The sequence below is a fragment of the Uliginosibacterium gangwonense DSM 18521 genome (assembly GCF_000373965.1).
GTDB lineage: Bacteria > Pseudomonadota > Gammaproteobacteria > Burkholderiales > Rhodocyclaceae > Uliginosibacterium > Uliginosibacterium gangwonense.
Genome location: NZ_KB892837.1, coordinates 1 through 57,671, shown reverse-complemented (window position 1 = coordinate 57,671; position 57,671 = coordinate 1). Strand labels below are relative to the sequence as shown.

Below are 57,671 nucleotides of genomic sequence, written 5' to 3'. Positions count from 1 at the left end.
GTTCGTCGATACAGCGACGAAATGACGGGCGATTGCAGACTTGTCACCCTTGGCGGCTTCCAGCAGCCATTCACGTGCAGAGCGGGCGTTGGTCAGGGTTTCAATCGTGGTGAAGGTCTTGGACGCAACGATGAACAGTGTGCGTTCCGGATCAAGTGACTTGAGCGTTTGCTTAAGATGCAGGCTGTCGACGTTGGAAACGAAGTGCAGACGGGGGCCATCGGCCAGGGGCTTGAGTGCTTCCACGACCATTAGCGGCCCAAGGTCTGAGCCACCGATACCGATGTTGACCACATCGGTAATCGTCTTGCCTGTGAAACCCAGCCATTCGCCGCTACGCACGCGCTTGGCGAATGCGTAGGTGCGGGCGCGGACTTCACGCACAGCGGGAATCACATCCTGACCATCCACCTTGACCGGGGTTTCGCCCAGATTACGCAATGCGGTGTGCAACACAGCACGCTTTTCGGTGTTGTTGATCTTCTCGCCCGCAAACATTGCCTTGATGTGATCCTGAACCTTGCAGTCTTCAGCCAGCTTGAAGAGTTGGGCCAGTACCTCGTCGGTGACGCGGTTCTTGGAGTAATCCAGATAGATGCCACAGGCCTTGGCCGTCAGGCGTTGGGCGCGGGTGGGGTCTTTCTGGAAGATGTCACGCAGATGGGTGGTCTTTAGCGCTTGGGCTTGGGTGCTCAAGGCGCTCCAGGCTGCAGAGGTGGTCGGGTTCATACTGGCTCCCAAAAGTGAATGGATAGAAAATGGATAAATATCTGAGTGGGCGTAATTATGTACTGGCTTTTGTGAAAGCGGCGACCTATTGGGTCGCCGTTTGCGTTAAGCACGGGAAATCTCCATGCTTCAATCAATTAGACCAGTCATGGCAGCGGCTGCACCCGTAAGGGCAGGGTAGGCGGCGGTAATGACATAGGTCGGGATTTTTTCCAGGTAACTGGAAAAACGTCCCTTGGCTTCAAAGCGTCTGCGGAAAGGGGAGGCTTCAAAAAAGTCACCAAAGCGTGGCACGATGCCCCCGCCGATGAAAATCCCACCCAGTGCGCCGAGCGTCAAAGCAAGATTGCCTGCCTCAGAGCCCAGCAGGGCACAAAACATGTTCAGGGTATCGGTACACAGCGCATCCTGCTTGCTGACGCCCAAAGAGGAAATCTCAGGGCTATCAATATTGCGCGCCTGAATCCCTCTGACTTCTGCCAAGGCCCGATACAGGGTTTTAAGTCCTGGGCCAGATAGAACCCGTTCGGCAGAACAGTGTGAGTGCGTTTTCAAAATCGCCGCAATCACGGCAAATTCTTCTTCCGTCTGGGCGGACAAGGTGACGTGGCCACCTTCCCCTTCCAGCGCAGAGTAGCGCCCCTTTTGCGGGATCAGGCCCGATACGCCCAAACCCGTGCCTGGGCCGATCACGCCGATAGCCGCCCCTTCTACGGCAGCACCTCGGCCAACCTGACGTTTTTCGGTGGAGGATAGATAGGGTAAAGAGAGCGCCAGTGCGGTGAAGTCGTTAACGAACGTCAGCCGTTCCAGGCCCAAGCGTTGGCGTACTGCTTCTGTAGAGAAGGCCCAATCGTTATTGGTGAGGCTGATGGCATCTCCAGTCACCGGATTGGCAATACCCATTGCCGCATTTTTCGGGGCGGGTACGGCTTCCAGTTTCAGATAAGCTTCCATCGCCTCTGCGATGCCTGGGTAATCAGCACAGGGCAGGGTTCGGATATGGGTGATGGCTGCCCCAGGTGTCAGCACCATGGCAAAACGGGCGTTGGTGCCCCCAATGTCGCCAACCAGGCGGGGGTAAGTATCAGCGTGTCCAGAAGACATGTTTGGATTCACAAGGAGTATTTAACATCAGGCCAATGGGCAACTCATGGGAAGGTTGGGCAACCGCCTGCCCGAGCACGCCCCATTTGGATTCACCTGTAATATGTAGCAGCATGCTCCGGCAGGCAGCCAAGCGAGGTGCCGTCAGGGTAATGCGTTCAATTACCGGCGCTTTGCCTTCTACCGCAATGCAGGCCCGATTTGTTGCGTCACCAAGCGCTGCTTGTAGTTGCGGACTATCCGGGAAGAAAGAGGCGGTGTGCCCATCCTCCCCCATGCCCAGCACGACAACATCAAGTGTTTGAGGTAATTCCGCCAGATCTTGGGCAACAAGCAAAGCGGTTTCTGCACAGGAAGAGGCTGGTTTGAACAGGGGAATGAAGCGGGCCTTGGCGGCTTCCCCCTGAAGCAGATTTGCCCTCACGGTGCGAGCATTGCTATACGGGCTGTCTTCATCCACCCAACGCTCGTCCACCAACGTAACCAGCACGTTCGACCAGTCCAGCTTCTCTGCGGCCAGACGACGGAAAAAACCAGCGGGAGTTTTACCGCCTGACAGAGCCAGAGAGGCAGAACCCCTAGCCTGGAGGGCTTCCCTCAGACGACTGGCGACGAAGCAGGCAAGCGCTTGATCAAGTTGCGGCGCATCCCAAAATGTGTGTAAGGTCAGATCCATTCAAGACATATCTGCAAAGACTGCATTCAGTGTTGCCACCTATGCGGGTTTAAGTATGTATTTCGAACTAATTGAGTGGAGTATAAGTAAGAAAACTACACTAATGCAAGTAACCCGGCATCCAGACAGACCCTGATAGCGTTGCCACAGAAAGCAGAACGCGATCTTTCCAGATAGAATGTAATCCAACCCCCTTTAAAAAATGAGGTAGAAAATGGCTTTGAATCCAGTTGTTGCCGAAGTAACCCAGCGCATTATCGAACGTAGCAAAGCAAGCCGCTCACGCTATCTCGCACGCCTGGATGCAGCAGTGCCCGGCTCCCCCTATCGTGGGCAGCTCTCCTGTACCAATCTGGCACACGGTTTTGCGGCCAGTGAGCCAGAAGACAAGCTGCGTATCAAGTCTGTCAAGGCTCCCAACATCGGGATTGTGACGGCCTATAACGACATGCTGTCGGCGCATCAGCCCTATGGCGCCTACCCGGAAATCATCAAGGCTGCAGCTCGTGAACAAGGTGCTACGGCGCAGGTGGCTGCCGGCGTGCCTGCCATGTGTGATGGCATCACCCAGGGGCAGAGTGGGATGGAACTGTCCTTGTTCTCCCGCGATGTGATTGCCATGGCAACTGCCGTTGGCCTCTCGCACAACATGTTTGATGCAGGGCTGTGTCTGGGGATCTGCGACAAGATCGTTCCCGGGCTCCTGATGGGCGCTTTGCGCTTTGGGCATCTTCCCTTTGTGTTTGTGCCTGCCGGGCCGATGCCAAGCGGGATCTCCAACGACCAGAAAGCCAAGGTTCGCCAGAAATATGCGGCAGGTGAGGTGGGTAAGGATGCTTTGCTGGAAAGTGAAGCCCAGTCCTACCACGCGGCAGGCACCTGTACCTTCTATGGCACGGCGAACAGCAACCAGATGCTGATGGAGATGATGGGCCTGCATCTGCCGGGCGCCGCCTTCGTGCCCCCAGGGGCGGATCTGCGCAAGGAACTGACCCGTGCAGCCGTGCAACGTGTGTTGAAGCTGGTTGCAGGCGGGGCTGAATTCTCGCCGGTCGGCCGCGTGGTGGATGAACGCGCCGTGGTCAACGGCATCGTCGGCCTGCTGGCAACCGGCGGCTCGACCAACCATACGATGCACTTGGTGGCGATTGCCCGCATGGCAGGGATCATGATTGACTGGAGCGATTTCGAGGCGCTCTCAAAAGTTGTTCCCCTCCTGACGCGTGTGTACCCGAATGGGCCTGCCGATGTGAATGAATTCCACGCCGCTGGTGGCATGGGTTTCCTGATTCGTGAGTTGCTCTCGGTCGGCCTGGTGCATGACGATGTGCTGACGGTGGCTGGCCGTGGTTTGGCTACTTACGCAACGCAACCGGTGCTTGCCGAGTCGGGCACGGTAAGCTGGGTTCCTGCCCGCGCAGAAAGTGGTAATCCCGCCGTGGTGGGCACAGCACAGAAGCCATTCAGCCCGGATGGTGGGCTGCGCCTGCTCACAGGCAATATCGGGCGTGCCGTGATCAAGATCTCTGCCGTCAAACTGGATCACCATATTGTGCGTGCCCCTGCCGTGGTTTTCGATAGCCAGAACGCCTTGATCGCTGCTGAGCGTGCAGGCGAGTTGAACAAGGATTTCGTGGCGGTGGTGCGCTTCCAGGGTCCTCGTGCGATCGGTATGCCGGAACTCCACAAACTCACACCGACGCTGGCAAACCTGCAGGACAAAGGCTTCAAGGTGGCCCTGCTGACCGATGGGCGCATGTCTGGCGCATCTGGCAAGGTGCCTGCCGCTATCCATGTGAGCCCTGAAGCTGTGTCAGGTGGCGTGATCGCCAAGATCCGCACGGGTGACATGATTGAACTGAATGCGGACACAGGTAGCTTGCGTGTTGAGCTGACCGACGCTGAGCTTGCCGCCCGCGAGGTGACTCCATTCAACAATCAGGCGCAGTTTGGTATGGGCCGTGAGTTGTTTGGCGTCTTCCGCAACGCGGTGTGCGACGCAGAGCAGGGGGCAATGGTGTTCGGGTTTGAAGACTGATTGATGCAGCACAGGCTTACAGATTTGTGAGCCGGTTTGCATGAAAAGAGGGCGATGCGCACATACTGCACATCGCCCTTATAGTTTGAACTATCAGCGGGCCGAAGCAGGCACGCCGTCTACAGTACGATCACTCAACTCTGCAAAGTAGAACCACTCATTGCCGGGCAGTGAGTTCGGGTTGGGGAACAGGATGAAGCCGTCTCTGGGGGCGGTAACTGTACTTCCATCATGGCGGGTGCCGATCACATCACCTGACTTCAAGCGATCAAAACTTGCCCACGGATGGGTAAAGGCGTCGTCCGGGTGATTGCGGTCGATGACTTCGCAGATGCGCAATACTTCAAGATCAGTACGGCCTGCGGGCGCAGGCAAGGGGGCGAGCCCCAGGTGCGCGAGGGTATTGCGAATCGCTTGGTATGCCACTTCAGGTGCTTCAGGTGCTTCATGCTGACCACATTCCAGGGTGATGGCATAGCCACCGCGTGAGCGCATGTATTCGGTAGTGCCTACACCATATGCGGGGTCGGTGCTGAGCATGTTGGCGCGTTCCGAGGCGGAAGCGTTGGCAGTACGTTTTTTGACGCCACGTGCATAGGTGTCCAGCCAGCCTTCAACAATGCGCCGTGGCCCGAGGCGTGTGGCCAGCGCTTCTTCTTCTGTGGCTCGGGAGAAAGGCTCCAGATCACCTTGGTTGTTATTCGGCCCCAGCATGGCAAAAGCCTCTCCTCCTGTGTGGAAGGAGTGTAGATCAAGCAGAACGTCATGTCGTTCCAGCAAGGGGCACAGTGCGTTGCCGAGCTTGTCCTCAAAATCCTGCGGAACCCCGGTGGTGCGCAGATTGCGGTTGAGGTTGCGGTCGCCTGCGCGTTGTTGGCGGATGTAGGCCAGGGGGTTGGTGATGGGCACAAAGGTCACCGTACCACGTTCTAAGCGCAGCGCGCCGCTGTCGATTTCTGCGCAAATCCGTTCGATGGCCCGACTGCCGCAGATTTCGTTGCCGTGAACTGCGCCCAATACCAACAGGCGCGGGCCATGGGTAAAACCGTGGTAGGTGATGGTCTTGATGCTGGAAGGTGTGCTCATGAAATCCAAACCTGCTGATTGACTGGCGAAAGCCCGAGTCTACACAACAATTGCTACTTCGTGCCGCTGATGCCCTGGAGAGCTGCTTCCTACTCTGGCAAAATGAACGCGTTATGTATGCAGGAGACTCAAAATGAGCGCCTGGAGTTGTCCCCATGATCTGAATGGCGTCTGCCAGAAGGTGCTGGGCGCCGTGTGCGACCCTGGCATGCGCGGCTGCGAGTTGGAAGGGCGCTTTCGTTTTGCGAATGCCGATAAAAATGAGCCCCGCAAGCCGGTGCGGGCTGAGGTGACAAAAGAAGCGCCTACTCAGCCAAAGACCAACACAGCACCCACACCCAAGCGCCGTTTACCGTTTTGAAGGCTTGCCTGCCAAGCCTTTGTGGGACTTGGCCTGATTTGCCCTGTTGTGCTGTGGGCGGACGCTTGGGGTATGTGTTGCCGTACTCCCCCAGGGAACAAGATGCTTGGGGCCATTGCCGATCAGGTCTCTGCGCCCTATCTGGGTGAGGAACTCCCGGATCAACTCAAAATTCTCCGGGTCGTGGTAACGCAGCAGGGCTTTGTGTAGACGCCGTTGTTTGGCCTGACGTGGTGTGTCGACATCTTCAGAATCCTTGGCAACTCGGCGCAAGGGGTTTTTGCGCGAGTAATACATGGTTGTTGCCATGGCCATCGGGGTTGGCGTGAAGGTCTGAACCTGATCAGGGCGGAAGTTGTTGGCCTTCAGCCAGAGTGCCAGATTGAGCATGTCTTCATCTGCAGTCCCAGGGTGGGCCGCAATGAAGTAGGGTACAAGGTGCTGGACCTTGCCTGCTTCGTTTGAATATTTTTCAAACATCTTGCGGAAACGCTCAAAGCTACTGATCCCCGGCTTCATCATCTTGGACAGCGGGCCTTCCTCCGTATGTTCAGGCGCTATCTTGAGCAGGCCACTCACATGATGGGTGACCAGTTCCTTCACATATTCCGGGGAACGCACTGCCAAGTCATAGCGCAAGCCCGAGCCAATGGTGATCTTCTTGACGCCGGGAATGGCGCGGGCCTTGCGATACAGCGAAATCAACGAACTGTGATCGGTGTTGAGGTTCTCGCAGATATCCGGGTAGACGCATGAGAGTTTGCGACAGGAAGTCTCGATTGCCTTGCTCTTGCACGCCATGCGGTACATGTTGGCCGTGGGGCCGCCCAGGTCCGAGATATGCCCCTTGAAGTCCGGTATCTTGTCGCGGATCTCTTCAATCTCTTTGAGAATGGATGCGTGCGATCTGCTCTGGATGATGCGGCCCTCATGCTCGGTAATGGAGCAGAAGGTGCAGCCGCCGAAGCAGCCGCGCATGATGTTGATCGAGAAACGAATCATCTCCCACGCCGGGATACGCGCCTGCCCATAAGATGGATGCGGCGCACGGGCAAATGGACAGGCGTAGACATAGTCCATCTCCTCCGTGCTCAGTGGAATCGGCGGTGGGTTGAGCCACACATCCCGCTCGCCATGCGCCTGCCGCAAGGCTCGGGCGTTGCCAGGATTAGATTCCAGGTGAAATACCCGCGAATTGTGGGCATAAAGTACCTTGTCCTCAGACACGGCCTCGTAGGCTTGTAGACGTACCACTGTTTTCGCACGTTGTGCCTTGCGGGCAGCAACACGTGCGGCGGCGGGAATGATCTGGACAGGGGTATCCCCTGGCTTATCCCCCTTTTCCGGGGTCATGGCATAGGGATCGGGATGAGGCTCGACTGCGCCCGGGCGATCCAGGCTGAGGGAGTCAACTTCATGCCAATCTTCGGCAGGCAGCCAGTCCCGCTTGACCATGAAAGCCGTGCCGCGCAGGTCACGAATCTGGCTGATGGATTCCCCGGCTGCCATCCGGTGGGAGAGTGCCAGCAAAGCGCGTTCGGCATTGCCAAAGATCAGCATGTCTGCTTTGGAGTCCGGGAGTACCGAACGACGAACCTTGTCACTCCAGTAATCGTACTGGGCGATTCTACGCAGGGAAGCTTCAATGCTGCCAAGGATGACCGGAGTACCCGGAAAAGCCTCGCGGGCGCGTTGCGCGTAGACGGTCACAGCCCGGTCCGGGCGCTTACCGGCCAAGCCGCCTGCGGTATAGGCATCGTCTGAGCGTGGCTTACGATCCGCTGTGTAGTGGTTGATCAGCGAATCCATGTTTCCTGCGGTAACGCCAAAATACAGATTGGGCCGCCCCAGCGCACGGAAAGCTTCGGCGCTGTGCCAATCCGGCTGGCTGATAATGCCTACGCGGAAGCCTTGTGCCTCCAACAAACGTCCGACCAAGGCCATCCCAAAGCTGGGGTGGTCTATGTAGGCGTCCCCAGTGACCAGAATGATGTCGCATGAATCCCACCCCAGTTTGTCCATTTCCTTGCGGGACATGGGGAGGAAGGGGGCAGACGAGAGATCGGCGCGAAAGCGCGGCCAATCCATGATGGGGCGGGGATCTGTTTGCATGACGGCGCGAATTCTACAGGTAGCGCCCCTGGTTTGCTGAAATCCTTACAACGAATCTACAGATTGATTCAGATGTGTCCCCAGTTTGAATCCTTCCACATTACAGAGAAGATCATCTGCCAAGGCGCGGACTCTGTTGCGGTACTGGCCGCTTGACTGACTTCAGCGAAGACACGCTCAGACATCTGGGCGATTTGCTCAACGCTTTGTGCCACGCTGGTATTGGCCTTGGATTGCTCCCTCAATGCGGCCGTGATGTCATTGATAGATTCCAGAACCATCGTCGAACTGGATACCACTTGCCCTTATGGGAGTGAGGAGGATTGCGGGGAATTCCGGTTGGAAAAGTTGAAATCCCTGTCTTGCAGCCAGTGGGCGTGTTTTTTCAACACTGCATCATTAATACCTAATTTTGGCACATGCCATATGTCAAGCACGGCATGTTGGGCGGCATCAAGAAGCACCGACAGGAATTGCTCCCGCTCATGGGGAACATGCGTGGAGAAAGACATTTCCGTCACAATGGCGGTGTCTTTGATGCATTCCATCTCAACGACCCGGATGCGCTGCATGAATAATGCAGCAAGCGCCCAGCCTTGGTGGTATTGAGGCCGGAGCGGGAGCGCCAGTACAACCAGAATGTCATCCCGGCCACCCAAGCCATGTTTGCCTGCCAGACTGGTGGCCTGCGCAAGCTGCCATGTTGTTTTCGCCAGACCGGTGCGGAAGGGGCATGTGCCTCGGTTGTGCCATTGCTCATATTCAAGCTTGAGCAAGGGTTCTGGAGGTAATTGCACATGTGGGCGGGTGCCGCAGCGCAATTGCGTCGTCTGGCGCGCCCATCCGCCTGGGTATTCTGCCCAATCCCGATCATCCTCTGCCACGGCAAATTTTCTCCACCAACAAGTAAGCGGGCTTTTCGCCAGAGATGTGCAGTGCGGGTGAAACCTTGCAGTCCCTTGCGAACCGAGTTTCAAAACTGTTGGGCCATAAGAGGAAATCAAACTTCACCATGTTCGGCCCAATGATCATGGGACTCTGATCTCTAATGCTAAGTCAGTGATCAATTTATGCCTTTCGGCGTATTTTGCTACAGTGCCCATTTTTTTGTATCAGAATTTATCAACAACCGCCGAACGGCACTTTCTTGAGAATGCTATCAAACGATTGGCGTAGTACTTTAATCGCAGTAGATTGCCGTTTGATAACGGAAAAGGGATTGATGCACTGCCGCATCTATGCCATATTCTTCCTTATGAAACTTTTCTCCATTTTTGCATTGCGACGCCGCCCTTGTCTGAAGCCACAAGGGCGTTCGTGCATGTCTGGAGAATGGCGCTAAAGATCAATTGATTAGGCGCCACGCCAAAAGGCCACGAGTAGCTCTCGTGGCCTTTTTTCTTTTGTGTGTCCAGGAAAGGGTCAGCATGAAATTCAATTTGAAGGAAACCCACGCACTGATGGAAATTACGGCGCGTCCGGATCTGGTTTTTGTGGCAGGGCATGGAAGCTGGTTACAGGATGGGGACGGCAAGTCCTATCTGGATTTTGTGCAAGGTTGGGCGGTGAACTGCCTGGGGCATTCGCCTCAGGTGGTGCAAAAGGCACTGGCGGAACAGGCCCAGCAATTGGTGAATCCCAGCCCCGCTTTCTTCAACCTACCTTCGATGAAACTTGCGCAAATGCTGGTGGAACATTCGGTCTTTGACCGCGTGTTTTTCTGCAATACGGGGGCAGAAGCCAACGAGGGGGCGATCAAGCTGGCACGTAAGTGGGGGCGCAAAAACCGCTCAGGTGCGCACGAGATCATCACTTTCGTCAATGGATTCCATGGCCGAACGCTGGCGACCATGGCAGCCTCCGGCAAAGCAGGTTGGGACCAACTCTTTTCGCCAAAGGTGCCGGGGTTTCCCAAGGCAATTTATAACGACTTGGAGTCTGTGGAAGCCTTGATCGGCCCACAAACTGTTGCCGTGATGCTGGAACCCATTCAAGGCGAAGCGGGGGTGATTCCCGCCACGCCAGCGTTTCTGCAAGGCCTACGTCGCCTGACACAAGAGCATGGCATCCTTTTGATTATGGATGAGGTACAAACCGGCATGGGGCGTTGCGGTACGCTCTTCTACCATGAACAGGCTGGCATTGAGCCAGACATCATGAGTCTGGCCAAGGGGATTGGTGCAGGCGTTCCACTGGCCGCTTTGTTGGCCAAGAAAGAGGTCTGCTGCTTTGAACACGGCGACCAAGGGGGAACCTACAACGGTAATCCTTTAATGACGGCTGTCGGAGTGGCAGTGTTGGAGCAATTGCTTACACCGGGATTTCTTGAGTGTGTGCGTGAGCGCGCAATCCAGCTCTCCAATGGCCTTCAGGTGTTGGCTCAACACCATGGCTTGCCCGGGGAGCGCGGGGTAGGGTTGTTGCGTGCGTTGATGCTATCCGATGCTTCAGGCGGCAGCATCGTCAAGAAAGCGCGAGAATTGCACCCGGAGGGGCTGCTATTGAATTCTCCTCGGGAAAATCTGCTGCGGTTTATGCCCGCATTGAATGTGAGCGCAGCGGAAATCGATAAAATGCTGGAGATGTTGGATGGGCTATTGAGCCACCGCTAATATGTGTGTTGGTGCTGTTTCGTAGGGGCGCCGATTTTTTTGCTTTGTACGCGCGCCCCTCAAGTCAGTCAATCATCGGTAGATGGAGAAAGGGAACAGAAGAGCCATGTCGATTCAAAGCGATCTTGAAATGCTTGCCAAGCAGGAGGCCTTGCTCCAGTTTGACAAATTCGATGCATCAACAGCCTGGGATCTGGGGTGTGCCCTCAGAGCCGTAGCGGAGGCCAAGAGTGCAGTGGTTGCAGTTCATATCCAGCTCGGAGAGGTCTCGGTGTTCTCGTTCTCCATGGTGGGGACTACACCGGACAATAATGAATGGCTACGCCGTAAGCGCAATGTGGTGCAACGGTTCTACCGTAGTTCATACGCGGTAGGTCTGGGGTTGCAGCAACGGGAAACGTCCTTGCTGGAGCGCTATGGCCTGAGCGTGACTGATTACGCAGCGCATGGCGGCTGTTTCCCCATCCGGGTAAAAGGGGTAGGGGTGGTGGGTAGCATTGGCCTGTCTGGCTTGGCTCAACGGGATGACCATGAAATGCTGGTTGAGGCGATTGCCCGTTATCTCAAACTGCCTTATGAGGACGTTCGCCTGCCTGCCGAATAAATCCCGGCAACTAAATGGACGCTGCGTGGAAACCACGCCCAGCTTTATTTTGTAGGGCGTGGTTGCTTTGGGTTGTTGGCAGAGATGCTCAGCGCAAACCGGCAACGTAATCCGCTACAGCCTGGATTTCCGTGTCCGTCAGGTGAGAGGCAACTGCGCGCATCATTCCATTCGGGTCATTGGCCCGTTCGCCAAGGCGGAAACTCTTCAGTTGGGTTTCCACATAGCCTGACAGTTGCCCTTGCAGGCGGGGATACTGACCAGGGATGCCCAAGCCACTGGGGCCGTGGCAGCCACCACATGCGGGCAATCCTCTACTGGCATCGCCTGCACGCCACAGCTTTTGGCCCACCGTCACGGTTTTCATGTTCTTGGCCGTGTCGGGTTTGAGCTTTTGCTGTGAGAAGTAAGCAGCAAGTCCTTTGATGTCTTCTTCCGTCAAAGGTGTGGCCATGCCCAGCATGATCGGATTGTTACGCTCGGCTGGCTTGCCATTGGCAGCCTTGAAGTTATGTAACTGCTTGGTGATGTATTCCTGGTGCTGCCCCGCCAGCTTGGGATACATTGGGTTGACGCTGTTGCCGTCAGCCGTGTGGCAGGCTGCGCAGACTTGTTCAGCAGTCTGTTTGGCTTTGGCTGGGTCGATTTTTGCGACCTCAGCGTGAGCAGCGGTGATTGTCAGGGTAAGTAGTGCAAAAGTGCGCGCAATCATTGTCACCTCTATTTGGGGTGTGGCGTTCTCGAATCCTGATATTCTATACCACCCTATCAATTGGCGGGCAGTCGTCGCCACATTCTAATTACATCCATGCCACTGTTTCGTAACGCCCAATTTGAAATCTCGATTGCCAAACCTCAAGATCTGCCTCCACCCAGAGGGGCTGAGATCGCTTTTGCTGGCCGCTCCAATGCGGGAAAGTCGAGTGCGATCAATACGCTTGTGGGGCATACCCGGCTGGCTTTTGTCAGTAAAACCCCAGGGCGCACCCAGCTGATCAATATTTTCCGCATGACCAATGGAGCCGCCCTGGTCGATTTGCCTGGCTATGGTTACGCCCAGGTGCCCGAGGCTATCCGCAAGCAATGGGTTCGTTTGCTGGAGCAATACCTGACGCAACGTAAAAACCTGATTGGTCTGGTGCTGATCATGGATTCGCGTCGGCCGCTGACAAAACTGGATTGCCAGATGCTCGACTGGTTTGCACCTTCGGGTAGGCCCATCCATGTATTGCTGACCAAAAGCGACAAGCTGACCCGTAGTGAAGGCGCCCAAACCCTTGCCCAGACCAAGAAGGCTTTGCCCGCCTGGGGCGATAACATCACCGTGCAGCTGTTCTCTAGCCTGAAAAAGATCGGCGCAGACGAGGCCGAGCAGGTGGTGGGGAGCTGGCTGGATGACGAGAACCGGGTTATTTTCCCGGACTGAAAAAAATAAAACCCCGGCGTGAGGGGGCACGCCGGGGCGAAATAACCTGAATGACCCGGGGGAGTTCAATCAGGTGCCCGCTCAGGGAGGTGAAGCGGGCGGTAACTTGCGTTACCTGTACCTATGATCGTCAACGATCCAAAAAGTTTCACCCTAATCTTGTAAACAAATGTAACCAGATGTTTTGAGGAAAAATATCATGAGTACCGATGAGCGCTTTCCAGCCTCTCGCCCCCGCAGGATGCGTCGTGACGAGTTTTCCCGCCGTTTGATGCGTGAATCCAGCTTGAGCGTGGATGATTTGATCTACCCCGTGTTTGTGCAGGAGGGGCAGGGGCGCACGGACCCTATTCCTTCAATGCCTGGCGTGGCGCGCATGTCGCTTGACTGCTTGTTGGCCTGCGCAGAAGACGCAGTCAGCCTGGGAATCCCCGCCCTCGCATTGTTCCCTGTAATCGAGCCACGGCTCAAAAACCTGCAGGCGGAAGAAGCCTGGAATCCAGATGGATTGATCCCACGTGTAGTCAAGGCACTTAAGCAGGAATTCCCACAACTGGGAGTGATTACCGACGTGGCGCTTGATCCTTACACAAGCCACGGGCAGGACGGCCTGATCGACGAGACTGGCTATGTGCTCAACGAAGAGACGGTTGCTGTGTTGGTCAAGCAGGCTCTTTGCCATGCGCAGGCAGGGGCAGACATGGTGGCTCCCTCAGACATGATGGATGGGCGGATCGGCGCGGTACGCAAAACCCTGGAGACGGCTGGTTTGATCCATACCCGCATCCTGGCTTATTCCGCCAAGTATGCCTCCAGCTTCTATGGGCCTTTCCGCGATGCGGTAGGTTCGGCCGCCAATCTGGGCAAAGGCAACAAGTACACCTACCAGATGGACCCCGGCAATAGCGACGAAGCAATCCGTGAAGTGGCACAGGACCTTGCCGAAGGGGCAGACATGGTAATGGTTAAACCCGGTATGCCGTATCTGGATATTGTACGCAGGGTCAAGCATGAGCTGGCAGTGCCGACCTTCGTGTATCAGGTCAGCGGTGAGTACGCCATGCTCAAGGCTGCCGCAGCCAATGGCTGGCTCAACGAAGAGGCCGTCTTCATGGAGTCGCTCCTGGCCTTCAAGCGGGCAGGAGCAGATGCCATCCTGACCTATTACGCCTTGGACGCAGCGCGCTTGCTCAAGGCAAGCGCCTGAGTTTGCTATGAGCCTGAATCTGCGTGCCATGCGGCACACTGATCTGGCAGGTGTGTGGGCTGTGCAGTGCGCAGCCTACCCTCCAAAGTACCACGAGCCAAAAGAGGCACTGGCAAGCCACTTGGCCCTGGGGCCGCAACATTGCTTTGTAGTGGAGTGCGCCAGCCAGATCGCTGGGTATGTATTCTCCCACCCCTGGCAAGGCACTCCACCAGAGTTGCATATACCGCTAGGCACGCCAGGGCAAGTCGATCATTTGTTCATTCATGATCTTGCTGTTGCGCCGAGCCAGCGTGGCAAGGGCATTGCAGGCTTATTGCTGCAGGCAGTACAGCAATCATCGCAACGGCTACAGTTACCAGAGGTCCGTTTGGTGGCCGTGGGAGAAGCCAAGCACTTCTGGGCAGGGCATGGTTTCGAGCTGGAAAGCCAAGCGGTGCCCCCGGAATGCTATGGCAGCGCTGTACTCATGAGAAAAGCCGATCCTCCGACGCCTGGCAGCACCACTTCATCGCTTGCGTAGTGCTTTATACCGTGATCTCAATCCGATTGCCTTCTGGATCTTGCACCACGCTTTCGTAATATCCATCACCTGTTTCGCGTGGCCCATCCAGCCGGGTGTAGCCATCTGCGATCAATTTCTGGGTCAGCATATCGACCTTGTCTTCTGAGCCCACCGAAATAGCCATGTGGGCATAACCGAAATACTGGGTGTCTTGCCCGCGCGCGGGGTGTTCAGCAATATCGGGTCGCTGCATCAACTCCAGCCGGGCACCATCGCCAAAACACAGGAAGTAGGATCGATACTGTTTTTTTTCGTTGACATAACGGTCGTTGGCTATCGCACCAAAATATTGAACATAAAAGTCTTTTAGCCGTTCAATGTCACGCGCCCAGATGGCAAAGTGCTCAATCTTCATCTCATACGTCCTGTGCTTTAGTGATACGCATTGTGCAAGTATCCGTCCGGTAAAACGATGCCAGCAGGTGCAGGGAATTTGCCTTGAGCCTAGATTGACGAGCATTGGTTGATTAATCCATGTGCAGGTCTTCTATAAAACGCGCACTGGGAATGACTTCCGCCAATTCCACATCGAGTTGTTCAGCGATGATTCGGCGCACCATTTGCAGAACTTCATCTGTGCGCCAGGCCTGTTTCCCCTTGAGTTGAGCTTCATGCTGCGACTTGATTCGGCCAAAATTCATACTCAGCACACCTTCTACAAGGCCTCTGACAGTCAGGCTTGGGCTAGGTTGTTTGGTTACCAATGGTGCTGTTCTACGATACGCCAAGGCAAGGAGAGGGATCGCCATCAGGCCGAAAAATACGCATAACTCAACGACAAGCTTCCCAGGAATATGCAAACCGAGTGCCGCGAAGACAATGCTAACAAACAGGGTGGTAAAGCTGTAATTCAACCACGCAGGGTGTTCCAGAGCAGGCAGTTTCCAGTCTAATTCTTGCCCTAGCCGTAACCATAAAGCCTGTCTATTGTCCGAAGGCAGGACATCTTCCAGGTGGGTTGTCGGGGTTATGCTTCGTCGAGGGATTCCTGCGTGCTTCTGTAATGCGGCCCGGAACCGATAAAAGCTGAAACTACTCAGGCAGTACGGCCTTGTATGCTTGCTTGCGTCTTGTACATGCAACTTGGCGAGAACAAGATCTTCCAGTTGCCCGACTGTCCTGATCTCCCATGCCTCTTCATCTGCGATGCTGATATCAAAGGCCTCTTCTGTTGCCATGACAAGTTCTACGCCATCCAGTCCCATAGTATGTGCAAGTCGATAGATTGAAGGGCAATAAGCTATAACCATGAGTCATGGTCTGTAAAGCGCCATGTTGTTACGATACCTCTTTGTCCTTTGGGAGCATGCGCATGAGCCATCTCTTTTCACCTTACACCTTGCGGGGGATCACCTTCCCCAACCGCATTGCCGTGCCGCCTATGTGCACCTATTCGGCAGAAGACGGCATGGCCAACGATTGGCACCTGGCGCATCTGGGTTCCCGCGCCTCGGGTGGGGCAGGGCTGATCATCACCGAAGCCACTGCAGTGACGCCTATTGGCCGCATCAGCCCTAATGACCTGGGATTATGGTCAGATGAACAGATTACGCCGATTGCGCGAGTGGTGCGCTTCATTCACCAGCAAGGCTCGGTCGCTGGAGTTCAGCTTGCCCATGCTGGACGTAAAGGAGCCACCTGGGTGCCCGGAAACGGGAGCGGCAGTATCCCCATAGATCAAGGGGGCTGGCCGGTGGTAGGGCCGTCTGCCTTGTCATTCGGCCCCGGTTACGATACGCCGAGCGCATTGGACGAAACAGGAATCCAGCAAGTGATTGCGGATTTTTCTGCCTCTGCACAGCGAGCGTTGACAGCGGGCTACCGCTTGATGGAAGTTCATGCCGCTCATGGTTACTTGCTGCACCAATTCCTATCGCCCCTGAGTAATCAACGTACTGATGCCTATGGCGGAAGTTTTGAAAACCGCACCCGCCTCACACGTGAAGTGGTTGCCGCAGTACGCCAGGTCTGGCCACAGGATTTGCCGCTGTTTGTGCGCTTGTCTGCCACAGATTGGGTGGAAGGCGGCTGGAGTCTGGAGGAAACCATTGCCTTGGCAAAAATTCTGCGCGGCGAGGGCGTTGATCTCATCGACACATCATCCGGTGGTTTGCTGCCAAACGCCAACATGGTGTTAGGCCCGGGGTATCAAACAGGCTTTGCCAACCGGGTGCGTAATGAGGCCGGAATAGCGACAGGAGCGGTTGGCCTGATCACCGCAGCGGCCCAAGCCGACCACATCATTCGTACCCAACAGGCAGATCTGGTTCTGGTAGGGCGAGAGATTTTGCGTGATCCCTACTGGCCCCTGCATGCTGCACAAGCACTAGGGCAGGCTGCGGCATGGCCATCTCCCTACCTGCGGGCAGCCCCTAGTGGTTCGGTGCCACGTAATCGATGCGGCCAATGAGCACATCAAAGTCAAAGGGCGCGGAGAGAAGCGCCGCTGGACCCTGGTCTACCCGACAGCAGAAGAGCCGGTCACCCCCCCTTTCTACAGTCGGTTGCCGGGCATCAACATTGCGGATCTGTTGCGTTTTGTTGGTGGCCGGACAAGTTTCCTTGATACATTTACGCATGTACTCGAACGACATGTGAAAACGGAGCCAGACCCACGCGAGTTGCTGGCATGTGTGGTCGCCTTTGGCACAAATATGGGGCTGTGGAAGATGGCCGAGGTGTCCGGCATGAGCTATACGGCACTGTCGCTGACCGCACGGAACTATTTGCGGCCGGAAACCCTGCGCGCGGCCAACGACGCAATTACCAACGCCATTGCTGCACTATCGGCCTTTCACTTATACGACATCCACGACGAGATCCACCCCAGCAGCGATGGTCAGCGATTCGAAACCCAGATTGACACATTTAACGCACGACATTCGCCAAAGTACTTCGGGTTAGAGAAAGGCGTCAGCGCGTGTACCCTGGTCGCCAATAATGTGCCGATCAACGCCAAGATTATTGGTACCCACGAGCACGAGAGCTATTTCGTGTTCGACCTGCTGTACAACAACACGTCGGACATCAAACCCAATCGCCACTCAACGGATATGCATGGTACGAACCAAGTAAACTTCTGGATTCTCCACACGTTCGGCTACGGATTCGCGCCACGCTACAAGGATCTTCACAAGAAGACAGAGAAGCTGATTGGCTTCGAGCACCCAAACCATTACTCGAACGATTTTCTGATCAAGCCTGCACGCAAGGTCAATGAGGAGATCATCGCCATCGAGTGGCCGAACATTCAACGCGTCATGGCATCCTTGGCGCAGAAGGACACGTCACAGGCAACGATTGTTCGCAAGTTGAGCAGCTACCTCCGGCAGAACCAGACGAAAAAGGCGTTGCGGGAACTCGACAATATATGTCGTTCGATCTTCTAATTAACGGCAACCAAATAGCACTATTCTTGGGCTCCAGTAAAGTCTCGCACCTAAGCTTCATGGAATTTAATGTCTTAGGCATAGATCTGCGTCCGCTCCTAAGGCAGATCGGATCTCACAGGGAATCGATGAAATGCTTAACGCGTAACCAAATGATATTAACTCATCTATTTGGGTTGCGGCCTTGTCTCCGATTTCTTTTCAGTCGTAGAGTAAATAGGGTGCTCGGCGTGTGACGAATGCGTCTATGGAGCGATGCCAGTCGTCCACAATTTCACGAACCGATACGTTAGCACGCATGGCATCTAGAGTGGCACGATTGCCAATACTCCCGAGGGTATTTGCAAGCAAGAAATGTTGGGGGTACAAGTGGTGCAAGGTTGTTGCCAGGGCTAGGCTCAGCGCCGGAGTATCCAGTGTATCGCGGTCGCTCACTTGGAGTTGTACGCCATAGCAGCGTTTCCCAGCATAGGGGCTGACGACGGGCTCAAACTCGACAACCGCAAAGCGTACCCCTGGAAGTGCGAGCCGTTCCAGTTCGGCGGCGAATTGAGGGCCATTAATCCAGGGGGCGCCGACAAGTTCAAAGGGGTGATCTGTGCCGCGCCCTACCGAAATTTCGCCGCCCTCAATCATGCCTACCCCCGGATACAAGATGGTAGCAGTCAAACTCGTCAAGTTGGGTGAAGGTGGCAACCAAGGCAGACCCGTTTCGTCGTACCACATGTCGCGTCGATATTTCTGCATGGGGACTACGGTCAAATCGAGCGCCAAGCTGGCCTCGCCTTGAAACAAGCGTGCGAACTCACCTAAAGTGAGGCCATGGCGTACCGGTAGTGGCCAGTATCCAGTGAAAGAACGTAGCTCTAGGTCTAGGAGCGGTCCTTGTACTGTGGTGCCATTCAAGGGGTTGGGCCGATCAAGTACAACAACCTTCAGGCTGTGTTTTGAAGCAGCTTCCATGACAAGGGCAAGCGTGCTGGCATAGGTGTAAAAACGTGCCCCAACATCCTGGAGATCGACAACCACGGCATCAAGGCCCGCCAGCATTTCCTCGGTAGGCTGGCGAGTTTTGCTATAAAGGCTATATACCGGTAGGCCAGTTAAAGCGTCTGTGTCATTGGCTATCCGCCCTTCGTGGTTCGCACCCAAGCCGTGTTCAGGACTCCAGATAGCCTTGAGTTGCAGATTTTGTGCGTGAAACAGAACATCAATGCTGCGCCGACCGGCTGCATCTACGCCACTCCGATTTGTCAATAATGCGATCCGCATGCCATCGAGTGATGCGAAGGTTTGTGCCTCTAGCACATCGATCCCTGCCCAAACAGGTTGTGCTACGGTTTTCGGGATGTATGGCGTAAGGCGGGCGGAAAGTTCCGGTCGGCGTTCGACAATTTGTTCGGGCGCTAGCCGCCCGATTGCCTCGGCCACGGCATCAATGATCTTGGCGCGCAAGGGCGCGGCATCCCCATGATCAAAATGTACGCGGTTGGTCAGGATGACGACATAGGTGCCCGTAACGGGATCTATCCATAACCCTGTTCCTGTGTAACCCAAATGGCTAGCGGCACCATACGGTGGCAACGCAGCCCGGTTGCTCGCAAGGGGGGCATTGATGCGCCAACCCAAGCCGAGCGGGGATGCAGCCAGATGCGTTTGCGGAGAGAACATAGCCATAACCGTAGTGGGTTGCAATATGCCTTCTCCGCCCGCGAGCAGCGCCTGCGCAAATCGTGATAAATCCGTCGCAGTCGCAAACAGCCCCGCATTGCCAGACACCCCACCAAGGCTTGAAGCCAGCGGATCGTGCACTTTGCCACGCCGCCATTCACTGCCGTCGGGGTTGGTTGGCGCAATGCGCATGTGTTTTGCTTCGTTTGGCAAGAAACCTGTATCGGCCATCCCCAGAGGCTCAAAGATGTAACGCGCGGCGAATGTGTTGAGGGGCTGGTTTGAAACACGGTGCACAAGTTCCCCTAAGACGGCAAAGTTCACATCGCTGTAGAGCGGATCGCCGCCGGCCCGGACCACAGGTTTGACCGCAGCAAGCCTGTTTAACACGTCCTGATGCTTACGGATCTGGCCAACGTCAATACCCGCCGGTAAACCCGAGGTATGGGAAAGCAGCTGGCGTACAGTGATCGCGCCCTTGCCGTGCTGCGCGAACTTCGGCCAGTAGTGGGCAACCGGTGTATCGAGCGAAAGAGTTCCACGTTCTACGAGGCGCAAGATAGAGGGCGTGGTGGCTACAACCTTGGTGAGCGAGGCGAGGTCAAACACGGTATCCGTTGTCATGGCATCCTCTATCGGATGCACAGCACGGTAACCGAAGGCTCGCAGATAGATCACTTGCGTGCCTTGGCCTACAAGTACGACAGCACCTGGTACATGACCAGAGGCAATCTCTGTTTCGGCGATGCGCTCAAGTGGCGCAAGTGCCTGCGCATCGAGCTGTGTCTGCGCAAGCCCAGGTAAGGGCAGTACCAAGACAAGTAACGGCAGAATCAGGCGTAGTGACAAAAATGCGTTCATTTCTTTTTCAATCCGTCACTGGTGTAAGTGTTGTGTGGATTCCAGAACATCCACCCGTCAGTCCCAACTTTTTCAGCGCCATCGATCTGTAAGCGTATTTCGGGGCCACCAAAGTTTCGCCTGTCAAACGCATAATCACGAAACGACTGCAGCCAAGGGCGAAAGCGCAGAGGCGACAGGTGTGTGCGGTGAATAGCATGTTCCAGCGTCAGTTGCACGATTTCGCGTGGATGAGCGACTGGATCAACGTAGCCGGGAATGCCCAGATGAAAACCCGTTGGATAGAGCATGGGCGATATATAGTCGAGAGAGGTTTCCAGCGCTTCGAGTTTTTGGCCGATATATGTGTCATTCTCATTCCAGAGCACATACCCGAAGATGTCGCCAGCAATAAAGACGTTGTAAGGTGCCAAACGTTTCCTTGCTGCAGCAAGAAACCCGGAGATGGCGGCGACCCGTTTTTCCTCGGTATTCGGCTCAGCGAAAGTGAGGCCGACTGCATCGGGAAAGCGTAAGTAGTCGAACTGGATCTCGTCGAAGCCGAGTTGTGCGGCTTCTTCGGCAATGTCCAGATTGTAGGCCCAGACTTCTGGCCGCCCGGCGTCAGTCCACCCCAGGCCCTCTCGGTCGCGATAAGGTGTGCCGTGTGCGGTTTTCACCGCCCATTCCGGATGCGCGCTGGCGAGTGGATCATCCTTGAAGACGACAACACGCGCAATCAAATATAGGCCAAGTGCTTTGAGCTGTGCTATCAGTGCGGGCATATCCTTTACAGTTGTAGTTCCGCGTGCGCCAATGGTTTCAGCGAGCTTCACATGGCTTGGATAGGGAATCCACCCACGGTCTCCTTTAACGTCGATGACGAGTGCATTAATTTCCGTACTGCGAGCGATATCCAGAGCCGCACCGCGGATATGACGGTCGCCGATGCCCCAAAACGTCAAATAGAGTGCCTTTGGACGAAAAGCCATCAAACGTAGCGGCGGTGCCTCAGTTGCACTATTTGCAAGCGTCAGCATAGCGCGGCGATAACCAATGGCGCGTGCCGCAATCGTACCGCCATTGCCAACAAAGTTATAAGCCCCCTCTTGATTGGTTGTCACCACTTCCGTACCACGTACCACCACAGCGCCTGCCAGCGGGCGACCATTTGCATCATCGACAACCTGACCACGCAATGCATGAGCTAACGGGGATGTCAATGCTATAAGCATAAAAAACACAAGTAGTGTGCTTTTCATGGCTGTATCACCTTTGCACGATGCTGGTCGTCATGCAGCAGGCGCGTCAGGCCAGCGACACCGTAAGAATCAACGATCAAGTAACGTGGAAGCGCCAACAAGGAATCGGCACTTGTCGCTTCGCGTTCGCCAAGCATAAATGCTGCACGATACCCGGCGGCTGCGGCAGCCGCTTCCAGCTCTGTGTCGTGAATACCGAAGGGCCAAGCTAGAAATGGTGCATCCACACCCAATTTGGCCTTTAAAACACGGCGCGGTTTTTCCATCTGGTCGCGCACAAACTCGCGGTAGCGATCCGGTGCCAAGCGCCGCTTTTCGTCCCGGAAGTTCGGATGCCAGTAAGTGTGGGAATGCACCTCAACCAACCCAGTACCAACGATCTCGGCTAACTGTTGCCATGTCATGGCGTAACTGGCGTTGGAGATCGCAGAAGGGTAGATGAACAGTGCCACCGGTAGATGCTCGCGGCGGATGATGGGAAGAAGATCTGTGTAGACGCTACGGTGACCATCATCAACCGTAATCGCCACTGTTTTTGGTGCAAGCTCAAGTTTGCCATCAAGTCCGGCGACCGCATGGGTAAGTGACACCATGGTGTAACCATCCTGACGAAGGCGCGCTATCTGCGCTTCGAAGACTGTGTTGCGCGTAGTCATGCTATCTGCAACGCTAGCGCCAAAACGATGATAGACCAAGATGGCCGCTGCGCGCTCCGCCGCGAAGGTTGATGTGGCCGTCAAGATAGCCATCCACGCCAGAACAAACAACCGGAATGGGCATATATGAATCTTGCGTTGGTAATAATGGCTGCCCATGGCGTTTCCTGGCGCGATGCATCTCCTTTCTTGGTAGCACATTTGCGTAGATGCTGAAAGGGATATCCACGCAATCTGTCGTTCTATTTCTTGAGCTGATCAATGCTAACGATCACACTGCCGACAATGCAGACGCTCGGCTGGTCTGATTCGATGAAGAGGTGCAAACCGACGCTTTCGAGGTAATAGCGGACACGTCATGAGGGGCAGATGGGCAACGTGACCGAGGCTACTCCACCACGCGGGTAGTAGGCTTGCAGAGCCAGTTTCAGGCTGTAGACTTTGCCAATTTGACGGGCATTCTGAGCCCGACTGTTCGCACATCAACAGATAAGGGGATTTGGGGTACAGTATTGCATACAACCCCAACGGCATAGAGCCCGCACACGTACTTGGGTTGGGGGCGCAACTTGCCGTGCTTGCCCAAGCTGGCTGGTCGCCTCGTCTTCGCAGACCAACGGGGGCTTATCGGGTTGCACTCAAGGCCTTGTACATTCAGCAAACGAGGTCAATGAAGGCAGATAATGGTACAGGCGGGCTGAATAGGAATCCCTGATAAACGGGGCAGCCGTTAGCCTCGAGAAATTGTCGCTGCGCTTCGGTCTCAACACCTTCAGCAATAACAGCAAGACCGAGGCTTCGAGCAAGATTAATGATTGCTTGTACAACGACGGCGCCACTCAGGTTGTCAGGCAGGCCGCAAACGAAGGACTGGTCGATCTTAAGCTGATCAAGTGGTAGGTGTGTCAAGTAGGATAGCGATGAATATCCCGTGCCGAAATCGTCCATTGAAAAACCGACACCGAGCTCCTTGAGCGTTTGCATCTTCGTAATGGTGTCATTGACATTGTCGAGCACGAGGCTTTCAGTCAATTCAAGCTTGAGCTGTGTCGCCGGGGCGCCGCTCCGTTGGAGCGATTCGCGTACTGTATCAATGAAATCCGCTTGCCGAAACTGGCGTGCGCTGACGTTGATCGCCAGCTGCAAGGACGCAAATCGGGGTTCCCGTGACCAAGCGGCGAGTTGTTGACAGGCTTCGTCAATCACCCATTGACCGATGGGTAGGATCAATCGAGTGTCTTCCGCCAGTGCGATAAATCGGCCAGGTGGGATCATGCCCTTATTGGGGTGTTGCCAACGCAGGAGTGCCTCAGCGCCAATCACACGGTTGCAGCTATCAACTTGAGGCTGGTAGTGCAAAACAAATTGGCCTTTTGCTATCGCCTGCCGTAGGTCAAATTCCATCGTGGCACGTACAGCGATGAACACTTGCATTTCCGGGTCAAAGAAGCGCAAGGAATTACGACCTGCTGACTTGGCTTGGTACATCGCGATATCGGCCTGCTTCAATAGTTCGTCAGCGGCTATATGGTGGCCGACGAATAGTGTGGCACCAATACTTGGCGTACAGTGATGTGTGCGATCCGCGATGATGTACGGTAGGTTCAACGCATCGATGATCTTGGTCGCGACAAGCTTTGCATCTGCGGCAGCTTCTGGAAGGCTTTCACTGAGCGCCTCTAGCATGACTACAAACTCATCGCCGCCCAATCGTGCAATGGTATCGTATTCACGCATGCAGCTCTTGAGACGGGAGGATGTCTCTATCAACAATTGGTCACCAATGTCGTGGCCGCAGGTATCGTTGATAATCTTGAAGTTGTCGAGATCAATAAACAGCACTGCCCCAGCATGTTGGCTGCGAGCGCTTCCTGACATCGCCTTTTGAAGGCGATCAATGAGCAGTCGGCGGTTGGGGAGTCCGGTCAGCGCATCGTAAAAGGCCAGTTGCTCAATCTTTTTCTCCGCCTCCTTGCGTTCAGTAATGTCGATCAGGGTTCCGACATAATGGGTGACGCACCCTTCTGCATTTTTTACAGCAGAGATATTTAACCATTCCGGGTAAATGGCACCATTTTTACGACGGTTCAAAATCTCGCCCTGCCAAGAGCCTTCAATGTTGATCTGGTTCCACATAGCGTTGTAAAAGGCCATATCGTGATAACCAGAACGCAGCATATAGGGCCTTTTGCCAACGACATCCTTGCTGGCGTAGCCGGTGATCGTCGAGAAAGCACGGTTGACGCGCAAGATGATTTGATTTGCGTCGGTGATGATAATGCCTTCCTGCGCTTCAAATGCAGTGGCAGCAATTTGTATCTGTTCCTCGGCTCTCCTATGCTCCTCGCGAGCCCGAAGAGTAACGATGCCAAAGGCGAGATTGCCAGCCAATTCACCAAGCAGGCGTTGTTCGTCGGCAGTAAAGGCCTCTGTTTTTTCTGCATAGATGTTTAGCACACCAAAAACACGGCCACCCGCATCGAAAAGGGGGAGCGAGATAGAGGAACGATAGCCGCAACGTTGTGCGACTTTGCGCCACGGTTTTGCGACAATATCGCAGTCAAAATCTGGGACTCCGGCAGCACTACCCGTTACAACAGCATCATACGGCGACCAGCCGCAGCTTTCTTCGCGAAGCCATATGCTAAATGCTTCTTCTAGGTAGCCCAGTTCGCTTCCCGCATGCGTCACCGAATGCAGAGTCCGCACATCACCGTCTTCAACGTATCCCACCCAGGCCATGCGGTAGCCCGCATCGTTACAGATAATGCGACAGATATCGTCAAGCAGAGCATGTTCGTCGCGGGCGCGTACCAACATGTGATTGCAGTCGCTGATGACACGTAGTTCACGGTTCAGGCGTTGTAGAGCCAACTCAGCCTGCTTGCGTTCGGTGATGTCAAGCATGATGCCGACCAGTCCTGACAGGCTGTTGTCTGCCTTATGAACAGTGGCCTTGTAGAAAATGACATCATGGCGTGTGCCATCTGCATATTTAACTGCCGCTTCATAGACCTGTGTACCTGGAGAATCAAGTAGTGCACGGTCGGCTGCATAGTATTTGTCGGCAAGATCTTTCGGGGAGATATCATAGACGCTACGCCCAATCAAATCCGCACGCGATAAGCCGATATATCGTTCGAATGCCGAGTTGCACCCCAGATAGAGGCCGCTTTCGTCCTTGTAGAACACCGGATTGGGGATATTGTCGATAAGCTGTGAGACAAAGAGCAGTTGTTCCGAAAGTTTGCGTTTTGCCGCCACTTTGTCCGTCACATCAAGTAGCAACCCCATCGTTGCGGGTTGTCCACCGAAATGGATAGCGGTTCCATACACTTCGACATCAATTTGGCCACCGTTCTGAAGGAGGCCCCGAAACTCGTAGGACTCAACCTTTCTCTCGCCGCGCATCCGGCGGCGGATGGAGTCTAGTACTCTGAGCCGATCTTCCGGTGCCACCAGATCGATAGGCCCAAGGATCCCGCATATATCTGCTTGCACGTAGCCGAATATCTCTGCCATTCGTGGGTTGACCCAGACGAAACGCTCGTCCTGGATGAGATACAAACCAATGAGCGTGTTGTTGAACAGTTCAACAAGCAAAGATTGGGCATCTTCAAGCAAGTGGCCGATAATCATGTTTAGACGACTTTCATGGTGTTTCTGTCGCGACGATCCATGTGCCCCTTCTGCAAATCAGCGCCGTCGTGCCAGACTGGGAAGCCCCCCGCCAACCTTAGGAAAAAAAGAACCTATGATGAAGGTTAGCTGAATGGGAATTGATCTGGCAAAAAATATCTGGCAGCTTCCAATGCCTTGATCCAGTCTGATCGTCGGCCAGAGAATCAATTGTGTCTAGCGGTTGAGACTTATGGATGGCTTTTCGCACAAATGGGGAAAACTCCGTACTTTTCCTGGGGCGATCTGCTAAGGCTAGATGCGTCAGCATCTAGATAAGTGGGCGTACCATGTATTGAACCTGCTGAAAACTCACTCAAGTGAGCAAGAAAACCTCTTGCCCGCACGATCTTGTCTCAAGCATCACACTATGCAGAACAGCGTTGATTTTGACCAAAGGCTCAATGATCCGTACGCCGGGCCTCTTTCGAATGGGATGGTTCCACGCCTACGGCGCACATAGAAAAGCGGTGTCCTATGCCCATTCGGACGGGATGTAGTTGATTGGCGGATAGAGGACAGCGAAACTTGCCATCCTGTAACATAGATGAATCCGGCCATAGCTTCGTACCATGGCAGAGCCAGGAACTCGGAATGCTACTCGGACAAAGGTCGGCTGGCCTGAGTGGCCTAAATAAACGGCCGCAGCAACCTCGTTACCCCCTCAACGGATCAGTGGCACTGCATAGCCCAGTAATTCCTGCGGACGGACATCTTCTTGCAGAAATAGATATTTGCCCCCTATAGTTTGCACAGAAGTGAACGCCTCTGTCTGATCTACCCTACTTACGGGGACGCTGATGGCTTCAAAAAAAGTCTGCTTGCCATGCATGTTCGTCGTTATGCTATGGAGCTCTTTTCTGCCATCGTTACACGCAGAGGAATTGCGCCTTTGCTCCAGCGACTACGAGCCATATTACGGCTCACAAATGGCGGACTACGGCCCCATTATCAAACTGGCAGTCCTTGCATTCCGGGAAGAGGGGTATGACGTTAAAGTTGAATTTCTCCCATGGAACCGTGTACTGCGGTATGGAATGAGTGGCAGGTGTGACGCCATTGCAGCGGTATGGTTCAGCAAGGAGCGGGAGAGCTGGCTGGCGCTCACCGACCCGATCGCCGACAATCAAATCGGGCTTTACAAGCGAAAAACCGACCCCCTCGTTTTCAAGGATCTCCTCGACCTGAAAGAACAGGGAATCATGGTCGGTACTGTACGTGGCTACGCCAACCCCGAGAGCTTTACCAAAGCGGGGATACTCACCGAAGAGGTTTCGCAAGATAGCCTGAATATCAAAAAATTGCTTTCGGGCCATCTCCAACTCGTGCTGATCGACAAAAATCTTGGGCGACATTTGGCCGCTCAGGATGGTAAGGAAAACGACATTGAGTGGCTGACGCTCGTCGAAACAACTCCCATGTACATTGGCATCACGATAAATGCCAATCCGAACTGGGAAAAGAGGCGAGATGACTTCAATGCTGGATTGGCCACACTCAAAAAGAAGGGTATCTTCAGGCGACTGCTAAAGGAATATGGCGTGCAATAACCAAACGAAACTAGTGTTCTGTCCCATTGTTTTTTAGCATAATTATTGCTCTGGAATAAGGTATCGTTGTGATAGGAGACACCTGATGAGCAAAGGGCGGCCGAAAGCGGAGTTGGTGGTGAGTGAGGCAGATCGTGTTCTGATGCCCGCATAAGAATTTGATGTCCGTGCGTAATGTCCCGAACGCGCAGATTGACCAGATCGCAACCCTTGCTATCAATAGCCAAGTTGAACATGGCTAGGTCGCGTACATGACCCTCCCTCTGCAGATGGAACCGAATCGCCCAAATACGGCTGGACCTTTCAGTGCCACCAGCACTCTACTCAAACATTCCCACGTAAGACTTGTTTGCCAGGGTGTATGCGTGCGGGACCAATCTCCTGGTGTGCATCTGTGTGAGGCAGCGTTCGAAGATCTCTTCCGCGCTCAAGTCCCCAAGTTGTTCTTCAGCCCGAGCGGGATCCACATCAAAGCGCAGATTCGCCCGGTTGTTCTTTGGGTCGTGACACATGGCGATTACCACGGGCAGGTCTGTTTCAACAAAACCACCAATCAACATGAAGATTTTGTAGGGCACCTGGTCGATCTCAAGCGTGGTGCTGTGACGGGGAGTTTTAGGGGTCGGCATGGCAGAGTCCTTGATGTGGCTAGATTGCTGTATATAATCACAGCAATCTAGCCACAAGTTCAACTATGACCTACCAAACCATCCGCTCGGTTCGCAAAATTTTGACTCATGAAATTAAGTAGAGCAGTTGGCCCGCCATCACAATGACCCGTTTGACCGTCTTCTTGTCGCCCAGTACTTGGTCGAGCCGATGCGCCTATTGACCCATGACGCCAATGTGGGGCGTTATAGCGATACGATCATTCTGGTGTGAGACACTATGAAGCTATTGGCGTTTCCGCTGACATAGAACCATAAGAAGGGCGAAGATGAACAATCGAACGGAGCGCAGGGCTCCGTTTTTGTAGTCTGGCATGGGGTGTTGAGAGCCCCAGGCTTATGGAACGCATTTATAAACAACTAGCCGTCAGTCCCAGCTCAACCCTCCCCCTGACTGATATTCCGTGACCCGCGTTTCAAAGAAGTTCTTTTCCTTACGCATATTGGCTTGCTCATCCAGCCAAGGCAACAGATTTTCGGCGCCGGGAAAGGGTTCTGCGAGGCCAAGCTGACGTGCGCGGCGATTGGCAATAAAGCGAAATTGGGCCGAGTGCAAGTTGGCGTTGTAGCCCAGGATTGGTTCGCGCAGAATGTATTGGGCATAGGCCGACTCGGCTGCCTCGGCTTCTTCCCATAGTTGCTTGACCTGCACCGGATCGAGCGTGAGGTTTTCTTCCTTGAGCAACTCGCGCACCACACGAATGCCGAAGGCGCAGTGCAACACTTCGTCGCGCATGATGTATTGCAGCTGCTCAGCTGTACCTTTCATCAGGCCACGGCGTTGCAGGGCGAAAATCGGCGTGAAGCCATTGTAGAACCAGCAGCCTTCAAAGATACCCGCAAAGAAAAGATAAGACAGCGCAAATTCATGCAGGTTGTCGCGGTCGCGCAGGTCAAAGTCAGAACGCATGACGCGTTCCAGTCGGCGATTTGCCAGTGCGATCTTGCCGTGGAGGGCGGGTATAACGCGATAGCGATTGTAGATTTCCTGCTGGTCGATTCCGAGGGTTTCGATGCAGTGCTGATAGGTCCAGGTGTGCAGTGCTTCTTCGTACACCTGCCGGGCCTGGTAGATTTGTAGTTCGGGGGCGCTCATCTTCTCCATCACCGCCAAGCCGATGTTGCGCATGGCGAGGATGTCGGAGGTTGTCAGATAGGCCAGCACGTTTTCGAACACATGGCGCTCGGCGCTGGTGAGCTTGTGCTGATAGTCATGCACGTCCTGCGCCATGGAGACTTCCAGTGGGGTCCAATGGTTCTTGTTGGCATTGAGGAAAAACTCCCAGGCCCAGGGGTACTTGAAGGGGGCAAGCTGGTTGATGTCAGCCTGACCATTCACAATGCGTTTGTCCTGGGCGTTGATCGGTGCCAGTGAAGTGCCAATATTCGCTACGCTCTGAGTGGGGGAGTGGGTAGTGGCCGAAGCAGCGGGTTGTGAGATCGAGCTGTCCCAGTCGTCGAAATTGAGTTTGGTGTTCATGGGTACTCTCACTGGCAGGATTCGCAATCGGGGTTGTCAATGGAGCAGAACGTGGATGCGGACTCGACGGGCACACTGGTCTTTTCCATGGCGGTTGCACCAAGGGTGCGCAGGTAGTAGGTGGTCTTCAGGCCACGCATCCAGGCAAGCTTGTAAAGCTCATCGAGTTTTTTGCCCGAGGGGGCTGCTAGGAAAAGGTTCAGCGATTGCGCTTGATCGATCCATTTCTGGCGCCTCGAAGCAGCTTCGATCAGCCATGCCGGATCAATTTCAAACGATGTGGCATAGCGCGCCTTGATCTCGCTGGGGATGCGGTCGATCTGTGCGAGCGAACCGTCGAAATATTTTAGGTCAGCGATCATCACTTCATCCCACAGACCCAACGCCTTTAGGTCGCGGACCAGATCGGCATTCACAATGGTGAACTCACCCGAGAGATTGGATTTGACATAAAGGTTCTGATAATCAGGTTCGATACAGGCGGATACCCCGATAATGTTGGAGATGGTGGCGGTAGGAGCGATGGCCACACAGTTGGAATTGCGCATGCCATACTTTTGGATGCGGTCCCGCAGGGCATCCCAGTCCAGAGAACTGCTGCGATCCACTTCCAGATAACCGCCTCGTGCCTCCTCAAGTCGGCGCAGTGAGTCCAGTGGCAGAATGCCCTGATCCCACAGGCTGCCACGATAGCTGGAATACACGCCGCGTTCTTCGGCCAATGCGCTGGAAGCGGAGTAGGCCAGGTAGCAGACGGTCTCTGTTGAACGGTCCGCAAACTCGACTGCTTCGGGCGACGCAAAAGCCAAGCCTATGCGGTGCAGGCAATCGGCATAACCCATGATGCCCAGGCCGACCGGACGGTGACGCAGATTGGAAGTGCGCGCCTTGGGGGTGGCGTAGAAGTTAATGTCAATGACATTGTCCAGCATGCGCATGGCGGTGCGCACGGTGCGGCTAAGCTTGCTCTGATCCAGAACCCATTGATCGTTTTGCAGTACAAGGTGTGCCAGCAGGTTGACCGAACCGAGATTGCATACAGCGGTCTCACGCTCAGAGGTGTTCAGGGTGATCTCAGTACACAGGTTGGAACTATGTACGACGCCGACATGTTGCTGAGGTGAGCGCAGATTGCAGGCATCCTTGAAGGTGATCCAGGGGTGGCCGGTTTCAAATAACATGGTCAGCATCTTGCGCCAGAGCTGGACGGCAGAGACACGTTTGAAGAGCTTCAGTTCGCCGCGATCAGCCTTGGCCTCGTAAGCAACATAGGCAGTCTCGAACGCGAGGCCGAATTTGTCGTGCAGATCAGGCGTATCGTTTGGCGAGAACAGTGTCCAATCGCCACCTTCCATCACCCGACGCATGAACAGGTCGGGAATCCAGTTGGCAGTGTTCATGTCGTGGGTGCGGCGGCGCTCATCCCCCGTGTTCTTGCGCAGTTCCAGGAACTCCTCAATGTCGAGATGCCAGGTTTCCAGATAGACGCACACCGCGCCTTTGCGCTTGCCGCCCTGATTGACGGCCAAGGCAGTGTCATTCACCACCTTCAGGAAGGGAATGACCCCCTGGCTTTTACCATTTGTGCCCTTGATACGTGCGCCAAGCGAGCGCACAGGAGTCCAGTCATTACCCAGGCCGCCTGCATATTTTTGCAGCAGGGCATTTTCCTTAACGGCCTGATAGATGCCTTCCAGATCGTCTTGCACCGTGGTGAGGTAGCAGGAGGAGAGCTGTGAGTGACGCGTGCCGCTGTTGAACAGGGTTGGCGTGCTGCTCATAAAATCAAAGCTGGAGAGCAGGTGATAGAACTCGATGGCGCGTTCCTCTCGGTCGATCTCGTTCAGGGCAAGTCCCATCGCTACACGCATGAAGAAAGTCTGCGGCAATTCGATACGCGTCTCGTCAATATGCAGGAAGTAGCGGTCGTACAGCGTTTGCAGGCCAAGATAATCGAATTGCAGATCACGCTCGGCAGTGAGTGCACGCGCCAGTTTGTCGAGGTCGTATTCCTGCATGCGCACGTCGAGCAACTCTGCCCCTACACCGCGCTTGATCAGCTTCGGAAAGGCTTCGGTGTAACGGGTGGGCATGTCAGCTTGGTCCAACTCTTCGCCCAGCACTTCCAAGCGCAGGCTGCGCAGCAACAGGCGCGCGGCGACCTTGCTGTAATCTGGCTCACGTTCGATCAGGGTGCGTGCGGAGAGCACCAGCGATTGGCGCACGGCGGCCATCGGTACGCCGTCATAAAGGTTTTGCAGGGCGTGTTCCAGCACGGCCTCAGGAGACACCCCCGTGAGGTTGATGCAGGCCTCGCTGCACTGGGCCAGCAGTGTTGCGCGATCCAGTTGCAGGCGACGATCGCCATCGGTCACATGCAGCACAGGTGCATCGATTTCTGCCTGCTGGGCTTCAGCGGCGGCACGTTCTGCAGCGCGGCGTTCGCGGTACAGCACGTAGGCACGGGCCACATCGTGTTCGCCAGAGCGCATCAAGGCCAACTCGACCTGGTCCTGAATATCCTCGATATGAAGCGTGCCGCCACTCGGAAGGCGCCGTGTGAAAGCCTGCACGACCGATTCGGTCAAGCGGGCGATCAGATCGCGCTGGCGGGCGTATACAGCCCCTTGGCTGCCTTCTACTGCGAGGAAGGCTTTGCCGAGCGCGGTGGCGATTTTGTCCGCATCGAAGCGCATGACACTGCCGTTGCGGCGAATCACCTCAAAGGACTGCGTCCGATCGGTTGTTTGCGTAAAAGCGGCAGGCAGTACAGATGCAGTAAGGTTATCAACTGGCATGATGGTTCTCTCTCGTTGGTTTTTGTGTAGAGGAGAGACACACCGGCAGGCTGACGGAAGCCTGCTTTCGCACGAAAGACCAGCCCACCGCAATCCGCTGGAGGCACCCCGCCTCTGGCTGGAACATGTTCTTGCGACGGCAGGTCTCCTGGCTGGCGGATCGTCATCGGAACTCCGCCTTCCCAGGGCATTGGCCCAGTGGCTTAATTGAGTCCGACTCATCGCCTTCAGTTGCGGGGGCAGCTTCGGATCGGGCGTTTTTGTGCCTTACCGAATTCCCTTTTAATTCCCTTGATGGGTAAACCGTCGATGCAGACATGATAGGTATAAAAACCTATCAGGGCAACCCCCGTGTGACTATATGTAGTATTGCATTGCTTACGAGTAACTAAATACAGTACAAGCAATCCAACAAGTCTGATCGTACTGCTGACACGGAAGCAGCCTCTTGAGTTGAACAGTATCGAGCGTAGTCAGGAAGCTGTACTGGAGACTCTTGGGGGCTGACCGGGATGAAGCCGCATCCCAGTCATACCCCGTCTAGGCCGACATCCTCTGGTCCGGCCAGAAGCCAGGGCAAGAACAGTCTGTACCTGCTCCGGGGGGTTCTGTTATGGAACGTGGTTTGATGGAGCAGGGCGCCAAACAACGTTCTGACGCTCAACCTGCTCTTACACCTGCCGAATACGTCGCACAGTACAAACCGCGAGTTGAAAACCTTCAATACTCTGCACCTGCATACGATCAGGTCACCAAGCCTGTTACGGCGTCGTATCCTGCGGCCTGCGTGGCCTCAAGTAGTCGTTGCACCTGCTACACACAGCAAGGCACACGTTTGGAGACGTCTGACGCGTTTTGTAGGGCTGTGGTCAAGAATGGCTATTTCGTGGATTGGCAGACCAAGCCGCCCGGCGAACAGGCGACACAACAGCCACCACAACAGCAGGCTCAGCAGGTCGTCAGCGCTGATACACAGACTTTGCCGCCTGTGGGCTGGATCAGCATGGATGGATCAGTAGAGACCAAGGGGAATTTTAAGAGCAAGCCTAAGTCTTGATGGGGGTTTTATGGAAACGGATTACGAGCGTTCTTGTACTTTGCTTTTGCGGATTCGTGGTTTTTTCTCTGTGCAAACAGGTACGCGAGGCGGTGGAATTCTTCGGAGTTCTGCCGCTTTTGCTTTGGGGCGGTGATGGAGACAACAGTTGAGGCTTGTTGAGACGGGGATAGACCCTGAAAAAATTAGGCTGATCAGCCTTGTGCTGTGTCAGCCTAACAATCAAAAAAGTGGGATCGGTACTTCGCTTATGCGGCGACAGTTGATCCGCAGTTAGCCTTCGATTTTTGACGGGTTTTTGCCTCTTTTGCGAGGCCTGCCGCGATAACCAGGGCAATGAGAAAGTTGACATAATAAACAAATGGCCGAGCGAATCGGTCAAGTTCATAACCTAATCAACAAGTAGCGCATTCGCCGTTTGCGTAAACCATTACGCAAAAGGACGAGCAATGCGACCAATCACATCGCGCTGCGTCTCTGCAAAGAGACCCGGCCACTCTCGTAGTACCCAGCCCGAAGTCTATCTGTCCTCAGTTGAAGCAGGGGGACAGGCATGACCATCATCGGCACCGCACTGTCCACCAAGGGTGGAGTAGGCAAGACCACCACACTGGCCAACATCGCCGGCCTCCTATGTGACCTCGGAATTCGCGTCCTGCTGATTGACGCAGACGTACAGCCCTCGCTGACACGTTACTACAAGTTAGCGTCGCGGGCACCTCATGGTCTTACCGACCTGATTCAAAGTGGGATGGTGACAGAGGATCACATCTCGCGGATTGATCTGCTGCACCCTGATTCCACGATTGCGCCCAGCGAAGGGTGCCTCGACATTGTTTGCTCTGACGTTCCAGACGCATCTCTTGAAGTTTGGTTATCAGACCGCGTGGATCGTAGCTTCCGACTCAAGAATGCGCTTAAGTCTCCTGTGATTGACGAACGCTACGATGTGGTGTTGATCGATACGCAAGGAGCTGTCGGAGCACTGCAACAAACCGCAGTCTTTGCTTCCTCGTTTGCCTTTTCACCGGTATCCCCTGACATCATCAGTGCGCGTGAGTTTGCCAGTGGCACATTGCGGCTACTGGCGGAACTTGCACCAGGTGAGCGGATCGGCTTGCCGGTGCCGCAGTTGCATGTCCTCATATGCAAGCTCTCGCGCACCCGGAACGCCAAACAGGTGGCTCAGCACTTGCGCGAGGAATATCGCAATCAGGATGGTAGAAAGATCCCCAACATAAACATGTTGGAGGCCTATATTCCTGATGCCGTTGCCTATTGTGATGCGGCCACCGCACGGCTTCCAGTGCACTGGATTGATCCAGCCAAGGCTGGGCTGAAGATGCACCAACTTGTGTGGGAGCTTTTCCCGAGTCTTCAAGGCTTTGTCGCAAATGCTTGTGAAGGAGCATTTGCTGTTGAGCTGGACGAAGGGGATGCGCCATGAGTGATACCGTTTATGTGCCAAAGTCCAAGTCACTGCCTGAGGTTGCAAAAAACCTCGAACAGAAAGGAAAACTCCCGCGTCCGGGACTTCGGGTGAAGGGTCAGATCGACATCGGCGCGAGCCTGCATGTCTCGGCGGGTGGCACAGAGCACGGCGGCATTCGAAAGGGCGACGATCTGGATGGTGCGACGATGGAACTTGACATCTTCGACCAGATGCAGCCCTACGATCACAATCCTAGGAAAGCAATTAACTCCAAATACCAGGAGATCAAGGCAGCGATCAGCAGTGGACGAGGAATCGACGGAACGCTGACTGTCACACGGCGTCCGGGAGAAACACTTTACATTCCATTTCGAGGACAAAACACGCGTTACGCAATCTTGCGTGAGCTTTGGGAGGAAACGAAGGATCCTTGCTTTAGAAAGGTGAAAGTCGTCTTCAAACAATGGAAAAGCGAATCAAGTACATTGTTCAGTCATATTGCTGAGAACGCGTTGCGTGACGACGTATCTTGGTTTGACAAAGCAACTTCGATCATAAATTTCCGTTCCATGCGTGAGAAAGAACTTGGCCGTTCTCTCAGTGCTGCAGATATGGAAAAAGAAACGAAGTCCGAAGGCATGGCTGTAGTCAGGAGGACAATCGCACTATACGACTATGGGGTGACGCATCTGTCAGAACTAGGTCCATGGCTGACTAAAGAAAATGTTACCACGCTACGAAATCATCAAACCACCCTTGAAAATCTAGCCAGCATTGCCGCTAAACGGGCCGAATTTACCGATATCTATCTTCCAAAAGCTGCAGAGAAATACGCGGAACTCTCTTTCGAGTTACGTGAAGCCTCCCAGAATGATGAAGATGAAACAAAGAAGGCATCGGTCTTGCGGGGTGCGCTACTTGACAAGTTAATACAGCAACTGACCACTGCCTTTGCTGAAGCGCTGAGTCTTGCTCCAAACGTTGTTGAGCAGCTTCTTGCTGCTGGAGCTTCAGCCAGTGCCGCCGAGTTACAAAACATCATGTCGGGCGTTCAAGAAGCGCCAAGGGTTCTTGAGACGCGTAAGGAGGAGTCTAGCCTGGCTTCTGTGAGCGGAAAAGAAGAGAACCCTGTAGTAACAGAACCGCCTCAACCACAAAATGCCGGAACAAATCAGGGCAATGCCACGAAAGCAGAAAACCGTGGTCAGCCACAAAAGCGTGCGCCTGTTCAGCAGTCACAAGAACCGATTGCCCCTGTCACGGATCTCGATAGCGCTGCAGCACGCTTTGAAGCAGTCATCAATCGCTTTTGCGATTTGACCTTTACACGTAGATGGTTGTGCACTGATCCATATCTTGGCTTGCCGTACGTGTTCTGGTTGGATCTCCCGGTTGAACTTCTCAACGGTGAATGTTCATCCATGCTGGATCTGGGGGATGAAGAAGGTAATCCACTTAGTACCGAAGCCACGCAACTTCGAGCTTCCGCTTTTAGGATGCTGGCCTATTTCTCCGGGCAACTCGGTGGGGTGGTGGGTGACACGGAAAGAGATTTCGCTGAGCTGCTGCCTGAAGACTCTCTCTGGCGCAAAGCAGTTCTGGTCGACTCGATGTCTCCTGAATCATTCATCGTCCGCTGGCAAAACCAGTTTCTGGGGAGTGTTGACAGTCATGAGGCTGTTTGCCTACGTCCGAACCGTGACGATTTCCGAGACCTGTTGATCAACCCCGTTACGGGGCAGGCCTGGGCAGACTTCATCGACGCATTCCGGGTGTGGGACAAGCACACCTGGTCAGCCAATCAGAAGTGACATGTATTCGCGGAAGGTTCCAGCCTGGAGCCTTCTGCATTTGACTTTGAGCATCGGGGGACGAGACATGGTGGTTAAGGACGAATTTTTACAGCGGATTTTTCTATCGCACGTGTTTAGGCTGTTGGAGGAAGGTCGCCTTCCTGAGCTGCTGGAAGCAGGGTTTTCGATGGAAACCCTGGAAGCACTCCGGGGCCTCTCAGCACAAAACCTGGAATTGCTTTCCACAATGAACTTGCGTTGTTCCATTAAGGTGGAAGATGCAACGTTCATGTTGTCCATCCAAACAGTTGGCGAGCTGCAGAAAGACAAAGAGCGCCTGGAGTATTACGTCACGCACCAAGCACCGGCCTGCTTGCTGATGACGCTGTTTCACGTTTCCGGCTCAGAACTTCAGAAGCTGAAGGATTCCTTGTGCCCGCCGAATAAGGGTGGCCGTTACGCCATGCCTGGTGAAAAGCAGCGCGAAGCCATCCATGCAGCCTGGGCTGCAATTGGTGCTGATACCGCTGTCAATCCTAAGGATCAGTGGATCGTCTTGCACCAGAAATACGAACGCGAGTTTTCGATTGGCACATTGTGGAATGTGGTCAACGAGTTCGCGTCTCCCAGCGCGTCGGCAGACAACCGGCGATAGACCCCAATTCTATTTCCCCAGGGACGAGACATGGGAAATCAAAACAAGATTGATGCAGTTCATCATGCAGATGAATCAGGGGACGACGCACCTGCGATTGACCCCAGTCTTCTGCTTGCACTCTTTGGGCAGAAGCCCATCGTATTTCACCGACTCTATATTGATATTACTGGTAGTTGCAGTGCTGCGCTGTGGCTTGCCTATGCATTGAACTTCATCGAAGAAGAGGGCACGCCTCCATCTGAATGGTGGAGCAAGAGTCAGCAGGCCTGGACGGATGAAACAGGATTGAGTCGACGTGAGCAGGAAGGTGCTCGCAAACGCTTGCGCCTGCTCGGAATTCTTGAGGAGCGGCCGCAACGCAATGCCCCCTTGCTCTATCGGATTGATGCGCAGCGGCTGCATGCATTGATGCAGCATTACGCAACTGAATTGGCCAGCTCCAGCGGTAAGCGAAAGCAGGGTAGCGAATGAGGCCAATTTCAAAGCTGGCTCCACCGCCAAGCCCTCCCTCTATCGAGTCGAAGCCTGAAGCCTTACCCGTGGCCGCGCAGCTAGAGCAGTTGCTGCGTCTCCTCGGGCAACGCTACGTGCTGTTTTACCCCGTGTTGCGTCATGTCACGGGCTCAGCCAATGCCGCCCTGATGTTGGGCCATTTGCTCTACTGGACGCGTACCTACATGGCAACGCGACCCGAGCGCCAGGGCTGGTTCTGGCAAACGAGTGAGGACTGGAAAGCCGCCACAGGCTTGTCGCGCCACGAGCAAGATACTGCTCGGGAAGCGTTGCGCCAGTCTGGTTGCGTTGAAGAGCGTCTGATCGGGGTGCCTGCGCGGATGCACTACCGACTAAACCTCGACGTATTGGGCCAGAAAATATCAGAACACCTGCACCAGCAGTTCAAAGGATCATGGACCTGGGACGACAAGATCGTTCGAGGTCTGCTTGGCACGCCTATCGCATTTCTGCGCGTGTTCGCAGATATCACAGGCAGCACAGCTGCCGCGCTTTACCTGTCTGATCTGTTACAGCAAAGAAAGCTGGCAGATCGGATTCAGTCACGAATCGACGTCGGGGACGGCTGGTTGGATTTGCCGCTGCGGTTGGCTGCAGAACGTGTGGGCCGTTCTACCAAGAGTTTGCGTACCGCACGCAAAATGCTTTTGGCACAACGCTTGATCGAAGAGCGTTCCAGCAAAGGTGTTCAACCACGCCTCTATACCAAGCTGAATCTCAGGCAAATCGTTCGGATCTTGGGTTCCAGAGTCCAAAACCGAACGCAAGTCATTGATAACGCAGGAATGGCGGAAACGTACATTCCAGATGTGCCAAAAGCGGCAAACTGGAATGGCGGAAGTGCACATTCCAGATGTGCCGAAACCGGCAAACTGGATGTGCCAAAACCGGCAAACAAGATTGCTGCTTTGGGCACTTCTATAAGAGGGTTTACTACAACAAGGGGGTTAACCCCTTCAAAACAACCACTACAAAGGGAATTGGCACCTGTAGGTGTTCAGCGGTCGAGTAGTGGTAGTGGTGTGAAAGGGATTCAAGACGAAACCCCGCAACACCCATCTCAGTTCGGGCAGCCGACCACCGAGGAACCATTGGCATCAGAAACGCAAAGGGCAGAACTGATGATGGAACTGATCCTCCCACCAACCATACCGAACGAAATAGCTCAGGCTGCACAGTTAATGGTTTGTGATCTACACCCTAAAAAGCGACAAGAAGTGCTGGATGAATGGGTTGGACAACTCGCTCGCGGTGGCAAGGTCAGCAATCAGTTGGGCTATCTTGGGGGCATCGTTCGCAATGCGCTGGCAGGAACTTTCGTGCCGACGCTGGCTGTTCAGGTTAGAACTGCCCGCGAGCGTGCTGCTCACAATGCGGCTGAGCTTGAACGTAGGCGCCAGCAAACTCCGATCAAGCCGGTATCAAGTCTTGCTAATTCCGGCCCAAGAGCAAATGCCGAATCTGAGACTAAGCGTGGGAACGCGTTGTTCAAAGAATCAATGAGGAATATGAGTTGGAGAGCACCCAATGACCGCAGTTAATCGACAACCGTACCGTTTTGACACACTCGGACCACCGGTCCGAGTGTGTCAATCCGATACAGTGGAGAAGCAATATTCCTCTTTGCTTCTTTCATTTCGTAATGATTCCACGATTGCCAACGTGATTTGGGCTCTTTTACACGACCAGGCAGATGTCGTGTGGACTAAGACCAGTTCTAGACGAATTGCAGGCAACCTAGGTATTGATGCCAGAACCACCGCCCGGGTGCTCACAAAGCTGCTCGACAGCGGGTTATTAAAATCAAGTGGGCGCTCATACTTCGACATTCGATACCGTCTCGAAACAGAAGCTCTACTCAAGCAGTGGATTCGAAATGATGCATTGCCTGATTGTTTTGTGAACACGGAACAATTGGCGGTACTTTGCGAACGCTGGGCCTTTGACTTCAAGAATAGCAGCCCCAGCATTATCCTCTTGTGTCAGCTCGGTTATGACTACCCGCGATTTGCTGTGCTGTCTGCACTAGTCCGTTCCATGCTGGATGATGATGGAATTGTCAGTGCCAGTTGTCGTTCATTGGCTGAGTCTGCATTGTTACCCAGCATGACTGTGCATCGCTCTCTTCACACCCTGGAAGAGCAAGGCTTGATTGAAAGGCTTGATTCCAGCAGCCGGACAGCATGCTTCCGAGTTTGTCTTGACGTGCTTCGTGCTTTACTTTCAGCACCATTACCCGAGGTCGATGTACTGCCTGGCATTACACCACTGCCTGCACTGCAACGGCTCTTTCCTGTTACACCCACCACCGGAGGTTCACAATGAATACCAGAGACCGTGGCATTCCCGCCCCCAAAGGCACTGGCGATAGAGCAGGTGCTTCGACCAAGGCAATTCCACCAGCACCCACAGGGCGGTTCTTCGTGGAGAAGAATTCCCCTTTTCCTGATGGGTATTCCATCGCGTTGGAAGAAGAACAAGTGGGTCACCTGGATCTGCTCACCGATGCAGAATTGAATAAGCACCCAGATTTGCTGCGCTGGGAAGAACTTCAGGATCGCAAGCAACGTCTTCAAAAGATGCTGGATGATTCAAAGGGGCATCACGGTGCAGATACAAGGGTGCCGTACCGGGACACACAGATGCTCAACCGCATGGGGCGTCTTGTAACACGCATGGATGGCGACGATGGCGAGAGCGACACCATGGTGTTGCACACTCGGCATGCGTTTCGAGTGTTCGTGGGTCGTCGTCGTGATCCAGCGAAGGGCACACGGCCCATTCCCAGCGCCAAGCGCATCGGCACCGTCCTCAAGATGCTGCATGACTTGTCCCGCTTTGATAACCCGTACGCGGATTGGGCACTATTGCGAGCGGATGAATTCATTACCAAGATCAGGGGTGCGATTGCAACGTCCACGGAAGAATTCAAGAAGCAATTGAGTGATCTGCAAGAGCAGGGGCTCACCTATAAGGTGCTACGCAGTTCCGCCCCGCAGACCTTCAATCTGGAGTTTCGCTCCTCCTACGGCTACATGCTCTCTGAGATGATCGTTCAATACGACTACTTCGTACGCCTCGTGATGACCATGGTGAACAAGGGACAAATGCCCGACAGTGAATTGCGCACCACACTGCGCCCCATCATCGGGAGCATGCGAAGCTTCTTCGAAGAAATGATCCGCTACGAAAAGGTGTTGTGTGGGCCAGAGCTGCGTGCGCTCAGCCGTAGTGACTACCTGCCGAATGCGAATGCTGACGCCAAGAAGCGTGTTGAAGCCGTGTCCCAAATCTTTGGCATGGTGCCGTCCCAGATATTCAAAGGGGAAGTGCTGCCGCAACACACGAAGCGTAGGCTTGACGCAACAGCCCAGGAACTCGACATGCTGGCCAAGATTTACGAGGATCACGCGCTTGCTGCAGCCGAGGAAGACGAAGGTGAGACAAAGGGGGAAGGGCACAACGGTGAGCAGATTGCGTCAGAGGGGGGGCTGCTATGAACCAACTTTCACTAGACCTGGGACAAAATGCAGTCATGCAAAGGGGATATGTGAATAACGGGCTTGCTGCTATGATGGGGGTGGGCGCTTGTCAACGTAGCGCTGACACAAAGGCCTTTACGGGTAGGGGGAGACCGGGAATGCAACTGCGTCGTGAGCGCACTGCGCTGGAGCAGATCCACGCCGAGATGGAAAGCCTGTCGCGGCTCACGCGTGATGTTGCAGGCCGGGTTTTCTATCTCCAGGTCCATCACCGAGCTAAATATGGGCAGATGACCCTGCGCTGGCGCACCATGGGTGTGAAGGGCGTCCATATCCCCTGGGCCAAGGTGAATCAGTATTTCGAGCGGGAGTTGCCTCAAATGAAGGCGTGGTACGAGGAAGTCCACATACGCGTGCTCGAACTCAATGCACTCGAAAAATCCCTGCGCCAACAGATCAAAACGAAAGAACACATCGCCAAGTTTCAATGAAGGCAAGGTGGCCTTGCCACACAGATCGCATCCCGGGCTGTACCAATCACATTTCACACATAACCGGGAGTGAATCATGCCGCAACACAATGCATTTCAAGGTGAAGGTGCATCACCTGACCCCTTGAACACAAGCTACCTCTGGCAGGTCAATGCACAGACCCTTTTGGTGAGTGCAGCAACAGCCAGAGAAAAATACCTGGAATTACATCCAGACGATCCTCAGACCATCAGTCAGTTACAGCAACACACCAACCACATTCAGGAATTGCTGGAGCGGTTTTGTAACCCTGACCCCCACGCCGCTAAAGACCCCGCTCAGATTTGCAGCCTGTCTCTTGCCCTGCAGCATCTACGTGATCTGATCCAGGCCATGACCTCGCGCTCGCGTGGGGCAGCGATAATCTACGCCGGCCGCGCATAAGCCTGATCGGTTCTCTATGGGTTTCACTCCAACGCCCGTGGCACTCGCCAGGCGTCAGCCGATCCTGCGTGCGATCAGTGACGGGCGACGCCTGGGCGTTTCAACGGCCAACATTGACCGCGCCAACGAAGTATTCCGGGCAGTCGGTGCCACATGGTTCCCACCGCGCCGGATGTGGGTGATGCGCCAACCCGTGACGGTGCCGCACTTGATGCAAACCTTCGAGCGCATGGTGCCTCAATCCTTTGTGAGTTTTGAGAATCTGCCTGAGCTGGTGGACGCTGCCCAGGAAAGTCCCCAGGCGGATTATTTTGCGGAAGTCCTGGATCTGCAGATCATTCCGCTTGCCGAAGGCGGTTATGCAGTCAGCGGTGCTTATGATGCATGTTTTGTGGAATCCATGCGCTTGCTGCGCGGCAAATTTCATAAGTTTGCAGCCGCATGGCAGGTGCAGGCGCCGGTAGATCGCATCCTGGAGGTTTTGCAGTCCGTTGCTGGGGTCGATCCCGTCTACGTGTTCGTGCACGAGCGGGCGATGAAACTGGAGGAACTGACATCAAAGCCCAAAGCGGAAATCCCAATTTCCGTGGCGGGCGCTGCGCCCGAGTTTGGGCCGGGGGCTGGAGGGGACGAAGAAGAGCAGGGCACTGGTTTCTTGTCACTCATGGGTGGCGCCCTCCAAAAGCTGCCCGTGGATGAATTGGTGCTGGCACAAGCAGCAGCCGACAGTTCATTGCTGGATCACCAGATCCACGGCGTACGTCATTTGCTCTCCTACAGCTCATCGCTGCTCGCGGATGATATGGGTTTGGGCAAGACGCGCCAGGCCGTGGTGGCGTCCCGACTGGCAGCAGGCGAAGGACGCATCCTGATCACGTGCCCTGCGTCCTTGCGGATCAATTGGGAGCGTGAGATCCACATGGTGTATCCAGGCGACTTTGTCGGGATGCTCGGTGAAGATCGATTGGAGACGCTACGGGCCTGCAAGTGGGTGATTGCCAACTACGAACGGCTCGGAGGCTTGGTACGCGAGCTGGATTTGAGCTTTGAGGTTTTCACGGTCGATGAGGCCCACTATCTCAAAGAGCACAAGGCAGGGCGCACGCGTAATGCCTTCATCATGTCTCAACGCATCCCGCGTCGATTCCTCCTGACCGGCACCCCGATTCTCAACAGCGAAATTGAGCTGCACACGCTGCTACGCATCTCCGGCCATCCCCTGGGTCAGATGGAGCTCTCTGCGTTCCGCAAGAAATACGCGGGTGGCCAGGAGCAACGCGCTGCACTCGCTGATGCCATTTCCGGCTGGATGCTGCGACGGTCCAAGAAGGTCTTGAAGGGTTTGGGGCTCAAGACGCACCAGGTGCGCTACGTCACCCCGGACGGGATTGAAGCCTACGAACGAATACTCGGTGACATGACGCTGCAGGTCATGCCCAAGATCGTCAAGCTTCGCCAGACGCTGGAAGCGCTCAAAGCAGATTTTCTGATTGAGACCGTTCAGAGTTTGCAACATGAGGACAAGGTGATCGTTTTCTGCGAATACACGGAAAGCATATCCTTCCTCAAGGCTGCGTTTGAAGCCTCAGGCATCGGTTGTGTCACGCTGGATGGCTCCATGTCAGATCGGGCACGCCAGCACAGTGTTGATCAGTTCCAGAATAACCCCAACACGCGGGTGTTCATTGGCACCACCATGGCGGCGGGCGTGGGGATTACATTGACAGCGGCAAACTATGTGATCTTTGCTTCACTACCGTGGACACCAGCTATGAAACGTCAGGCTGAAGATCGGGCGTATCGTCTGGGGCAACGCCGTGATGTGTTTGTGCTGATTCCGATTATCCCCGGCACCATTGATGAGCAGATCCTCGCACTGCTTCAGAACAAGACCGAGATCGAAGAGGATGTGGTCGAAAAACAGGTCTCGCTGGGATTGGCCCGAGCCAGCAAACCGAAATTTTCACCGGCAATGGTGATGTGAAGCGCAATAAATGATCAGTCTAGCGAATGCCGCAAGGGGAGCGAGATTCACGGGATTGTCACACGACTTATTCACATAAATTGGGGACAACTCGACTTCAAGGGGGCTTGCGTTTCCGATGATCCCAAGGCAAAATCCCTCCCGTAATTCAGTGTATTTCAATGGATGGTACTTCACCGCCATCGCCTGGCACGCTCCCCCGCAGTTGCTTCAGCACTCCACTTCCCTGACTATTTCTTCCTGAGCGTTGCTGTTACTCGTTGCTTCCCTTTCGCCCTCTGAAGAAGGATTGGATCATGTTGATCGCACTCTCTGAATACCCCAGACGCCAAACGAAACCCGTCCACCGATTGCTGGCGCAGCACGAGGTGATTGCCCTGGGCGCACACCCGGACGTATTTCCACCTGGTGCTGATGCAATTCATACTCAGCATGGCTGGGTGTTCATCCAGGCTGCACGAGGAAATCGCCGCCAGGTGATCTGGTATGTGGATGTCGTGGATGAATCCAGTGGCGAAGACATGCTCCAGGCCCAAGTAGAGTGGGTGTGGTTGGCCGAGCTCCATTCGGTGGCACAGATTCAGATGCCTACACATTGGGTGCATTTTCATAGACGGGGCATATTGAAGGTCGCTGACCGGGATCGCTTTGCGTTCTCGGTGTTACCTGATCGGCATGCTGATAAATTTGGTATTCGATGCTTGACACCCGATTGAATTGGGATTACAAATACAGTGTATCTTGTAGTTCAGTAGTCATGAACCAGTCAGCCCTTTGAACTGGAAGCTTCAAAAGAAGCCAGGGCACCGTCAAGCTGTACCTCTGTTTTACTCACCCACGCGGGAAGATCACACTTCCCGCCAGGGCATGTGGTCTCCCGCTTTTTTATTTTTAGGAGATCGTCATGTCTAACTCTTCCAATCAATCCAAAAATTTCATTGATCTGAACGCTACCGTTGTGGGCACCCTGCGCCGAGTGCGTGAAGTGAAGGTTGCTGGTAAAGGTGGTCGCAAAGCTCAAAGTTACTGGGCATGCTCAATCAAGGCCTTGCACGGTGACGCGAGAAACCCCGACTTCACTTACCTGGACCTGACGATCCCCGCTGCCGATGCACTGGCGTTCGTCAAATCCAAGGCGAGTGATTGCGAGAATAACCGTGAGGTGTTTGTGCGGGCATTTGTTGGGGATCTGCGCGCTGAAACCTACGAACGCACCAATTCCAGGAACAACGAACTTGAAAATGCATCAATCATCAAAGGCCGTCTGCTGAAGATTGAAGCAACTTCTCGTTCTGAGGCCAGTGTGAATGGGCGTTACGAAGCCACCGCACGTGGGATGGCGTACCTGAACATGGTGCTCTCTCCCAAGTCTGAAAAGCCTGATTGGGTCACCAACCTTGCAGCGATGCACGGTGAGTTGTCCGCCATGGACTACACGCCGTTCCGGCTGACGATGCGGGATGGAAACGAGGCCTCCGATATTCTGGCGGCTTTGCAACCTACCATGGCCATCAAGAGTACCGAACGTCCCAAGGTTATTGTGGCGTTCAAGGCCTGCAACATTATCTCGGGCTTTTTCTTCCGCAAGTCCAAAGTGGAAGGGCAAGAAGGTGTTCAAGAAATTGTTGGTCAAATCAATGGCGAGTTGAGTGACATTACATACGTCAAGATTGGCGAGGAAGTGGCATACAAGCTCATCAAAGAAGGTGAAAACTACACGGTCGAAACGACCCTGGAGTTGAGAAGCGGCACACACGACTAAGTGTGTTCCGAACTGACAATAAGTTTGATCCTGACTCGGACACTTCCCGCAAGGGGGTGTCCGAAGTTTTATTCGTCATATATCATTGATTCTTTCAAACGCTCATATGATGATGGAGCAGAGCGTATGATGCGTGCGGGTCTTCGATTTGCTTAAACAATTGCAAATCCGCGTTCATCGACCGACGAAAGGGCAGGTATAACGAAAAAATGGATCGTTTTTAAGATAGTCTCTTGTCCCAAGGAATGGCCTGGTTTCCAGGTGTTTGGGAGAACAGATTTTTTGTGGTTTTGCAGTTCCCTCAAAACTGCTGGAGCGCGTGAGTCTATTAAACGCGCACACCGAATGGGCCCCCATTTGGTCTAGGCACTGTCAATTACGCAGCACTCCCTATTGCGTCCGTCGCTCGTCCCGTCTGGCCGCTATATAGTGTTCGCACGCAATCTACCCATGATTGCCACCGTCTGACCCTAACCATCAGCCCTCACAGGGCTGATGGTCCCACCTCAGCTCGACTTCACCCACCGGGGGATGCCCCCGACCGGGATCCTCCGTATTTTGTATCATTTCTGGAGGAACTCCCATGCCAATTTCAATTCGCGGCACACTTCGTGTGAAATCCGTCACAGGTCGCAACGGTCGTTTTAGTGTTGGTGATCTTGAAACCGAGATTGGAACCTTTCGCATCAAAGACGCAGTGCTGGATCAATACCGTGACGGCATATACACGGGCACGTTCTGGTTGTCCGAAGTGTTCAATAGTTCGTATAGCGCGAACGGGCGATTGGTGATTGAACTGCGTGCTCGCACGGCGGGCATGCAAATTGATGACGAGAAGCCAGAAGCCCAAGCTCCAAAAGAGCCTGCAGAGCGTGATCCGATTGATGATGAAGCGGCCGCTCCTGCTGCCAGCGCTGCACCCACACCCCCAACCCAATCCAAACCCAAAACAGTCCGTCGTTACACGCGTGGCGCTCCGCGACAGGCAGCACAAAATTCAGAAACCCCTGCATCACAAGAGGCCTCGAGCGAAGAAGCCAAACCGGCGACTCCTTCTGTTCAGGAATCCGAAGCCCCAACAAACTCTGCTGCAGACAACAACGCAGATCTGGAGCTGTTTGGCCAGGAACTCTTTGACCTGATCCAAGCGGATTCTCCTGTCAAACTGGATTCCACGGTAGATCGAATGGTGCTTCGTAGCCAGATCGCCAGACTGAATCAACTCAATTACGCTTTCAATTCCAAAGAGCAGACCTGGACGCACAAAGAGTAGTGCATCCTCTGCAGGCCCGCATCGCGGGCTTTCCAATGGCTCAGTCATTGGAAAGCCTTCTATGCAAGGCTCATTTGAACTTGGTGGGCAGCCAACCGATAGGGCTGTGGCCTTTGGTGCGATGCACCAGAAATCAGGTATCCATACCCTCACTTGAGGATGCCGACGCGAAACGCATTTGTCGTGTGCAATGTCACACCGCGTGAGCGTGAGAGGGTCGTACCGAACCCCCAGCGGGTTCATCAAGATGCTTGGTGTGTCGAGTGGCTTGATGAACACGTTGTATAGCAGGACAGCTTTGTGAGCCTCTGAGACAGGGCAGGCCGCGTCAATCATGGCCGAGGCACATTCGTTATTTACTCACCATTCATTCCATCCCAGCGGGGCACTCCCGCAAGGGGGCTTCCTGGGGCAACTCTTTTGAACCAGGAGGTATTCATGGCTTTGGTATTTCCAAGACTGGCCCGCAACTTTATCAAGAACGGATACTTCCCGACTGATGAAGTTACATTGGCCCGCATTTTGGCAGCACTTGATGTGGTTGGCGGTGAAGTGCGCATCCTGGATCCGTGTTGCGGGGAAGGGGTGGCGCTTGCCGAAGTCCGTCATCACCTCACAGAGTGTGGTGCCACCGTCCAGGCGCTTGGTGTTGAACTTGACCAGGAGCGTGCCTGGCACGCCAAGGACATGCTCAATGTCGTCTTGCATAGTGACATCAACGATGTGACTTTTACGCCACGTTCCATGGGGCTGCTATTTCTGAATCCTCCCTATGGGGATGCTGTTTCAGATAAGGCCCAGCTCGGGGAGCGCAACAAGGCAGATCGCCTCGAAAAGCTTTTCTTCCGGCGCATGCTGGGAGCGGTGGCCTGGGGCGGTGTGATGGTCTTGATCGTCCCGCACTATGTGCTCGATGAGGAATTCTCGACCATGATCGCCCGCAACTATGAGCGCGTGAGTTGTTTCATGGCACCCGAAACACGTTTCAAGCAAGCCGTGATCTTCGGTGTCAGGAAGCGCAGTGATCGGCCTGACCCGGGTGTGATGGGCATGTTGCAAGCCTTTGGACGTGGAGAGCGCGCTGATGTGTTGCCCGAGTTTTGGGCAGGCGATCTCTACCAGGTTCCCGAGGTGCGCGCCGACAAGTTCCATTTCCATGCTGTGCGGATTGATGCGCAGCAGTTGGCAGATGATCTGGGACGTATCGGATTCAAAAGCACACTTTGGCATAGCTTTGGAACGCACTTCAATCAACATGCTCAGCTCACACGCCGCCCTCTGGCCGCGATGCGGCCGTGGCATCTTGCGCTTGCCCTGGCTGCAGGGCAACTGAGTGGGGTTGTGGAAGGCCCACAAGGTGAGCGCTTGTTGATCAAGGGCGACACCTACAAGGGGCGTGCCATGCACGAAGACATCAGTACCCATGAGGATGGTTCGATGACGCGCACTGTGACGGCTATCGACAAGTTCGTCCCGGTGATACGGGCCATCAACTTCACCCCTGGCGATCAGTATGGCGCCATCATCACAATCCAGTAGAAAGGAGCCGGGTATGCCCATTCCAACTATAGCGGCGGCCGATCTGCCGTGGTTTAAAGTGAAATTCTTGCGTTATGGCTACACCACCAAGGGATTATTTCATCCTGCGCGGTGGGTCACATGGAACGTGCAGGCACATAACGAAGACCAGGCGATCAAGACAGCCCGGACGCGATATCGTCGTGCGGAGCAATTCAGTATTGTGAAACCGAAAGTCGATACACTCAAAAATACCTGAAAATCCCTCTGGATTTTTAAGTATGGTGTGTCATAGAATGAAAACAGTTTGTAGCCCCAGTTCATAGAACTGGTTCTGGTTCGGTCAGCTCTTTTAACCGAAACACTTCGCAAGAAGTCAGAGCACTGTCAGTAGTACCTACTACCCACGCGGGAAGATTCACTTCCCGTCACGGGGCGTGCGATCTCCCGCTTTTTCTTTTTGGAGATCGTCACCATGTCAAATTCACCTCGCAGTCAATCTGCACTGTCCAGTGTTGCAACTCTTGATCTGAAGCAGTGGAATCTGATCGTCGGCAAGATTGACGATCCCACCGTTGCGCATGCTGTCCTGGAAGTTTTTGAATCCGAGGATGGTGCTGCGCTGAGAGAACAATACGCTGGCATTTACCTCCGGCTTCGTCTGACGAAGCACCAGGAACGCGTGAGCTACGCTCAGGCACTCCGTCGCGCTGAACACGCACAAATGATCGGTCGGATGATCGGTCGTTATGTACACGCCTTCGTAAGCTGCTTTTCCAGCAAATCACTGCAAGTCAAAGCCTGACCTGTAGCCAGTCTTCCACTTCACTTTTGTATTCATCCTTCGCGGGAACAAGTTCCCGCTTGGGGGCTTGCTCCTAGCAACAGATCATAGGAGCAAGCCAAATGAGTAATTCTATCAACACTATCCGCCGTCAAGCCGTTGAACTGGGTTTCGTCATTGATGAAGAAGGTTCCGCTGCTGAACTGCATGTCATGTCCTGCGAAGAAGGTTTTTATATCGGAACGCAAGATGAAAATGGTCAGCCCAAAACCCGTGAATCTGCTTGCTACTACCGCACTTTCGGTGAAGCAAACGATGCATTGGTAACTGGGACATGGCCCTTGAATCACCACGGAGACCTGATTGATCAGCTCTTCGCCTCTGTGGGACTGGATGTGGAGTCATTCACCGCCGAGTTCCATCACTAATCTGTTTCTCACCCACCAGGGGGACTCGTCCCTCTGGGATGGGTTCCTCTCTATTCGGAGGATCTCATCATGGATATGGAAGTCTTTGCGTCACCCAATACCAAACGTGACATTGCTGCATTCCTGAATTTGAGGGATCTGCGCCATACGTGGGCAGTGCTGCATGTCATGCGAAATGAAGTTGCCTGCCGTCCCATCGAGTTTCTCGCCGATGAGGTCTTCCAGCAGGTAGCCCAACTGGCTCACGACATTGTGCAGGCACGCATTGATGCTCCCTATTGTGGGGCACAACTGCGACCGAATGGCGTCACTGAACGACTCCTGACCACGGGAGAATTCGGAGAGCCTTCTCAGTTTGCAGCGTGGGCCCGGTTTCCAACCATTCTGATGGCCATGAAAGCATCAGAGAACGCAACGAACCGAGAGCCGGGTTGCTCTGTATTCGCTGTCACCGCTCAGTACCTGGAGCAGTTTCAGTAGTTCCAATTTCCTAATCACGCTTTTCAAGGCCTGTCCCTACCGCATGCTGGTAGGCCAGGCCTTTTTCATGGAGCATTTATGACTTCGCAAACTCCTTTTCCTCCCAGGCTGTTTACCGTCGAGCACTTTCCCGATCTCTTTGTCGACGCAGTATTACGCGATGCAGCAGGGGAATTGCTGTTTGCCTCCATCTACGGACGCGACGCAATTGTGCTGCAATTGATGGCGTCCTTCACCTTGCCTACCAGTCAAGGAGGCCACAACAGCTTGACCGTTGTGGATTCACAGTCTCGCCAAAAGCACCTGGTCATGGTCAGCCATGCTGACCGACTGGATAAGCTCTCGGGCAAGATGCAAACACGCAGCTTTGGGGAGTTGATCCACCTCTGGCTCTTCGACCCGATGGCTGTTACCAGTGATCGCGCCAATAAGCGTGCATTGCTGTTGCGCTTTGATGAGACAGAGGAATCGTTCCGTTTTCGCTGTTGGCAAAGCATTCAAACGCTCAGTAGCGTGGCCCTGCTAGATCATTGGCAAGCGCCTCTGATTGAAGCCTTGGGTGACAAGCTGATCCGCCCACTGGCTGGCAGTGACATGCAGCCCATTGGTCTCATTGATGCAGCCCGAATCGAATTGGGTGAGCATTTTGAGATCATGATCTCCATCGCGGTGGCCAACGGCGCTTTGACGTTGGACGTGCAGGATCGTCCTGCTGATTACGTAGCTCGCATCCAGGCCGCGTTTGCACAGGCCGCCGATGTGCCGCTAGACCTTCAATCATCAGGAGCCGAAACCCCTGCAACAGCTAAACCGAAGCTCTTTGCATTAGGTCGAATTGCTGTCACAGCCGGTGTGCATGAACTGGTGATTGGTGGCTACATCATGCCGTCCGAATTGCTTCAACGCCATCAAACGGGCGACTGGGGAGATATCTGTTCTGAGGACGCAAAACAAAACAGTCTGTCGATAGAAGAGGGGATGCGCATCCTGTCGGTCTATCCGATTGATGCTTCCCGCCCCTGTGAAGGTACAAACCGGATCTGGATCATTACTGAAGCAGACAGAAGCATCACAACCGTGTTGTTGCCTTCTGAATATTAACCCTATTTTCACCATCAACCCATGCGGGGATTTTCATCCCTGCCGGGGATGGAGTCCCCGTTGAACTTAAAACAAGGACTCCCGACCCGATGAGCCAATTGATTCAAAACTTCGCGCCTGCGCAGCAGACCATTGCACTCAATGATTTTGTAAGTCAGTACGGCACAGCCCTTCTGGATGCGGTACGCATCCAAAATCCTCCCATCTATGATGGGCAAGCCAGGCCCTCGCGGGATGCAATCATGGATGCGCTCTTGCGCAAACCCTTTGCAGCCCAGCGCAATGTCGTTCATGCCGTCTCCACACTGCTCGTGGATGCCAATGAGCCAGCCGCCATCATCAATGCTGAAATGGGGACGGGCAAGACCATGATGGCTATTGCAGCAGCAGCCATCATGGATGCGGAGGGGTTCCAGCGCACGCTGGTGATTTCTCCCCCGCACCTGGTCTATAAGTGGCGCCGTGAAATCAAGCAGACCGTGCCCAATGCTCGCGTGTGGATTCTCAACGGATCTGACACCCTGCGTAAGCTCATCATGTTGCGGGCCATGCGCGAGCGACCCAACGTGCCCGAGTTTTTTATTCTGGGCCGTGTTCGCATGCGAATGGGCTTTCACTGGAAGGCATCTTTCGCAACGCGTCGCACCATGTACCGGGACGACTTGGGTGCGGTGCATTACACACGCTATGCCGCATGTCCGCAGTGCGGAGAAATGCTCACTCATCGCCTCACGGATGGGACTGACATTCCTCTGTCAGTGGAAGTGGCCAATGTCGAGCTCAACCGTGATCAATCCGCGTGCACGAAGTGTCGCTCACCGCTGTGGACGCTGACTCGCAAGGGAAGGCCTCAAAGAAGCCGTAGAGAGATCGTGCAGGAAGCTCTGCAGCAACTGCCCACCATTGGCGAGAAAACCGCAGAGCGGCTCATTTCAAGCTTTGGTGAGGAGATGTTGAGTGGCATGCTGGCCGATAACATCTACGAGTTCATCAACTTGATGGACGAGCAGGGCAACCTGGTGTTTTCAGATCGGCAAGCGGCACGGATGGAACGTGCGATGGCCACAACCGAATTCTCATTCGGGCAGGGCGATTATCAGGCGACGGAATTCATCAAAAGGTACTTGCCACAAGGCTATTTTGGCTTGTTGGTTATCGATGAAGGTCACGAATATAAGAACGAAGGCTCCGCTCAAGGTCAAGCAATGGGAGTGCTTGCACGTAAGTGCAAGAAAACCCTTCTGCTGACCGGCACCCTGATGGGGGGTTATGCGGACGATCTTTTCTATTTGCTCTGGCGTTTGAATCCGCGCGCCATGATCGATGATGGCTATCGGATCAATGCACGTGGCACCCTGGGTACTGCAAGTATGTCTTTTATGCGCGATCACGGCGTTTTAAAAGATGTGTTCAAGGAAACGCTGGGTGAGTCACATCGCACAGCCAAGGGTCGCAAGGCAGAAGTAGCACGTACGTCCAAGGGAGCCGGTTTTGGCCCCAAGGGCATCATGCGTTACGTCCTGCCCATCACGGTGTTCCTCAAGCTCTCGGATATTGGCGGCAATGTATTGCCGCTGTATCGGGAGATCTTTGAGGAAGTGGAGATGACCGAGGAACATGAGGCGGCATTTAACAGTCTGTCAGGCAAACTGACTGCTGAATTGCGCGCTGCGCTGGCCAAGGGAGATCCAACCTTGTTGGGTGTGGTGCTCCAGGTGCTGCTGGCCTGGCCGGATTGCTGCTTCAGAGATGAACGCGTGTGTCATCCACGAAGCGGTCACATGCTGGCGTTTCAGAAAGCGCTGTTTTCTGACAACGAGCTCATGCCCAAGGAACAAGCGCTGCTTGAGCTTTGCAAGCGTGAGAAAGCTGCAGGGCGTCGAGTGTTGGCGTATTCGGTCTATACCGGCACGCGGGACACGACGGCACGGCTCAAGGTGCAGTTGGAAGCCGCAGGCTTGCGCGTGGCGGTGTTGCGCGCGAGCGTGGAAGCGGTCAAGCGTGAGGACTGGGTGGCAGACCAGGTTGATCGAGGCATTGATGTCCTGATAACAAACCCGGAACTTGTCAAAACAGGCCTTGATTTATTGGAGTTCCCAACAATTGCATTCTTACAATCGGGTTTCAACGTGTACACACTTCAGCAAGCAGCACGCCGCTCCTGGCGGATCGGGCAGACAGAGGAGGTGCGAGTGTACTTCTTCGGGTATGCCAAATCGGCCCAGATGCAGTGCCTGGAATTGATGGCCAAGAAGATCGCGGTCTCACAGTCAACATCCGGCGATATGCCCGATTCTGGCCTTGATGTGCTCAATCAAAACGACGACAGCATTGAAGTGGCCCTGGCCAAGCGTTTGGTTGCGTAGGGCAGGGCAGTCAGTAGTTCGTTTTCACTTCACATTTTCATTCCCACCCTGTGCGGTTCCACTCCAGAGGGAGTGGGGTCGCACAATATTTTGGAGGTCAACCCTATGCCGAAGCCGGAAACTCAAGAGCATCTACGCCGTTATGAAGTCAGTTATGAGGTGCCTTGCACGCACAAGGTAACTGTTGGCGTCTGGGCCTATTCTGCCGAACAGGTGGCAAATATCGCCCAGGAGGAATATGACCGTGGCACAATTGGCGACAACATCGTCTTGCTTCCCTTGCTGGATGATCGGTACATCACTGCACCTGGTTACAATGTGACATTCCGGATTGCGCCCGTGGCGGACTTCATTGTTCAAGATGGGGCAAGATTGATTCAGCAACGAGTGAAGGCATTCAGGGCGTGTGAAGCCTTGGTGATGACCTACCGGATAGCAAGCGCAGGAAAATGCAGCCTCTCTCAGGAAGATCTTGATGAAGCGCATCGTCTTGCCTTGGCTGCTATGCCTGAAGCGTAATGGGTTGTGGCAGAATCGGTATTGATGTTGTGTAGGTCCCCAGCTCGCATTGAGTTGGGTCAGCTGCGAGTCAGCCCTTGAAACTTGCACGCCACCTCGGTGGCCAGGGCTCTGTCAATTTTTCAATCACTCCCACGGGAATCCATTTCCCCTGGGAGGTGCGATTTACCGTCGGGTTTCTGCTACTATTTATCCAAGGAGCGACTGATGGCAATGAGCATTCCGTTTGACACACTCGATTACGCGAAGAAACTTGAGACAGCTGGAGTTCCGGCCTCTCAGGCTGAAGCACAAGCCAAAATTTTGGCTGATGTTTTGGGTCGAGCGGTGGCTTTTCCTCATGATTTGAGTGCCTTGGAGAGAAACTTGAGCACTCAGATCAAAGCCGTTGATCTGCGTGTTGAGAAGGTTGAACAACGCTTGGAATCCAAGATGGATGTGGGGTTTGCTAAGGTGGAAGGGTCAATCAATCTACTCAAGTGGATGATCGGCTTTACAATTACCCTGAACGTGGCCGTTTTTCTCAAACTTTTCATTCACTGATCCGAAGTCACTTACACGCCAAAAGCCCGCGCTCATCAGAGTGTCGGGCTTTTTCATTTGAGAAGATCAACTCGCTTGTGGTTTTACACGGACAAGCATTGTAGTTTTGCATTCATTATCATAAAATGAATGCATTGCAATCAAATCTATGAGGCGAGGAGGTCATATGGGCATGCTGACCGTTCGAAATTTGCCTGAAGAGGTGCATCGCGCACTTCGGGTACAGGCCGCGCTTCACGGGCGAAGTACCGAGGCGGAAGTAAGAGAAATTCTGGCCAATGCAGTCAAACCTGAAAGGCGCGTGCGTATCGGTGACGCGCTCGCTGCTTTGGGGCAGTCCAGTGGGCTGACCAACGAAGACATTGAAGCGTTGGAGCAGGCGAGAGGTCGAATTCCCGCAGAGCCGATGAGGTTTGAATGATTGTCCTGGATACCAATGTAGTCTCTGAGGCGCTCAAGCCCGAACCTAACCCGACTGTCCGGACGTGGCTCAATGAGCAGATGGCGGAAACACTGTACATCACCAGTGTAACGGTGGCGGAATTGTTATTTGGTGTTGCCAGTTTGCCAGCCGGTAAGCGGAAAGATGCCTTGGCGAAAGCGGTTGATGGGCTTTTGGGGATGTTCAGGGACAGGGTGCTGCCATTCGATGTCGATGCTGCCAAACGATATGCAGAACTGGCAGCTCTGGCCCGGACTCGGGGCCGTGGATTTCCAACGCCTGATGGGTATATTGCTGCGATAGCGGTATCCCATGGGTTCCTTGTGGCTTCACGTGATACAGCTCCTTACGAAGCAGCCCAGGTGAAGGGGTTGAATCCCTGGAACACGTCACCCGGCTAAAACTCCTGCTTAGCCATCAGGCAAGTGCGAGCGGGCTGATCAGGGAGTCGTGCCTTGATTCATTTTCAACCGCTGGTCAAAAACACGGATTCTGCAAACAAGTGTGAATGATGTTTGTATATACTTCTCCACTCGGAGGAGTAGAACGAATGTCTATCAATCTGTTTGCCAGTTCGCGTGCCTTGTCTGTCCAAAGCCTCGCCATCCCAGACGTGCTGGGCCAGCCTGCCCTGGTGCCGCTGAAGCTCGAAGGTCACGAAGGCATCAATGCCCTCTTCGAATACACCCTCACCTTACAAACTCCCGATGCGCTCAACTTCAAAGCCGGGCTGGGGAGCAACTACGCGTTAGACAGCTTCATCGGTCAAGAGATCAGCTGCCAGATCGAACTCGAAGGCTATGGGCACTTCATGGAAGGGCTCTCGGGTGCAGCGGGAGCTGTCAATCAAGGTGCAGGCGTGCGGGAGATCAACGCACTCATCACCGATGCCCGCTTCCTAGGCGAAGACAGCCGTCATGCCCTCTATGAACTCACGCTCCGTCCCTGGCTGCATCTAGCCACACTCACCACCGACTGCAAAGTCTTTCAGGACCAAACCCCTGTCCAGATCATTGATGCCGTCCTCGCAGACTATCCCTTCCCCGTTGAAAAACGCCTGATCGAAACCTATCCCGTCCGCGACTACTGCGTCCAATACAACGAAACCGACTACGACTTCCTCACCCGGCTCCTGCAAGAGTGGGGCATCAACTACCACTTCGAACACCAAGACAGCCACCACCGCCTCATCCTCGCCGACCANAACGGCGCCTACCGCCCCAACCANCCCGATGAGGNCACCAGCGCCTACCACCGCATCCCCTACTACCCACCGGGTCACAAGATCGACAGCGAATACCTCCACGCCTTNCGCATCGACGAACAACTCACCAGTGGGCACTANGCCAGNCGNGACTACGACTACACCCGCCCCAAAGCCACACTCGACTCATCCGCCCAAGCCCCCCGCAACACCGCCCACAACGACGCCGAACTCTACCGCTGGCAACAGAACAACTACAGCCANCCNAATGCCGGGGCNGACAAAGCCGCCAACCAGACCGAAGAACAAGGCCAACACCTCGCACGNCTGCGCATCCAGGCCCAACGCCAAAAAGGACACCGTGCCCACGGCGAAGGCCACATCCGAGGTGTAGCCCCCGGCCACAGCTTCACGCTCACCGAACACCCCCAGGAAGGGGCCAACTGNGAATACATCACNCTGGNCACNTACCTCACCATTGAAAACGTNAGTGAGGACACCCAACGNACCGGCGGTGAAACGGGTGGCCTCAGCGGCCTCGGTAGCAGCCTCACCGGAGTGCTCCCCTCNCTGGCCGGCCCCCTCGNAGGCNGTCGGGCAGGCGCCCTGGGGGGCGCCCTCGGCGGGGCGCTTACAGGTGCCCTCACCGGCATCCTCAGTGGAGGCCTGCGCGCCCTCTCCGACCCCCAACGCCTCTCAGGCCAATGGCGCATCGTGACNCGCNTNGACGCCCAGCCCANNACCGAAGCGCTGCGCCCTGANACCCNCCAGNNCAAACCCCACACCCACGGCCCTGAAACAGCCCTGGTGACAGGACCAGAGGGTGACACCGCTGAGAGCAACATCTACACCGACCAATACGGCCGCATCAAAGTCCAATTCCCCTGGGACCGCTACGGCCA

General features: G+C 54.5%; 54 protein-coding genes and 1 riboswitch (1 of these 55 running past the window's edge). Of the genes, 37 read left to right on the top strand and 17 right to left on the bottom strand.

Features of this window, described 5'->3' with window-relative positions; all coding sequences use genetic code 11:
- From pgi to pgl, 3 genes are all read right to left on the bottom strand, one after another.
- A protein-coding gene (gene pgi / locus B145_RS0106815; protein ID WP_018606135.1) for a glucose-6-phosphate isomerase crosses the window boundary here: on the bottom strand, window positions 1-729 show its start. 912 nt of this gene lie to the left of the window's left edge; the window shows 729 of its 1,641 coding nt (coding positions 1-729); the start codon lies at window positions 727-729; its stop codon lies off the left edge, out of view.
- A 129-nt stretch (window positions 730-858) separates the two neighbouring features.
- Window positions 859-1,836 (bottom strand): glucokinase, encoded by a 978-nt coding sequence (locus tag B145_RS0106810; RefSeq protein ID WP_018606133.1) that lies wholly within the window; start codon window positions 1,834-1,836, stop codon window positions 859-861.
- The gene (gene pgl, locus B145_RS0106805; protein WP_018606131.1) at window positions 1,817-2,512 is read right to left on the bottom strand and encodes a 6-phosphogluconolactonase; all 696 of its coding nucleotides are present in this window, start codon (window positions 2,510-2,512) and stop codon (window positions 1,817-1,819) included. The genes B145_RS0106810 and pgl overlap by 20 nt, the downstream gene beginning before the upstream one ends.
- Before the next feature lie 214 nt (window positions 2,513-2,726).
- Between pgl and edd the strand changes: the two genes are divergently transcribed.
- Entirely contained in the window at window positions 2,727-4,550 is a 1,824-nt protein-coding gene (gene edd / locus B145_RS0106800) for a phosphogluconate dehydratase (protein ID WP_018606129.1), read from the top strand.
- Between the two features lie 93 nt (window positions 4,551-4,643).
- On the opposite strand, the gene B145_RS0106795 is transcribed toward edd, so the two are convergent.
- Complete coding sequence (locus B145_RS0106795) at window positions 4,644-5,636, bottom strand: M14 family metallopeptidase (RefSeq protein WP_018606126.1); 993 nt, start codon at window positions 5,634-5,636, stop codon at window positions 4,644-4,646.
- A gap of 133 nt (window positions 5,637-5,769) precedes the next feature.
- Between B145_RS0106795 and B145_RS0106790 the strand changes: the two genes are divergently transcribed.
- Window positions 5,770-5,997 carry a hypothetical protein gene (locus B145_RS0106790; protein WP_018606125.1) on the top strand — a complete coding sequence of 76 codons (228 nt, stop codon included), beginning with the start codon at window positions 5,770-5,772 and terminating at the stop codon, window positions 5,995-5,997.
- Here the strand turns inward: B145_RS0106790 and B145_RS0106785 are convergent.
- The 3 genes from B145_RS0106785 to B145_RS0106775 all read right to left on the bottom strand — a co-directional run bounded on the left by B145_RS0106785 (window position 5,986) and on the right by B145_RS0106775 (window position 8,993).
- Window positions 5,986-8,034: a YgiQ family radical SAM protein gene (locus tag B145_RS0106785; RefSeq protein WP_026258896.1), complete on the bottom strand. Its 2,049-nt coding sequence runs from the start codon at window positions 8,032-8,034 to the stop codon at window positions 5,986-5,988. The genes B145_RS0106790 and B145_RS0106785 overlap by 12 nt on opposite strands.
- 143 nt (window positions 8,035-8,177) lie before the next feature.
- Window positions 8,178-8,390: a hypothetical protein gene (locus tag B145_RS0106780; protein ID WP_018606121.1), complete on the bottom strand. Its 213-nt coding sequence runs from the start codon at window positions 8,388-8,390 to the stop codon at window positions 8,178-8,180.
- A 24-nt stretch (window positions 8,391-8,414) separates the two neighbouring features.
- Window positions 8,415-8,993 carry a hypothetical protein gene (locus B145_RS0106775; protein WP_018606120.1) on the bottom strand — a complete coding sequence of 193 codons (579 nt, stop codon included), beginning with the start codon at window positions 8,991-8,993 and terminating at the stop codon, window positions 8,415-8,417.
- A 543-nt stretch (window positions 8,994-9,536) separates the two neighbouring features.
- On the opposite strand from B145_RS0106775, the gene B145_RS0106765 reads away from it, so the two are divergent.
- Window positions 9,537-10,721 carry an acetylornithine transaminase gene (locus B145_RS0106765; RefSeq protein ID WP_018606118.1) on the top strand — a complete coding sequence of 395 codons (1,185 nt, stop codon included), beginning with the start codon at window positions 9,537-9,539 and terminating at the stop codon, window positions 10,719-10,721.
- A 106-nt stretch (window positions 10,722-10,827) separates the two neighbouring features.
- A complete protein-coding gene (locus tag B145_RS0106760; RefSeq protein WP_018606116.1) occupies window positions 10,828-11,325 on the top strand; it encodes a heme-degrading domain-containing protein in 498 nt (165 codons plus the stop codon).
- An 88-nt stretch (window positions 11,326-11,413) separates the two neighbouring features.
- On the opposite strand, the gene B145_RS0106755 is transcribed toward B145_RS0106760, so the two are convergent.
- Window positions 11,414-12,037, bottom strand: coding sequence for a c-type cytochrome (locus B145_RS0106755; RefSeq protein WP_018606114.1), 624 nt, complete (start codon window positions 12,035-12,037; stop codon window positions 11,414-11,416).
- A 96-nt stretch (window positions 12,038-12,133) separates the two neighbouring features.
- Here B145_RS0106755 and yihA point away from each other — a divergent pair, with 96 nt between their 5' ends.
- From yihA to B145_RS24670, 3 genes are all read left to right on the top strand, one after another.
- Window positions 12,134-12,751, top strand: a complete 618-nt coding sequence (yihA, locus tag B145_RS0106750) for a ribosome biogenesis GTP-binding protein YihA/YsxC (protein ID WP_018606112.1) — start codon at window positions 12,134-12,136, stop codon at window positions 12,749-12,751.
- A 199-nt stretch (window positions 12,752-12,950) separates the two neighbouring features.
- Window positions 12,951-13,958: a porphobilinogen synthase gene (gene hemB / locus B145_RS0106745; RefSeq protein ID WP_018606110.1), complete on the top strand. Its 1,008-nt coding sequence runs from the start codon at window positions 12,951-12,953 to the stop codon at window positions 13,956-13,958.
- A 7-nt stretch (window positions 13,959-13,965) separates the two neighbouring features.
- Entirely contained in the window at window positions 13,966-14,481 is a 516-nt protein-coding gene (locus B145_RS24670; protein ID WP_018606107.1) for a GNAT family N-acetyltransferase, read from the top strand.
- Between the two features lie 4 nt (window positions 14,482-14,485).
- Here the strand turns inward: B145_RS24670 and B145_RS0106735 are convergent, their stop codons facing one another.
- A complete protein-coding gene (locus tag B145_RS0106735) occupies window positions 14,486-14,878 on the bottom strand; it encodes a VOC family protein (protein WP_018606105.1) in 393 nt (130 codons plus the stop codon).
- 112 nt (window positions 14,879-14,990) lie between these two features.
- Entirely contained in the window at window positions 14,991-15,701 is a 711-nt protein-coding gene (locus tag B145_RS29600) for an acyl carrier protein (protein WP_211209775.1), read from the bottom strand.
- A 134-nt stretch (window positions 15,702-15,835) separates the two neighbouring features.
- On the opposite strand from B145_RS29600, the gene B145_RS0106725 reads away from it, so the two are divergent.
- On the top strand, window positions 15,836-16,933 hold the full coding sequence (locus tag B145_RS0106725) for an NADH:flavin oxidoreductase/NADH oxidase (RefSeq protein ID WP_018606102.1): 1,098 nt from the start codon (window positions 15,836-15,838) through the stop codon (window positions 16,931-16,933).
- Window positions 16,899-17,912, top strand: coding sequence for a Tn3 family transposase (locus B145_RS0106720; protein ID WP_018606101.1), 1,014 nt, complete (start codon window positions 16,899-16,901; stop codon window positions 17,910-17,912). Before B145_RS0106725 ends, B145_RS0106720 begins: the two co-directional genes overlap by 35 nt.
- 201 nt (window positions 17,913-18,113) lie before the next feature.
- Here B145_RS0106720 and B145_RS0106715 read toward each other — a convergent pair whose 3' ends face one another.
- The 4 genes from B145_RS0106715 to B145_RS27300 form a co-directional block, all read right to left on the bottom strand.
- Complete coding sequence (locus B145_RS0106715) at window positions 18,114-20,444, bottom strand: exo-beta-N-acetylmuramidase NamZ domain-containing protein (RefSeq protein WP_018606100.1); 2,331 nt, start codon at window positions 20,442-20,444, stop codon at window positions 18,114-18,116.
- Window positions 20,441-21,685, bottom strand: a complete 1,245-nt coding sequence (locus B145_RS0106710) for a putative glycoside hydrolase (protein WP_026258895.1) — start codon at window positions 21,683-21,685, stop codon at window positions 20,441-20,443. Before B145_RS0106710 ends, B145_RS0106715 begins: the two co-directional genes overlap by 4 nt.
- Window positions 21,682-22,434: a polysaccharide deacetylase family protein gene (locus B145_RS0106705; protein WP_425425557.1), complete on the bottom strand. Its 753-nt coding sequence runs from the start codon at window positions 22,432-22,434 to the stop codon at window positions 21,682-21,684. Before B145_RS0106705 ends, B145_RS0106710 begins: the two co-directional genes overlap by 4 nt.
- A gap of 561 nt (window positions 22,435-22,995) precedes the next feature.
- Window positions 22,996-25,980: an EAL domain-containing protein gene (locus B145_RS27300; RefSeq protein WP_018606097.1), complete on the bottom strand. Its 2,985-nt coding sequence runs from the start codon at window positions 25,978-25,980 to the stop codon at window positions 22,996-22,998.
- Window positions 25,981-26,819: 839 nt separating this feature from the next.
- Here B145_RS27300 and B145_RS27295 point away from each other — a divergent pair.
- Window positions 26,820-27,569 carry a substrate-binding periplasmic protein gene (locus B145_RS27295; protein WP_083917648.1) on the top strand — a complete coding sequence of 250 codons (750 nt, stop codon included), beginning with the start codon at window positions 26,820-26,822 and terminating at the stop codon, window positions 27,567-27,569.
- Window positions 27,570-27,889: 320 nt separating this feature from the next.
- Here the strand turns inward: B145_RS27295 and B145_RS0106685 are convergent, their stop codons facing one another.
- Window positions 27,890-28,198, bottom strand: a complete 309-nt coding sequence (locus B145_RS0106685) for a hypothetical protein (protein ID WP_018606091.1) — start codon at window positions 28,196-28,198, stop codon at window positions 27,890-27,892.
- 127 nt (window positions 28,199-28,325) lie between these two features.
- Between B145_RS0106685 and B145_RS0106680 the strand changes: the two genes are divergently transcribed.
- Entirely contained in the window at window positions 28,326-28,451 is a 126-nt protein-coding gene (locus tag B145_RS0106680; RefSeq protein WP_018606089.1) for a PIN domain-containing protein, read from the top strand.
- Between the two features lie 153 nt (window positions 28,452-28,604).
- On the opposite strand, the gene B145_RS0106675 is transcribed toward B145_RS0106680, so the two are convergent.
- Both B145_RS0106675 and B145_RS24650 read right to left on the bottom strand, forming a co-directional pair.
- Complete coding sequence (locus B145_RS0106675) at window positions 28,605-29,717, bottom strand: ribonucleotide-diphosphate reductase subunit beta (protein ID WP_018606087.1); 1,113 nt, start codon at window positions 29,715-29,717, stop codon at window positions 28,605-28,607.
- Between the two features lie 8 nt (window positions 29,718-29,725).
- Window positions 29,726-32,515 carry a ribonucleoside-diphosphate reductase subunit alpha gene (locus B145_RS24650; protein WP_018606086.1) on the bottom strand — a complete coding sequence of 930 codons (2,790 nt, stop codon included), beginning with the start codon at window positions 32,513-32,515 and terminating at the stop codon, window positions 29,726-29,728.
- Window positions 32,516-32,636: 121 nt separating this feature from the next.
- Window positions 32,637-32,838: riboswitch (cobalamin riboswitch) on the bottom strand.
- A 290-nt stretch (window positions 32,839-33,128) separates the two neighbouring features.
- On the opposite strand from B145_RS24650, the gene B145_RS0106665 reads away from it, so the two are divergent.
- From B145_RS0106665 to B145_RS0106545, 26 genes are all read left to right on the top strand, one after another.
- A complete protein-coding gene (locus tag B145_RS0106665) occupies window positions 33,129-33,572 on the top strand; it encodes a hypothetical protein (RefSeq protein ID WP_157288303.1) in 444 nt (147 codons plus the stop codon).
- A gap of 553 nt (window positions 33,573-34,125) precedes the next feature.
- The gene (locus B145_RS0106660) at window positions 34,126-35,019 is read left to right on the top strand and encodes a ParA family protein (protein ID WP_018606082.1); all 894 of its coding nucleotides are present in this window, start codon (window positions 34,126-34,128) and stop codon (window positions 35,017-35,019) included.
- Window positions 35,016-36,815 carry a ParB family protein gene (locus B145_RS0106655; RefSeq protein ID WP_018606080.1) on the top strand — a complete coding sequence of 600 codons (1,800 nt, stop codon included), beginning with the start codon at window positions 35,016-35,018 and terminating at the stop codon, window positions 36,813-36,815. Before B145_RS0106660 ends, B145_RS0106655 begins: the two co-directional genes overlap by 4 nt.
- 67 nt (window positions 36,816-36,882) lie before the next feature.
- Window positions 36,883-37,452 (top strand): STY4526/YPO1902 family pathogenicity island replication protein, encoded by a 570-nt coding sequence (locus B145_RS0106650; RefSeq protein WP_018606078.1) that lies wholly within the window; start codon window positions 36,883-36,885, stop codon window positions 37,450-37,452.
- Between the two features lie 30 nt (window positions 37,453-37,482).
- Window positions 37,483-37,926, top strand: a complete 444-nt coding sequence (locus B145_RS27290) for a hypothetical protein (RefSeq protein ID WP_018606076.1) — start codon at window positions 37,483-37,485, stop codon at window positions 37,924-37,926.
- Window positions 37,927-37,994: 68 nt separating this feature from the next.
- On the top strand, window positions 37,995-39,509 hold the full coding sequence (locus B145_RS0106640) for a hypothetical protein (RefSeq protein WP_157288302.1): 1,515 nt from the start codon (window positions 37,995-37,997) through the stop codon (window positions 39,507-39,509).
- Window positions 39,496-40,293, top strand: coding sequence for a hypothetical protein (locus B145_RS28555; RefSeq protein WP_157288301.1), 798 nt, complete (start codon window positions 39,496-39,498; stop codon window positions 40,291-40,293). Before B145_RS0106640 ends, B145_RS28555 begins: the two co-directional genes overlap by 14 nt.
- On the top strand, window positions 40,290-41,468 hold the full coding sequence (locus B145_RS0106635) for a PFL_4669 family integrating conjugative element protein (RefSeq protein ID WP_018606073.1): 1,179 nt from the start codon (window positions 40,290-40,292) through the stop codon (window positions 41,466-41,468). Before B145_RS28555 ends, B145_RS0106635 begins: the two co-directional genes overlap by 4 nt.
- 140 nt (window positions 41,469-41,608) lie before the next feature.
- Window positions 41,609-41,941 (top strand): hypothetical protein, encoded by a 333-nt coding sequence (locus tag B145_RS27285; RefSeq protein ID WP_018606072.1) that lies wholly within the window; start codon window positions 41,609-41,611, stop codon window positions 41,939-41,941.
- A 76-nt stretch (window positions 41,942-42,017) separates the two neighbouring features.
- Window positions 42,018-42,365, top strand: a complete 348-nt coding sequence (locus B145_RS0106625) for a ferritin family protein (protein WP_018606071.1) — start codon at window positions 42,018-42,020, stop codon at window positions 42,363-42,365.
- Window positions 42,366-42,381: 16 nt separating this feature from the next.
- Entirely contained in the window at window positions 42,382-44,349 is a 1,968-nt protein-coding gene (locus B145_RS0106620) for a DEAD/DEAH box helicase (protein ID WP_018606070.1), read from the top strand.
- A gap of 296 nt (window positions 44,350-44,645) precedes the next feature.
- Window positions 44,646-45,065 carry a hypothetical protein gene (locus B145_RS0106615; protein WP_018606068.1) on the top strand — a complete coding sequence of 140 codons (420 nt, stop codon included), beginning with the start codon at window positions 44,646-44,648 and terminating at the stop codon, window positions 45,063-45,065.
- A 188-nt stretch (window positions 45,066-45,253) separates the two neighbouring features.
- The gene (locus B145_RS0106610; RefSeq protein ID WP_018606066.1) at window positions 45,254-46,111 is read left to right on the top strand and encodes a DUF3577 domain-containing protein; all 858 of its coding nucleotides are present in this window, start codon (window positions 45,254-45,256) and stop codon (window positions 46,109-46,111) included.
- Window positions 46,112-46,694: 583 nt separating this feature from the next.
- Window positions 46,695-47,384, top strand: a complete 690-nt coding sequence (locus B145_RS24635) for a DUF3275 family protein (protein WP_018606065.1) — start codon at window positions 46,695-46,697, stop codon at window positions 47,382-47,384.
- A 438-nt stretch (window positions 47,385-47,822) separates the two neighbouring features.
- Complete coding sequence (locus tag B145_RS0106600; protein ID WP_018606064.1) at window positions 47,823-48,923, top strand: DUF6094 domain-containing protein; 1,101 nt, start codon at window positions 47,823-47,825, stop codon at window positions 48,921-48,923.
- 13 nt (window positions 48,924-48,936) lie between these two features.
- Window positions 48,937-49,161, top strand: a complete 225-nt coding sequence (locus tag B145_RS0106595) for a hypothetical protein (RefSeq protein ID WP_018606063.1) — start codon at window positions 48,937-48,939, stop codon at window positions 49,159-49,161.
- 216 nt (window positions 49,162-49,377) lie between these two features.
- Window positions 49,378-49,707 carry a hypothetical protein gene (locus B145_RS0106590; RefSeq protein ID WP_018606062.1) on the top strand — a complete coding sequence of 110 codons (330 nt, stop codon included), beginning with the start codon at window positions 49,378-49,380 and terminating at the stop codon, window positions 49,705-49,707.
- A 101-nt stretch (window positions 49,708-49,808) separates the two neighbouring features.
- Window positions 49,809-50,114, top strand: a complete 306-nt coding sequence (locus B145_RS24630; RefSeq protein ID WP_018606061.1) for a hypothetical protein — start codon at window positions 49,809-49,811, stop codon at window positions 50,112-50,114.
- 69 nt (window positions 50,115-50,183) lie between these two features.
- Window positions 50,184-50,594, top strand: coding sequence for a hypothetical protein (locus B145_RS0106580; RefSeq protein WP_018606060.1), 411 nt, complete (start codon window positions 50,184-50,186; stop codon window positions 50,592-50,594).
- A 78-nt stretch (window positions 50,595-50,672) separates the two neighbouring features.
- The gene (locus B145_RS29020) at window positions 50,673-51,695 is read left to right on the top strand and encodes a hypothetical protein (protein ID WP_018606059.1); all 1,023 of its coding nucleotides are present in this window, start codon (window positions 50,673-50,675) and stop codon (window positions 51,693-51,695) included.
- An 89-nt stretch (window positions 51,696-51,784) separates the two neighbouring features.
- Window positions 51,785-54,061: an SNF2-related protein gene (locus B145_RS0106570; protein ID WP_018606058.1), complete on the top strand. Its 2,277-nt coding sequence runs from the start codon at window positions 51,785-51,787 to the stop codon at window positions 54,059-54,061.
- A gap of 105 nt (window positions 54,062-54,166) precedes the next feature.
- On the top strand, window positions 54,167-54,580 hold the full coding sequence (locus B145_RS0106565) for a hypothetical protein (protein ID WP_018606057.1): 414 nt from the start codon (window positions 54,167-54,169) through the stop codon (window positions 54,578-54,580).
- Window positions 54,581-54,787: 207 nt separating this feature from the next.
- Window positions 54,788-55,123 (top strand): hypothetical protein, encoded by a 336-nt coding sequence (locus tag B145_RS0106560; protein ID WP_018606056.1) that lies wholly within the window; start codon window positions 54,788-54,790, stop codon window positions 55,121-55,123.
- 172 nt (window positions 55,124-55,295) lie between these two features.
- Window positions 55,296-55,544: a FitA-like ribbon-helix-helix domain-containing protein gene (locus B145_RS29250; RefSeq protein ID WP_245541834.1), complete on the top strand. Its 249-nt coding sequence runs from the start codon at window positions 55,296-55,298 to the stop codon at window positions 55,542-55,544.
- On the top strand, window positions 55,541-55,966 hold the full coding sequence (locus B145_RS0106550) for a type II toxin-antitoxin system VapC family toxin (RefSeq protein WP_018606054.1): 426 nt from the start codon (window positions 55,541-55,543) through the stop codon (window positions 55,964-55,966). The genes B145_RS29250 and B145_RS0106550 overlap by 4 nt, the downstream gene beginning before the upstream one ends.
- Before the next feature lie 107 nt (window positions 55,967-56,073).
- Window positions 56,074-57,671, top strand: a 1,598-nt coding sequence (locus B145_RS0106545) for a type VI secretion system Vgr family protein (protein WP_425425556.1), incomplete at its 3' end; no start/stop codon positions are given.

Coding starts and splice junctions, on each gene's coding strand:
- B145_RS0106810 (WP_018606133.1), bottom strand. CDS start 1,836: ATGTCTTCTGGACACGCTGATACTTACCCCCGCCTGGTTGGCGACATT.
- pgl (WP_018606131.1), bottom strand. CDS start 2,512: ATGGATCTGACCTTACACACATTTTGGGATGCGCCGCAACTTGATCAA.
- edd (WP_018606129.1), top strand. CDS start 2,727: ATGGCTTTGAATCCAGTTGTTGCCGAAGTAACCCAGCGCATTATCGAA.
- B145_RS0106795 (WP_018606126.1), bottom strand. CDS start 5,636: ATGAGCACACCTTCCAGCATCAAGACCATCACCTACCACGGTTTTACC.
- B145_RS0106790 (WP_018606125.1), top strand. CDS start 5,770: ATGAGCGCCTGGAGTTGTCCCCATGATCTGAATGGCGTCTGCCAGAAG.
- B145_RS0106785 (WP_026258896.1), bottom strand. CDS start 8,034: ATGTCCCGCAAGGAAATGGACAAACTGGGGTGGGATTCATGCGACATC.
- B145_RS0106780 (WP_018606121.1), bottom strand. CDS start 8,390: ATGGTTCTGGAATCTATCAATGACATCACGGCCGCATTGAGGGAGCAA.
- B145_RS0106765 (WP_018606118.1), top strand. CDS start 9,537: ATGAAATTCAATTTGAAGGAAACCCACGCACTGATGGAAATTACGGCG.
- B145_RS0106760 (WP_018606116.1), top strand. CDS start 10,828: ATGTCGATTCAAAGCGATCTTGAAATGCTTGCCAAGCAGGAGGCCTTG.
- B145_RS0106755 (WP_018606114.1), bottom strand. CDS start 12,037: ATGATTGCGCGCACTTTTGCACTACTTACCCTGACAATCACCGCTGCT.
- yihA (WP_018606112.1), top strand. CDS start 12,134: ATGCCACTGTTTCGTAACGCCCAATTTGAAATCTCGATTGCCAAACCT.
- hemB (WP_018606110.1), top strand. CDS start 12,951: ATGAGTACCGATGAGCGCTTTCCAGCCTCTCGCCCCCGCAGGATGCGT.
- B145_RS24670 (WP_018606107.1), top strand. CDS start 13,966: ATGAGCCTGAATCTGCGTGCCATGCGGCACACTGATCTGGCAGGTGTG.
- B145_RS0106735 (WP_018606105.1), bottom strand. CDS start 14,878: ATGAAGATTGAGCACTTTGCCATCTGGGCGCGTGACATTGAACGGCTA.
- B145_RS29600 (WP_211209775.1), bottom strand. CDS start 15,701: ATGGCAACAGAAGAGGCCTTTGATATCAGCATCGCAGATGAAGAGGCA.
- B145_RS0106725 (WP_018606102.1), top strand. CDS start 15,836: ATGAGCCATCTCTTTTCACCTTACACCTTGCGGGGGATCACCTTCCCC.
- B145_RS0106715 (WP_018606100.1), bottom strand. CDS start 20,444: ATGAACGCATTTTTGTCACTACGCCTGATTCTGCCGTTACTTGTCTTG.
- B145_RS0106710 (WP_026258895.1), bottom strand. CDS start 21,685: ATGAAAAGCACACTACTTGTGTTTTTTATGCTTATAGCATTGACATCC.
- B145_RS0106705 (WP_425425557.1), bottom strand. CDS start 22,434: ATGGCTATCTTGACGGCCACATCAACCTTCGCGGCGGAGCGCGCAGCG.
- B145_RS27300 (WP_018606097.1), bottom strand. CDS start 25,980: ATGATTATCGGCCACTTGCTTGAAGATGCCCAATCTTTGCTTGTTGAA.
- B145_RS27295 (WP_083917648.1), top strand. CDS start 26,820: ATGGCTTCAAAAAAAGTCTGCTTGCCATGCATGTTCGTCGTTATGCTA.
- B145_RS0106685 (WP_018606091.1), bottom strand. CDS start 28,198: ATGCCGACCCCTAAAACTCCCCGTCACAGCACCACGCTTGAGATCGAC.
- B145_RS0106675 (WP_018606087.1), bottom strand. CDS start 29,717: ATGAACACCAAACTCAATTTCGACGACTGGGACAGCTCGATCTCACAA.
- B145_RS24650 (WP_018606086.1), bottom strand. CDS start 32,515: ATGCCAGTTGATAACCTTACTGCATCTGTACTGCCTGCCGCTTTTACG.
- B145_RS0106665 (WP_157288303.1), top strand. CDS start 33,129: ATGGAACGTGGTTTGATGGAGCAGGGCGCCAAACAACGTTCTGACGCT.
- B145_RS0106660 (WP_018606082.1), top strand. CDS start 34,126: ATGACCATCATCGGCACCGCACTGTCCACCAAGGGTGGAGTAGGCAAG.
- B145_RS0106655 (WP_018606080.1), top strand. CDS start 35,016: ATGAGTGATACCGTTTATGTGCCAAAGTCCAAGTCACTGCCTGAGGTT.
- B145_RS0106650 (WP_018606078.1), top strand. CDS start 36,883: ATGGTGGTTAAGGACGAATTTTTACAGCGGATTTTTCTATCGCACGTG.
- B145_RS27290 (WP_018606076.1), top strand. CDS start 37,483: ATGGGAAATCAAAACAAGATTGATGCAGTTCATCATGCAGATGAATCA.
- B145_RS28555 (WP_157288301.1), top strand. CDS start 39,496: ATGACCGCAGTTAATCGACAACCGTACCGTTTTGACACACTCGGACCA.
- B145_RS0106635 (WP_018606073.1), top strand. CDS start 40,290: ATGAATACCAGAGACCGTGGCATTCCCGCCCCCAAAGGCACTGGCGAT.
- B145_RS27285 (WP_018606072.1), top strand. CDS start 41,609: ATGCAACTGCGTCGTGAGCGCACTGCGCTGGAGCAGATCCACGCCGAG.
- B145_RS0106625 (WP_018606071.1), top strand. CDS start 42,018: ATGCCGCAACACAATGCATTTCAAGGTGAAGGTGCATCACCTGACCCC.
- B145_RS0106620 (WP_018606070.1), top strand. CDS start 42,382: ATGGGTTTCACTCCAACGCCCGTGGCACTCGCCAGGCGTCAGCCGATC.
- B145_RS0106615 (WP_018606068.1), top strand. CDS start 44,646: ATGTTGATCGCACTCTCTGAATACCCCAGACGCCAAACGAAACCCGTC.
- B145_RS0106610 (WP_018606066.1), top strand. CDS start 45,254: ATGTCTAACTCTTCCAATCAATCCAAAAATTTCATTGATCTGAACGCT.
- B145_RS24635 (WP_018606065.1), top strand. CDS start 46,695: ATGCCAATTTCAATTCGCGGCACACTTCGTGTGAAATCCGTCACAGGT.
- B145_RS0106600 (WP_018606064.1), top strand. CDS start 47,823: ATGGCTTTGGTATTTCCAAGACTGGCCCGCAACTTTATCAAGAACGGA.
- B145_RS0106595 (WP_018606063.1), top strand. CDS start 48,937: ATGCCCATTCCAACTATAGCGGCGGCCGATCTGCCGTGGTTTAAAGTG.
- B145_RS0106590 (WP_018606062.1), top strand. CDS start 49,378: ATGTCAAATTCACCTCGCAGTCAATCTGCACTGTCCAGTGTTGCAACT.
- B145_RS24630 (WP_018606061.1), top strand. CDS start 49,809: ATGAGTAATTCTATCAACACTATCCGCCGTCAAGCCGTTGAACTGGGT.
- B145_RS0106580 (WP_018606060.1), top strand. CDS start 50,184: ATGGATATGGAAGTCTTTGCGTCACCCAATACCAAACGTGACATTGCT.
- B145_RS29020 (WP_018606059.1), top strand. CDS start 50,673: ATGACTTCGCAAACTCCTTTTCCTCCCAGGCTGTTTACCGTCGAGCAC.
- B145_RS0106570 (WP_018606058.1), top strand. CDS start 51,785: ATGAGCCAATTGATTCAAAACTTCGCGCCTGCGCAGCAGACCATTGCA.
- B145_RS0106565 (WP_018606057.1), top strand. CDS start 54,167: ATGCCGAAGCCGGAAACTCAAGAGCATCTACGCCGTTATGAAGTCAGT.
- B145_RS0106560 (WP_018606056.1), top strand. CDS start 54,788: ATGGCAATGAGCATTCCGTTTGACACACTCGATTACGCGAAGAAACTT.
- B145_RS29250 (WP_245541834.1), top strand. CDS start 55,296: ATGCTGACCGTTCGAAATTTGCCTGAAGAGGTGCATCGCGCACTTCGG.
- B145_RS0106550 (WP_018606054.1), top strand. CDS start 55,541: ATGATTGTCCTGGATACCAATGTAGTCTCTGAGGCGCTCAAGCCCGAA.